Annotated in this window: 54 protein-coding genes and 1 tRNA gene (2 of these 55 cut by a window edge); 28 read left to right on the forward strand and 27 right to left on the reverse strand. The window is 69.9% G+C overall.

Annotation, left to right across the window (positions count from 1 at the left end):
• Both P7L68_RS11430 and P7L68_RS11435 read left to right on the forward strand, forming a co-directional pair.
• Positions 1-166, forward strand: partial view of a TetR/AcrR family transcriptional regulator gene (locus P7L68_RS11430; RefSeq protein ID WP_372005372.1) — the end only. Its footprint begins 458 nt before the window's first position; the window shows 166 of its 624 coding nt (coding positions 459-624); its start codon lies beyond the left edge, outside the window; the stop codon is at positions 164-166.
• A 62-nt stretch (positions 167-228) separates the two neighbouring features.
• Positions 229-1,083 (forward strand): DUF6544 family protein, encoded by an 855-nt coding sequence (locus tag P7L68_RS11435; RefSeq protein WP_372005375.1) that lies wholly within the window; start codon positions 229-231, stop codon positions 1,081-1,083.
• Here the strand turns inward: P7L68_RS11435 and P7L68_RS11440 are convergent.
• Complete coding sequence (locus P7L68_RS11440; protein WP_372005378.1) at positions 1,080-1,826, reverse strand: enoyl-CoA hydratase-related protein; 747 nt, start codon at positions 1,824-1,826, stop codon at positions 1,080-1,082. The two genes, P7L68_RS11435 and P7L68_RS11440, sit on opposite strands and share 4 nt — an antisense overlap.
• A 95-nt stretch (positions 1,827-1,921) precedes the next feature.
• On the opposite strand from P7L68_RS11440, the gene P7L68_RS11445 reads away from it, so the two are divergent.
• The 3 genes from P7L68_RS11445 (at position 1,922) to P7L68_RS11455 (ending at position 3,875) form a co-directional block, all read left to right on the forward strand.
• Positions 1,922-2,836: a LysR substrate-binding domain-containing protein gene (locus tag P7L68_RS11445; protein ID WP_372005381.1), complete on the forward strand. Its 915-nt coding sequence runs from the start codon at positions 1,922-1,924 to the stop codon at positions 2,834-2,836.
• Between the two features lie 125 nt (positions 2,837-2,961).
• Positions 2,962-3,525 carry an SDR family oxidoreductase gene (locus P7L68_RS11450; RefSeq protein ID WP_372006822.1) on the forward strand — a complete coding sequence of 188 codons (564 nt, stop codon included), beginning with the start codon at positions 2,962-2,964 and terminating at the stop codon, positions 3,523-3,525.
• Between the two features lie 32 nt (positions 3,526-3,557).
• Positions 3,558-3,875, forward strand: coding sequence for an Atu4866 domain-containing protein (locus P7L68_RS11455; protein WP_372005383.1), 318 nt, complete (start codon positions 3,558-3,560; stop codon positions 3,873-3,875).
• A gap of 12 nt (positions 3,876-3,887) precedes the next feature.
• Here the strand turns inward: P7L68_RS11455 and P7L68_RS11460 are convergent, their stop codons facing one another.
• Genes P7L68_RS11460 through P7L68_RS11495 form a run of 8 tightly spaced genes read right to left on the reverse strand, consistent with a single transcriptional unit; the run spans position 3,888 to position 10,926 of the window.
• Positions 3,888-5,168 (reverse strand): MSMEG_0569 family flavin-dependent oxidoreductase, encoded by a 1,281-nt coding sequence (locus P7L68_RS11460; protein WP_372005386.1) that lies wholly within the window; start codon positions 5,166-5,168, stop codon positions 3,888-3,890.
• Between the two features lie 5 nt (positions 5,169-5,173).
• A complete protein-coding gene (locus P7L68_RS11465) occupies positions 5,174-5,470 on the reverse strand; it encodes an MSMEG_0570 family nitrogen starvation response protein (protein ID WP_372005389.1) in 297 nt (98 codons plus the stop codon).
• Complete coding sequence (locus P7L68_RS11470) at positions 5,458-6,648, reverse strand: MSMEG_0565 family glycosyltransferase (protein ID WP_372005392.1); 1,191 nt, start codon at positions 6,646-6,648, stop codon at positions 5,458-5,460. Before P7L68_RS11470 ends, P7L68_RS11465 begins: the two co-directional genes overlap by 13 nt.
• Entirely contained in the window at positions 6,645-7,664 is a 1,020-nt protein-coding gene (locus P7L68_RS11475) for a sll0787 family AIR synthase-like protein (RefSeq protein ID WP_372005395.1), read from the reverse strand. The genes P7L68_RS11470 and P7L68_RS11475 overlap by 4 nt, the downstream gene beginning before the upstream one ends.
• Complete coding sequence (locus P7L68_RS11480; protein WP_372005398.1) at positions 7,661-8,218, reverse strand: MSMEG_0567/Sll0786 family nitrogen starvation N-acetyltransferase; 558 nt, start codon at positions 8,216-8,218, stop codon at positions 7,661-7,663. Before P7L68_RS11480 ends, P7L68_RS11475 begins: the two co-directional genes overlap by 4 nt.
• Positions 8,215-9,405 (reverse strand): MSMEG_0568 family radical SAM protein, encoded by a 1,191-nt coding sequence (locus tag P7L68_RS11485; protein WP_372005401.1) that lies wholly within the window; start codon positions 9,403-9,405, stop codon positions 8,215-8,217. Before P7L68_RS11485 ends, P7L68_RS11480 begins: the two co-directional genes overlap by 4 nt.
• A complete protein-coding gene (locus P7L68_RS11490) occupies positions 9,311-10,387 on the reverse strand; it encodes a Nit6803 family nitrilase (RefSeq protein ID WP_372005403.1) in 1,077 nt (358 codons plus the stop codon). The genes P7L68_RS11485 and P7L68_RS11490 overlap by 95 nt, the downstream gene beginning before the upstream one ends.
• 56 nt (positions 10,388-10,443) lie before the next feature.
• The gene (locus P7L68_RS11495) at positions 10,444-10,926 is read right to left on the reverse strand and encodes an MSMEG_0572/Sll0783 family nitrogen starvation response protein (protein ID WP_014747798.1); all 483 of its coding nucleotides are present in this window, start codon (positions 10,924-10,926) and stop codon (positions 10,444-10,446) included.
• Between the two features lie 405 nt (positions 10,927-11,331).
• On the opposite strand from P7L68_RS11495, the gene P7L68_RS11500 reads away from it, so the two are divergent.
• Complete coding sequence (locus P7L68_RS11500; RefSeq protein WP_372005406.1) at positions 11,332-12,726, forward strand: PLP-dependent aminotransferase family protein; 1,395 nt, start codon at positions 11,332-11,334, stop codon at positions 12,724-12,726.
• A gap of 4 nt (positions 12,727-12,730) precedes the next feature.
• Here the strand turns inward: P7L68_RS11500 and P7L68_RS11505 are convergent, their stop codons facing one another.
• The 5 genes from P7L68_RS11505 to P7L68_RS11525 form a co-directional block, all read right to left on the reverse strand.
• A complete protein-coding gene (locus tag P7L68_RS11505) occupies positions 12,731-13,771 on the reverse strand; it encodes a zinc transporter ZntB (protein WP_372005409.1) in 1,041 nt (346 codons plus the stop codon).
• 27 nt (positions 13,772-13,798) lie between these two features.
• Positions 13,799-14,620, reverse strand: a complete 822-nt coding sequence (locus P7L68_RS11510; RefSeq protein ID WP_372005412.1) for an ABC transporter permease — start codon at positions 14,618-14,620, stop codon at positions 13,799-13,801.
• Positions 14,613-15,380: an ABC transporter ATP-binding protein gene (locus P7L68_RS11515; RefSeq protein ID WP_372005415.1), complete on the reverse strand. Its 768-nt coding sequence runs from the start codon at positions 15,378-15,380 to the stop codon at positions 14,613-14,615. The genes P7L68_RS11510 and P7L68_RS11515 overlap by 8 nt, the downstream gene beginning before the upstream one ends.
• A 10-nt stretch (positions 15,381-15,390) precedes the next feature.
• Positions 15,391-16,473 (reverse strand): ABC transporter substrate-binding protein, encoded by a 1,083-nt coding sequence (locus P7L68_RS11520; RefSeq protein WP_372005418.1) that lies wholly within the window; start codon positions 16,471-16,473, stop codon positions 15,391-15,393.
• Positions 16,474-16,675: 202 nt separating this feature from the next.
• Positions 16,676-18,097 carry an FAD-binding oxidoreductase gene (locus P7L68_RS11525; RefSeq protein ID WP_372005420.1) on the reverse strand — a complete coding sequence of 474 codons (1,422 nt, stop codon included), beginning with the start codon at positions 18,095-18,097 and terminating at the stop codon, positions 16,676-16,678.
• Between the two features lie 226 nt (positions 18,098-18,323).
• On the opposite strand from P7L68_RS11525, the gene P7L68_RS11530 reads away from it, so the two are divergent.
• Genes P7L68_RS11530 through P7L68_RS11540 form a run of 3 tightly spaced genes read left to right on the forward strand, consistent with a single transcriptional unit; the run spans position 18,324 to position 22,133 of the window.
• The gene (locus P7L68_RS11530; RefSeq protein WP_372005423.1) at positions 18,324-18,860 is read left to right on the forward strand and encodes a pentapeptide repeat-containing protein; all 537 of its coding nucleotides are present in this window, start codon (positions 18,324-18,326) and stop codon (positions 18,858-18,860) included.
• Positions 18,851-20,356, forward strand: coding sequence for a bifunctional UDP-sugar hydrolase/5'-nucleotidase (locus P7L68_RS11535; RefSeq protein ID WP_372005426.1), 1,506 nt, complete (start codon positions 18,851-18,853; stop codon positions 20,354-20,356). Before P7L68_RS11530 ends, P7L68_RS11535 begins: the two co-directional genes overlap by 10 nt.
• 49 nt (positions 20,357-20,405) lie before the next feature.
• Entirely contained in the window at positions 20,406-22,133 is a 1,728-nt protein-coding gene (locus P7L68_RS11540; protein ID WP_372005429.1) for an IlvD/Edd family dehydratase, read from the forward strand.
• On the opposite strand, the gene P7L68_RS11545 is transcribed toward P7L68_RS11540, so the two are convergent.
• The 3 genes from P7L68_RS11545 to P7L68_RS11555 all read right to left on the reverse strand — a co-directional run bounded on the left by P7L68_RS11545 (position 22,130) and on the right by P7L68_RS11555 (position 23,615).
• Positions 22,130-22,633, reverse strand: coding sequence for a GNAT family N-acetyltransferase (locus P7L68_RS11545; RefSeq protein ID WP_372005431.1), 504 nt, complete (start codon positions 22,631-22,633; stop codon positions 22,130-22,132). The genes P7L68_RS11540 and P7L68_RS11545 overlap by 4 nt on opposite strands.
• Positions 22,634-22,637: 4 nt before the next feature.
• Positions 22,638-22,934 (reverse strand): DUF1778 domain-containing protein, encoded by a 297-nt coding sequence (locus P7L68_RS11550; protein WP_372005433.1) that lies wholly within the window; start codon positions 22,932-22,934, stop codon positions 22,638-22,640.
• A gap of 69 nt (positions 22,935-23,003) precedes the next feature.
• Complete coding sequence (locus P7L68_RS11555) at positions 23,004-23,615, reverse strand: MSMEG_1061 family FMN-dependent PPOX-type flavoprotein (protein WP_372005436.1); 612 nt, start codon at positions 23,613-23,615, stop codon at positions 23,004-23,006.
• Positions 23,616-23,708: 93 nt separating this feature from the next.
• Here P7L68_RS11555 and P7L68_RS11560 point away from each other — a divergent pair, with 93 nt between their 5' ends.
• The 7 genes from P7L68_RS11560 (at position 23,709) to P7L68_RS11590 (ending at position 33,376) form a co-directional block, all read left to right on the forward strand.
• Positions 23,709-24,515 (forward strand): helix-turn-helix domain-containing protein, encoded by an 807-nt coding sequence (locus P7L68_RS11560; protein WP_372005438.1) that lies wholly within the window; start codon positions 23,709-23,711, stop codon positions 24,513-24,515.
• A gap of 56 nt (positions 24,516-24,571) precedes the next feature.
• Positions 24,572-26,488, forward strand: coding sequence for an asparagine synthase-related protein (locus P7L68_RS11565; RefSeq protein ID WP_372005440.1), 1,917 nt, complete (start codon positions 24,572-24,574; stop codon positions 26,486-26,488).
• Between the two features lie 102 nt (positions 26,489-26,590).
• Positions 26,591-26,743: a hypothetical protein gene (locus P7L68_RS11570; protein WP_372005442.1), complete on the forward strand. Its 153-nt coding sequence runs from the start codon at positions 26,591-26,593 to the stop codon at positions 26,741-26,743.
• Entirely contained in the window at positions 26,740-27,870 is a 1,131-nt protein-coding gene (locus P7L68_RS11575) for a hypothetical protein (RefSeq protein ID WP_372005444.1), read from the forward strand. The genes P7L68_RS11570 and P7L68_RS11575 overlap by 4 nt, the downstream gene beginning before the upstream one ends.
• Positions 27,871-27,966: 96 nt before the next feature.
• Positions 27,967-30,360 (forward strand): ATP-dependent helicase, encoded by a 2,394-nt coding sequence (locus P7L68_RS11580; protein WP_372005447.1) that lies wholly within the window; start codon positions 27,967-27,969, stop codon positions 30,358-30,360.
• Complete coding sequence (locus P7L68_RS11585) at positions 30,344-31,282, forward strand: 50S ribosomal protein L11 methyltransferase (protein ID WP_372005450.1); 939 nt, start codon at positions 30,344-30,346, stop codon at positions 31,280-31,282. The genes P7L68_RS11580 and P7L68_RS11585 overlap by 17 nt, the downstream gene beginning before the upstream one ends.
• 30 nt (positions 31,283-31,312) lie before the next feature.
• Complete coding sequence (locus tag P7L68_RS11590; protein WP_372005451.1) at positions 31,313-33,376, forward strand: aminopeptidase P family protein; 2,064 nt, start codon at positions 31,313-31,315, stop codon at positions 33,374-33,376.
• Between the two features lie 36 nt (positions 33,377-33,412).
• Here P7L68_RS11590 and P7L68_RS11595 read toward each other — a convergent pair whose 3' ends face one another.
• The gene (locus P7L68_RS11595) at positions 33,413-33,616 is read right to left on the reverse strand and encodes a DUF4169 family protein (protein WP_062767601.1); all 204 of its coding nucleotides are present in this window, start codon (positions 33,614-33,616) and stop codon (positions 33,413-33,415) included.
• Between the two features lie 257 nt (positions 33,617-33,873).
• On the opposite strand from P7L68_RS11595, the gene P7L68_RS11600 reads away from it, so the two are divergent.
• Positions 33,874-35,625, forward strand: a complete 1,752-nt coding sequence (locus P7L68_RS11600; RefSeq protein WP_372005453.1) for a hypothetical protein — start codon at positions 33,874-33,876, stop codon at positions 35,623-35,625.
• Between the two features lie 160 nt (positions 35,626-35,785).
• Here the strand turns inward: P7L68_RS11600 and P7L68_RS11605 are convergent, their stop codons facing one another.
• Positions 35,786-35,977, reverse strand: a complete 192-nt coding sequence (locus tag P7L68_RS11605; protein ID WP_062767605.1) for a hypothetical protein — start codon at positions 35,975-35,977, stop codon at positions 35,786-35,788.
• 538 nt (positions 35,978-36,515) lie between these two features.
• On the opposite strand from P7L68_RS11605, the gene P7L68_RS11610 reads away from it, so the two are divergent.
• The 3 genes from P7L68_RS11610 (at position 36,516) to P7L68_RS11620 (ending at position 39,320) form a co-directional block, all read left to right on the forward strand.
• Positions 36,516-38,255, forward strand: a complete 1,740-nt coding sequence (locus tag P7L68_RS11610; protein ID WP_372005455.1) for a tetratricopeptide repeat protein — start codon at positions 36,516-36,518, stop codon at positions 38,253-38,255.
• On the forward strand, positions 38,252-39,208 hold the full coding sequence (locus tag P7L68_RS11615; RefSeq protein WP_372005457.1) for a 4-(cytidine 5'-diphospho)-2-C-methyl-D-erythritol kinase: 957 nt from the start codon (positions 38,252-38,254) through the stop codon (positions 39,206-39,208). The genes P7L68_RS11610 and P7L68_RS11615 overlap by 4 nt, the downstream gene beginning before the upstream one ends.
• Positions 39,209-39,246: 38 nt before the next feature.
• A tRNA-Gln gene (locus P7L68_RS11620) sits at positions 39,247-39,320 on the forward strand.
• Between the two features lie 46 nt (positions 39,321-39,366).
• On the opposite strand, the gene P7L68_RS11625 is transcribed toward P7L68_RS11620, so the two are convergent.
• Together P7L68_RS11625 and vapB are read right to left on the reverse strand one after the other, a co-directional pair.
• Positions 39,367-39,789: a type II toxin-antitoxin system VapC family toxin gene (locus P7L68_RS11625; protein WP_372005459.1), complete on the reverse strand. Its 423-nt coding sequence runs from the start codon at positions 39,787-39,789 to the stop codon at positions 39,367-39,369.
• Positions 39,789-40,061 (reverse strand): type II toxin-antitoxin system VapB family antitoxin, encoded by a 273-nt coding sequence (gene vapB / locus P7L68_RS11630; RefSeq protein WP_372005461.1) that lies wholly within the window; start codon positions 40,059-40,061, stop codon positions 39,789-39,791. Before vapB ends, P7L68_RS11625 begins: the two co-directional genes overlap by 1 nt.
• A 191-nt stretch (positions 40,062-40,252) precedes the next feature.
• On the opposite strand from vapB, the gene P7L68_RS11635 reads away from it, so the two are divergent.
• Complete coding sequence (locus tag P7L68_RS11635; RefSeq protein ID WP_372005463.1) at positions 40,253-41,884, forward strand: alpha/beta fold hydrolase; 1,632 nt, start codon at positions 40,253-40,255, stop codon at positions 41,882-41,884.
• 146 nt (positions 41,885-42,030) lie between these two features.
• Positions 42,031-43,404 carry a VWA domain-containing protein gene (locus P7L68_RS11640; protein WP_372005465.1) on the forward strand — a complete coding sequence of 458 codons (1,374 nt, stop codon included), beginning with the start codon at positions 42,031-42,033 and terminating at the stop codon, positions 43,402-43,404.
• Positions 43,405-43,492: 88 nt separating this feature from the next.
• Here the strand turns inward: P7L68_RS11640 and P7L68_RS11645 are convergent, their stop codons facing one another.
• From P7L68_RS11645 to P7L68_RS11670, 6 genes are all read right to left on the reverse strand, one after another.
• Entirely contained in the window at positions 43,493-43,960 is a 468-nt protein-coding gene (locus P7L68_RS11645) for a papain-like cysteine protease family protein (protein ID WP_062764584.1), read from the reverse strand.
• Positions 43,960-46,269 (reverse strand): tetratricopeptide repeat protein, encoded by a 2,310-nt coding sequence (locus P7L68_RS11650; RefSeq protein ID WP_372005468.1) that lies wholly within the window; start codon positions 46,267-46,269, stop codon positions 43,960-43,962. The genes P7L68_RS11645 and P7L68_RS11650 overlap by 1 nt, the downstream gene beginning before the upstream one ends.
• Position 46,270: 1 nt before the next feature.
• On the reverse strand, positions 46,271-47,080 hold the full coding sequence (locus tag P7L68_RS11655; RefSeq protein WP_372005470.1) for a SagB family peptide dehydrogenase: 810 nt from the start codon (positions 47,078-47,080) through the stop codon (positions 46,271-46,273).
• A 34-nt stretch (positions 47,081-47,114) separates the two neighbouring features.
• Positions 47,115-48,461 carry a YcaO-like family protein gene (locus tag P7L68_RS11660; RefSeq protein WP_372005472.1) on the reverse strand — a complete coding sequence of 449 codons (1,347 nt, stop codon included), beginning with the start codon at positions 48,459-48,461 and terminating at the stop codon, positions 47,115-47,117.
• A gap of 70 nt (positions 48,462-48,531) precedes the next feature.
• Entirely contained in the window at positions 48,532-49,620 is a 1,089-nt protein-coding gene (locus P7L68_RS11665; RefSeq protein WP_372005475.1) for a TOMM precursor leader peptide-binding protein, read from the reverse strand.
• 95 nt (positions 49,621-49,715) lie between these two features.
• Positions 49,716-50,033 carry a hypothetical protein gene (locus P7L68_RS11670; protein WP_062764570.1) on the reverse strand — a complete coding sequence of 106 codons (318 nt, stop codon included), beginning with the start codon at positions 50,031-50,033 and terminating at the stop codon, positions 49,716-49,718.
• Positions 50,034-50,372: 339 nt separating this feature from the next.
• Here P7L68_RS11670 and P7L68_RS11675 point away from each other — a divergent pair, with 339 nt between their 5' ends.
• From P7L68_RS11675 to P7L68_RS11700, 6 genes are all read left to right on the forward strand, one after another.
• Positions 50,373-51,065, forward strand: coding sequence for a TetR/AcrR family transcriptional regulator (locus P7L68_RS11675; RefSeq protein WP_372005477.1), 693 nt, complete (start codon positions 50,373-50,375; stop codon positions 51,063-51,065).
• 58 nt (positions 51,066-51,123) lie between these two features.
• On the forward strand, positions 51,124-52,806 hold the full coding sequence (locus P7L68_RS11680; RefSeq protein ID WP_372005479.1) for an isovaleryl-CoA dehydrogenase: 1,683 nt from the start codon (positions 51,124-51,126) through the stop codon (positions 52,804-52,806).
• Between the two features lie 92 nt (positions 52,807-52,898).
• Complete coding sequence (locus P7L68_RS11685) at positions 52,899-53,594, forward strand: NUDIX domain-containing protein (RefSeq protein ID WP_372005481.1); 696 nt, start codon at positions 52,899-52,901, stop codon at positions 53,592-53,594.
• Entirely contained in the window at positions 53,591-54,241 is a 651-nt protein-coding gene (locus tag P7L68_RS11690) for a DUF1285 domain-containing protein (protein WP_372005483.1), read from the forward strand. Before P7L68_RS11685 ends, P7L68_RS11690 begins: the two co-directional genes overlap by 4 nt.
• The gene (locus P7L68_RS11695) at positions 54,238-54,954 is read left to right on the forward strand and encodes a CoA pyrophosphatase (protein WP_372005485.1); all 717 of its coding nucleotides are present in this window, start codon (positions 54,238-54,240) and stop codon (positions 54,952-54,954) included. The genes P7L68_RS11690 and P7L68_RS11695 overlap by 4 nt, the downstream gene beginning before the upstream one ends.
• Before the next feature lie 9 nt (positions 54,955-54,963).
• Positions 54,964-55,092 carry the start of a DUF6111 family protein gene (locus tag P7L68_RS11700; RefSeq protein ID WP_372005488.1) on the forward strand. Its footprint extends 159 nt past the window's final position, so only the first 129 of its 288 coding nucleotides appear in the window; its start codon is at positions 54,964-54,966; the stop codon falls past the right edge of the window.

The following is a 55,092-nucleotide window of genomic DNA, read 5'->3' on the forward strand; positions in this document are numbered from 1 at the left end:
TCCCGGGCTGGTCGCCTTCACCCTCTGGTCGGCGGTGCATGGCGCCGCCTCCCTCATCGCCGCCGGCCGCGCACCGGCCCGGGGCGAGACCGCGGCGGTGCTCTGCCGGGGCGTCGTCGACACCATTATGGGGTTGATCCTGGGGAACGGCCACCCCGACGGCTGATCAATCTTTCCCACCCATCCATGCATCACCCGCCGGCCGATGACGGCGGGGAAGGGGGCTTTATGCGCAGACTCTGGCGAACCGCGGCCCTGGTGGCCGGCGGCGTGGTGGCGGCCGTGCTGATCGCGGTGCTGATCGGCAGCTGGCGGACCGGGGCGGAGATTGCCGCCCATGTCGACCGGGTGCGGGCGGCGGCCCGGGCCGCCATGCCGCCGGATCCCGATGCCGCGGCACTGGCGGCCCTGCCGGCGCCGGTCCGGGCCTATCTCCGCTTCACCTTCCCCGACGGCCCGCCCGTCGGCGTGCAGCTGGTGGAGATGGAGATGGCGGGCGATTTCCGCCGGCCGCGCACCGAGGGCTTTGCCCCCACCACCGCCAGCCAGACCGTGGCGGTGGGGGTGCCGGCGCTCGCCTTCGCCGCCCGCACGCCGATCCTGCCCGGCATTCACGCCCGCGCCTGGGATGCTTTCGCCGACGGCCGGATGGAGATGAAGGCCCGGATCCTGGGCCTCGTCACCGTGGTCGACGAGACCGGCTCGCCCGAACTCGACCGGATCTCGCTCAGGCGCTGGCTGCTGGAAAGCCCGCTCTACCCCATGGCCCTGCTGCCCGGCGGGCCGGTCGTCTGGCAGCCGATCGACGACAGCCACGCCCGGGCGGTGGTCACCTCCGGCGGCCAGACCGCCTCGCTCGTCGCCGCTTTCCGGCCCGATGGCAGCCTCGCCAGCTTCGCGGCCGAAGAGGATGGCGACCTCACCACCCCCTATCACGGCTCGGGCGAGCATGTGACCCGCGAAGACTATCAGCGGGTCGGGGCTATGATGCTGCCTATGGCCTTCACCATCTCGCGCGCCGCGGGCGGCCGCATCCTGCCCTTCTGGCGCGGGCGGGTGACGCAGATCGCCTTCCGGGACTAGATCCCACGCTTCAGAAACCGCCGTATCGCCGCCCGGGCCGCCTCGGTGCGGGCCAGCTCCGCCACATGGCGCATTTCGGCGGCATAGCCCTCGACCAGCGGCAGATCCTCCACCTCGGACAGGCAGGCGAGGGCATGGGCGACCGCCACGGGGTCCTTAGCCGCGATCTCGGCGGCGAGGGTCCGGGCCGCCGGCAGCAGGGCCTCGGGCGCCAGCACCGGCTCGATCGCGCCGCGCCGCGCCAGCTCTGCCGCCGGCATCGGCCGGCCGGTCAGCAGCAGCCGGGCGACGGTGGCATGGCCCAGCAGCCGCATGGCGTGACGGGCGCCGCCCAGCATGCCGACATCGATTTCGGGCAGGCCGATGGTGGCGGTTTCCGAGGCCAGGATCACATCGGCGCAGATCGCGATGCCGAGCCCCGCGCCCAGCGCCGGACCGTTGATCGCGGCGATCCAGGGCGTGCGCCGGCCGGTCAGCGCCTGGTAGAGCGCCACCCCCCGCGAGGACGGGCCGGGGCGCTCCGCCTCGATCGCATCCAGCTCCTGCCCCAGATCGAGCCCGGCCGAGAAGCAGCGCCCGGCGCCGGTCAGCACCACCGCCCGGATGTCCGGGTGGGCATCGACCTCGGCCACCAGCCCGATCAGCCGGTCGAGTTCCGCCGCACCCAGCGCATTGACCGGCGGCCGGTCGAGGGTGATGGTGGCGATCGGGCCGTCGCGGGTCAGGCGGATGGTGTCGGTCATCGGGCGTTCCTCCGGGTGCGTCTGTCGCGCAGTTCATGACCGGTCATTGGAGAGCATCCGCGTCGTGCCGGCAATCCTGTCCGGAGGCAGATCCCATGACCCCGACCGTTCAGGGGGCGGAGTACGCCCAGCTCGTCGCCTTCGTCGCGGTCGCCGACCAGGCGGGTTTCAGCCGCGCGGCCGAGAAGCTGGGTGTCACGCCCTCGGCCCTCAGCCAGACGATCCGTGCCCTGGAAGAGCGGCTGGGCGTGCAGCTTCTGAACCGCACCACCCGCAGCGTCGCCACCACGCCTGCGGGGGCGGCGCTGCTGGAACGCCTGCGCCCGGCCATGGCCGAAATCGGCGATGCGGTCTCGGGCGCCGCCCGGGCGGGCGGGCGCGTCGCGGGCACGGTGCGGGTTCATGCCGCACGGGTCGCGGCCGAACGGCGTATCCTGCCGATGCTGCCGGCCTTCCATGCCGCCCATCCGGATGTGGTGATCGACCTGACCGTCGATGATGCGGTGGTCGATCTGGTCGCCGGCGGTTTCGACCTTGCCATCCGCCCGGGCGAAGTGGTGGAGAAGGACATGATCGCGGTCAGGCTTGGCGGCGAACACCGCCAGATGCCGGTGGCGACGCCCGATTTCATCGCCCGCCACGGCCGGCCCGAAACCCCGGAAGCGCTGACCGGTTTCGACTGCATCCGCTGGCGCTGGAGCGGGCGCAGCCTGCCTTATGACTGGGAGTTCCACCGGGCCGACGGCTGGTTCGCGGTCTCGGTCGAAGGGCCGCTGATCCTGGACGACCGGCGGCTGATGCTCGATGCCTGCCTCTCAGGCATCGGTATCGCCTTCCTGACCGACGAGGAGGCGGGGCCGTATCTTGCCGACGGCCGGCTGGTCGCGATGCTCAAGCCCTGGTGTGCGCCCTATCCGGGCTTCTTCCTGTGCTATCCGCGCCAGCGCCGCATGCCGCCGGCCATGCGCGCCGTCATCGACGCCCTGCGCGCCGCCAGTGCGATTGTGTAGCCGGACTTAAAAGTCCTGGTCATTCCAGCCTGATTATGTCCGACGGCCTGCCATGTCATCTCTCTCCCAGGAGCAACGGCCTTCAGGGTCGCCCTCAGGAGATGACAGTCATGACCATCACCCCCATCGACGGCATCGCCGGCAAGGTTGTCCTGGTCACCGGCGCCAGCAGCGGCATCGGTGAGGCCACCGCCCGGCTGCTGGCCGCGGCCGGCGCGATCGTGATTGCCGGCGCGCGCCGGCTGGACCGGTTGCAGCGCCTGGCCGACGAATGGGACCGGATGATCGATGTGAACATCCGCGGCGTGCTCCACGGCATCGCCGCCGTGCTGCCGGTGATGACGGCGCAGGGCTTCGGCCAGGTGATCAACGTCTCCTCGATCGGCGGCCATGCGGTCAGCCCGACCGCCGCGGTCTATTGCGCCACCAAATATGCGGTGCGGGCGATCTCCGACGGCCTCCGGCAGGAAACCGACCGGCTGCGGGTGACGGTGATCTCGCCCGGCGTGGTGACCTCGGAACTGGCCGAGACCATCACCGACGACACTGCCCGCAACGCCATGGCCGCCTTCCGGGCGGTGGCGATCCCGCCCGAAGCGATCGCCCGGGCGATTCGCTTCGCCATCACCCGGCCCGATGACGTCGACACCAGCGAGATCGTCATCCGCCCGACCGCCAGCCCGCATTGATGGGCCAGCCCGTATTGATGAAGAGAAGACCGATGCGCCGCCTCATCGCCGCCGGCCTGCTGCTGCTGACCTCGACCGCCCTTGCAGGGGAGACGACATCCATGACCGCCACGGATCCGCACCCTTACATTGGCATGTGGGTGACCGAAGACGGCCGCATCCGTCACGAACTGCGCGCCGACGGCCGCTATGTCGAGGCGCGCGGCAGCCGCGAGGCGGCCTATCAGGGCCGCTACACGATCACCGGCGACCATATCGACTATGTCGACGACACCGGCTTCACGGCCGACGGCGATTTCATCGACGGCGTGCTCTACCACGCCGGCATGATCCTCTACCGTCGGCCATGACGGATCAACGCCCTATCCGGCGCGGCGAACCTCCGCCGTGCCGGCCGTGATGCGGTCGGCCAGATAGCGGGCGTCGCGATCGATGCCTGAGAACCGTCCCGATCCCCAGCTGTGCAGCCAGGGCAGGCCCAGGAAATACACCCCCGGCTCGGCCGTGACGCCGCGATGGTGGACCGGATGGCCGGCGCCGTTGAACACCGGTGCGTCGAGCCAGTGGAAATCCGGCCGGAAGCCGATGCACCAGATGATCGCACCGATACCGGCCGTATCGAGGTCGAGGCTTTCGGGCTCGTGCTCCGGCACCCAGACCGGTTCGTAGACCGAGGGCGGTGGGGCATCGATGCCCCGGTCGGCGATGTAGCGGTCGATCGAGGCATTGATGCCGTTATAGACCCGGTCGGCCGCATCCAGCGCCTCGCGGAGCGTGGGGGCGAAGCGCAGCCGGGTGCCGTCCAGATCCCGGAGCAGGCCATAAAGGGCCATGCCTTCCAGGGCGAAGCGCCTGAGATCGATGTCGCGGCCGCCATCGCGGCCGGTGACATAGTGATTGGTGTTGTCGCGCACGCCCTCTTTCAGCGGGTGGCGTTCGACCGGCATGTCGTAATAGCCCATCTCGGCCAGCCAGGTGACGACGTCGCGGCCGCGATAGAACCGGGCGCAGCGCGGCGCATCCCCCACCGCCAGATGAACCTTGCGGCCGGCGAGATGCAGATCCTCGGCGATCTGGGCGCCGGACTGGCCGGAGCCGACCACCAGCACCGCGCCATCGGGCAGGCTGTCGGGGTTGCGGTAATCGGCCGAATGGATCTGGCGGATGCCGGCCGGCAGGCGTTCGGCAAAGCGCGGCACGATCGGCATATGATAGCCGCCCGAGGCGGCGACCACCTGATCGGCGGTGAAACTGCCGGCCGATGTCGCGACGGTGAAGCCGCCCTCGGCCCGGCGCGACACTTTCAGCACCGCCGTGTTCTCCAGCAGCGGCGGGTCCAGCTTGTCGCGGAAGCGGGCGAGCCAGTCCAGGATTTCGCCCTTTTTCATGAAGCCGTCGGGGTCGTCGCCGTCGTAAGGGTGGCCGGGCAGGTCGCACTGCCAGTTGGGGGTGACCAGGCAGAAACTGTCCCAGCGCTGGTCGCGCCAGGCATGCATGGCGGTCTTCTTCTCGAACACCAGATGGTCGATACCCCGGGCCTTGAGATGCCAGGACAGGGTCAGCCCGGCCTGGCCGCCGCCGATGATGGCGACCTCCAGATGGCGGGGCGTCGAGAGGTGGGGGGCGGGAGAGAGATGGTTCATCCGGGTCACTCCGCAGGGTCGTCGAACCGTTCGACGCGCACCCGCGCGCCGGTGGTGGTGGCAAAGCGCGCGCAGCCGGCCTCGATCCGGTCGAGCTGGCCCATGGCGCGCGAACAGGGAAAGCCATAGCGGGCCTGCACGCGGTCGCTCGCCTCGGTCAGGGCGGTGCGGGCGCGGGTGCGGAAATCGGCAAGGGCATAGTCGGCACCGGGGGCGAAATGGTCGCGGATCACCAGCGATGGCGAATAGCAGCGCTCCACGGCGCCGTCGGGCCAGCGGATGGTGAAGGTCATCTCGGGCATGGCATCCCCCTTGGGGTGGCGGTTTCGTGCAGCAGGCGCCATTGGGCGAGATGGGCCATGGCGGTGCGGCGCCAGTCGTGACGGGCGGCGACCCGATAGCCGCCGGCGATCAGCCGGCTGCGCAGCGGCTCGACCAGCGAGACCAGCATGGCATCGGCGATCGAGGCGACGGAGTGGGGGTCGCACCAGACCGCCTCGTCGGCGGCCAGATGTTCGGTAAAGGGCGGGATGGTCGCGGTCACCACCGGCAGACCGGCGGCCATGGCCTCGATCACCGCCAGGCCGAAGCCCTCGTTGAGCGAGGGGAAGACCAGCGTGTCGGCGATCCGATAGAGCGCCGGCATCTCGGCATGATCCAGCCTGCCGGTCACCACCACCGCGCTGGCCGGCAGGCGACAGGCGCTGCGTGCGGCTTCGAAACGGGCGCGATAGCTGTCGTGATCCAGCACCGAGGCGCCGCCGGCGATCACCAGCCGGGCGCGCGGCTTCAGCCGCCGGACCTGGGCGAAGGCCTGAAGGATGGCGATGCTGTTCTTGCGCGCCTCGATGCCGCCGACCGACAGGAAGACCGGGCCCGCCCCCAGGCCGAAACGCTGCCGCAGCCCCGCCTCCCGTCCATCCGGATCGGGGGAGAAGCGGGTCATGTCGACGCCGTTGCCGACCACGGTCGCCTGCCGGCCGAAGCGCCGGGCCAGTTCGTCCGCCCAGACCCTTGAGACCACGAACAGTTCATCGGCGCCGCGGATCGACCGTGCCTCCAGTGCGTCCACCCGGTCGTCGCCGAAGCGGTCGACATGATGGACGGTGCGCATCGCCCGGCCGATCAGGCCGCGATCCCTGAGTGTGACCAGCGCATTGCCCGAGATGCCGTCCTGGGCGTGAAAGATGTCGAAATCGCGGGCGGCGACGTCCTCGAAACAGGCCAGATAGCCGGCGATCCGGCTTTCGACCAGGGCCGCCAGGCCGGGGCCCGCCGGTGCCGGCACCGGAACCGGCCGGGTGGCGGCCAGCGTCTCGCGAAAGAAGCCGCGGCCGTCGGGATCGGGCGCATGCACCACCGCCTCATGCCCCAGCCGGACCAGGGCATCGGCGAGTTCGAGCGCGTGGACCACGCCGCCGCGCGGGTTGGTCGAATGGGTGAGCAGCGCGATGCGCAGCGGCCGGTCGGCGGAGATCACGGCACGGCCTCCCCCATATGGGCGGCGGCAGGCCGGGTGGTGGCAGAGGGTGCGAGCGGGGCGCAGCCGAGCAGGGGAAAGGTGCCGGGGTCGCAGACCACCGCGGTCGAGATGCCGTCGGTGATCGAGACCACGGAACCGGCATGGATCCGGCCGATCGTGGCGGCGGCGATGTCGCGGTCGGTGAAGCGGCGGATCACCGCGGCCTCGTGTTCGGGGCTGACTGCCAGCAGATAGCCGAAGCTGGGGAAGGCCTTCAGCCAGCGGGCGGGGGTGGCGCCGGGCGGGCAGGGGATGGCGGTGACGTCTATGGTGATCCCGACGCCCGAGCATTCGGCCAGCATTGCCGCCGTCCCCACCACACCCGCCTGGCTGATATCCTTGGCGGCACGGGCGAGCCCGGCTTCGGCGATCGCGGGCAGCAGGGCCAGATCGCCGCGCAGCCGGTCGGCCGGTGCCCCCAGCGCCGCCTGCCAGTTGTCGAAGGGCGGGCGCCAGGTGCCCCGCAGATCCACCGCCATCACCAGCCGGTCCCCCGGCCGGGCATCGGCGCTGGTCAGCAGGCGGTGCGCCCGCCCCAGCACGGCCACGGCCAGCTGCGGCTGCGGGGTGGCAAGATTGCTGTGGCCGCCGACCACCGGCACGCCATAGCAGCGGGCCGCCGCCTGGAGCCCGTCGAGGATCGCAGCCGCAGTGCCGTCGCCGGGCGACCAGAGGGCATCGACCACCGCGATCGGCCGGCCGCCCATGGCGGCGATGTCCGACAGGTTGACCATCACCCCGCACCAGCCGGCGAACCAGGGATCGGCGGCGACGAAACCGTTCATGAAGCCTTCGATCGCGAACAGCAGATGGCCGTCGCCATCGGGGATGGCGGCGCAGTCGTCGCCCACGGGCACCGCGGCGCTACCGGCCCCGGCCAGGCCAAGACGGCGGGTCACCGCCGCGATATCGGCCTTGGCCGCCAGCCCCGGCGCCCGCGCCAGCTCTGCCGCCAGGGTGTCGAGCGCCGTCATGCCGCCCTCCGCAGCGTCATGAACCCGGTCTCGGGCGCCCGGGCCGGCGGGTAGAAGGCGAGATCGGCTTCCATGTGATGATGCGGTCGGCCATGAAGCTCGATCTCGGCCAGGCTTCGCCAGTGCAGCTTCTGGAAGAGCGGTGCATTCGCCGCCTGGACATGGGCCAGAAAGCGGGTGCAGCCGCGGGCGCGGGCGGTGGAGACCGCCAGCCGGATCAGGCCCGACCCCAGGGCGCCGATCCGCCGATGGGCGCGATCGACCGCCAGTCGCGAGCCCCACCACAGGCCAGGCTCGGCCTCGTGGATCCGCACCGTCCCGACCACATCGCCCGGGGCGACACCCAGCAGGGATACCGCGACCAGCGTCAGCGCCACCCGGTCGATCGCATCGCCGTCATCGCCGGCGAACAGGCGCTGTTCGGTGCAGAACACCTGCCGGCGCAGCCGGGCCGCCGCGGCGCGTTCCCAGGGCTCCACCGCCAGCTTGATCTGGAAGCTCGCGGGCAGAAAGGGGGAGGATGGCGGGAAAAGGTGAAGCGGTTCCGGCATCATGGCAGCACCTCCGCCGGCAGGGGGGCGGCGCGTTCGATGGCATCCGGCGCGCCGGCTCTGCGGCGTTCATAGGCCGAGAGTGCCGAGCAGGCACCGCAGCGGGCGCAGCCCGCCTTGACCGCGTCGGCCGCCAGCCCCGCCCCGGCCAGCATGGCGGCGAGCGGGTTCAGCACCGCATGCATGAAGGCGGCATCGGGCCCCGGATGGCCGGCGAGCGGCGTGCCCGAAATCGGCACGAAGGGCACCACGAAGGGGTAGACGCCGATCGCGACCAGCTGCCGGCACAGCGCCAGAATGTCGTCCACCCCGTCGCCCAGCCCGGCCAGGATGTAGGTGGAAACCTGGCCGCGGCCGAAGACCGGCACTGCGGCTGCGAATGCCTCAAGATAGCGGCTGACCGGCACCTGGGCCTTGCCGGGCATGATCCGCGCCCGCACCGGTTCCGTCACCGCCTCCAGATGCATGCCCAGGCCGTCGGCGCCGGCCTCTTTCAGGCGGCGGAACCAGGCATCGTCGTCGGGCGGCTCGCACTGCACCTGCACCGGCAGATCCACCGCCGCCTTCACCGCCGCCACGCTTTCCACCAGGATGGCGGCGCCGCGATCCTTGCCGGGCGGGGTGCCGGTGGTCATCACCATATGGCGGACGCCGTCCAGCTCCACCGCGGCCCGGGCGACCTCGGCCAGCTGCGCCGGGCTCTTGCGCTCCACGGTGCGACCGGCGGCCAGGGACTGGCCGATGGCGCAGAACTGGCAGGTCTTGGCCCGGCTGACATAGCGCACGCAGGATTGCAGCACGGTGGTGGCCAGCACGTCGCGGCCGTGAAGCGTGGCGATCTTCCAATAGGGCACGCCGTCGGCGGTCTCGCGGTCGTAGAAGCGCGGCCGGCGCGGAAAGGACACCTCGCCCAGCGCCCGGCCGTCGCGGAATACCCGGGCCCGGCCGGCCGTATCGGGCCGTTCCAGCACATAGGGGCTGGCCTTGGCCGCGCTGGTATGGATCGGCACCATCACCGTCGTCTCGCCGATGGTGAGCGCGGTATGATCCGACGGGCCGGCGCCGCCCTTGCGGTCGACCTCGGGGCCGGCTGCGTCAGCCAGCCTGGCGCCGAAGGACTGCAGCTCGTTGATCAGCGTCTCCGCGGCCGGCGGACGGGTCGGCATCGGCGCCTGCGGGATCTCTGACATCGCGGCGTCTCCCGGGGATGAGGGTGTCGGACGGGTCGGCGGCCCGGTGCATCGGTACCGCCGGGCGGTCGTCGAGGCGCAGCGACAGCAGGTCCGGCCGGGCGTAATGGCCCACCGAATCCATCATCCGCTTGCGCTTCAGGATCAGGCCCATGTCGAGATCGGCGATCAGGATGCCTTCGCCCGCGGTGAGCGGCGGCACCAGATGCCGGCCTTCGGGCGAGACGATCGCGGTCATGCAGCCGCCCGACAGCGCGCCGTGCAGGGCGGGATCGGGGGCGATGCGCGCCTTCTGTTCCGGCGTCAGCCAGCCGGTGGCATTGACCACGAAGCAGCCGCTTTCCAGCGCGTGGTGGCGGATGGTGACCTCGATCTGCTCGGCGAAGATCGGCCCGACCAGCGCGCCGGGGAACTGGGCGGCGTGGATCTCTTCATGGCCGGCCATCAGCGCATAGCGGGCGAGCGGGTTGTAGTGCTCCCAGCAGGCCAGGGCCCCCACGCGGCCGGCGGCGGTTTCGACCACCTTGAGCCCGGCGCCGTCGCCCTGGCCCCAGATCATCCGTTCGTGGAAGGTCGGGGTGATCTTGCGACGGCGGAGCAGCAGCGTGCCGTCGGCATCGAAGACCAGCTGGGTGTTGTAGAGCGAGCCGTGATCCCGCTCGTTCACGCCCACCACCATCACCATGGCATGGCGTCGTGCCGCTTCGGCGAGGGCGGCGGTCACCGGGCCGGGCACGGTCACCGCCTGGTCGTAGAGCCGGAGATGCTCGGCGCCAGTCGCAACTGGTGGATGCACGAATGAAAAATACGGGTACCAGGGAATGAAGGTTTCGGGGAAGACCACCAGCTGTGCGCCCCTGGCCGCCGCCTCGGCAGCGGCGGCGAGGACGCGCTCCAGCGTGGCCGCTGCGGTATCCAGATCGGGGGAGATCTGGACCGCGGCGGCGCGGATGGTGGCGGGTGTGGCACGGGATCCGGTCATCGCGTCCTCGCGTTTCTGGCTCGTGAGCGGGAGGCTCTTGAGCGGGGGACGGGTGATCAGAGCGTCCAGGTGTCGAGGATGAAGGCGTTGTCCTTGCGGTGCAGCAGCACCAGGTCGAGCACGTCCAGCGGGTTGATCGGCGTGATCCCCGGGATCAGCGACGGCTCGCCATGGCCGTAAAGCGCCTGAAGCGCGAAGCGGCAGGCATAGACCTTGCCGCCTTCCTCCATGAATTTGACGATCTGGTTGTTCATCGCCAGATGGCCGGGGAAGGCCTCGTCGCCGAGCTTGGGGAAGCCGCGCTGCACGCCAAGTGTCACGCCGGGCCCATAGAGCAGCACGGTGGTCTCGAAGCCCTTGCGCAGCAGCCGGGTCGCCTGCAGCAGGTTCACAAGGCCGATCGAACCTTCGAAGGCGACGGTGTGGAAGGTGACCAGCGCCTTCTCTCCCGGCTGGGCCTTCACGTCCTCGAACACCTTCTCTTCGTAATTGACCAGGAAATCGCCGGTCTGATGGGCAGGCTTGGTGACCACGGGCATCGTTGTCTCTCCGATGGTGCCGGTCCGCGGCGCCTCTGCCGCGGCTCTCAGGGTCTCGGGAAGTGCAACGCTCGTGCCATGCGACCGCCTGTTCATGATGTAATCAGATGCAGTCAATTTACAGTCATATATACAGTCAATTGGCGCAATGATGGCGCTGAAATCGCCTATGGAATGGTCGTTCTGCCTATGAATTGAGCTTAAATTTCGTGCATGGACTCATGTGCATAAGTTATTGGCATAAAATTCGATGAATGAGGATGGGCAGAGGCGGCGTGCGGATCCAGTCAATCCGGTCATTGCCGTGGCATGCGGCACAAAGCCGCCGCTGCGCGTGATTGCGCCCCGCTTCACGGCGTGCAACAAGGTACGGTCAATTGCCTTCAGACGAGACCCGGTGACCGCATGACGGAGTGGATGCCCGACCTGTCCGCCAGCGACAGACCCCGCTATCTGGCGATCGCCGATGTGATCGAGGCCGATCTTCGGTCCGGCCGGCTGTCGGTGGGCGACCGGCTGCCGCCGCAGCGCCGGCTGGCGGAACGGCTGGGCATCGATTTCACCACCGTCGCCCGGGGCTATTCCGAAGCTCATCGCCGCGGGCTGGTCGAATCGCGGGTGGGGCAGGGCACCTATGTCCGCGCCCTGCCGCGTCCGGATCGCGAAACGGTGGCGCGCGGTCAGCCGAGGCGCGCCGATGTCGTCGACCTGACCATGAACCTGCCGCCCGAACCCGACGATCCGGCGCTGATCGCCCGCATGCAGGCGGGGCTGGAGGCGGTGGGGCGGGATCTGGTGGCGCTGCTGCGCTATCAGGATTTTGGCGGTGCCCCTGCCGACAAGGATGCCGCCTCCATCTGGCTGGGCCGGCGCGGCCTGGTGCCGACCCAGGAGCGGCTGATGGTCACCCCCGGCGCCCACGCGGCCCTTATGGGGATCCTGGGCGTGCTCGCCTCGGCCGGCGATGTGGTTCTGGCCGAAGAGATCACCTATCCGGGCGTGCGATCGATCGCTGCCCAGCTGGGCCTGAAACTGGCCGGCCTGCCGATGGACGCAGACGGCATCGATCCCGATGCCCTGGCCGATGCCTGCCGGCGTCTGGCGCCCAAGGCGCTCTACCTGAACCCCACTCTGCAGAACCCGACCACGCTCACCATTCCGCAGCGCCGGCGCGAGGAAATCGTCACCATCGCCCGGCGCTTCGGCGTGCCGATCGTCGAGGATGATGCCTATGGTTTCATTCCCGTCCAGGGCCCGGCGCCCTTCGCGGCGCTGGCGCCGGATCTGACCTGGCATGTGGCGGGGCTGGCCAAATGCATCGGCGCCGGGCTGCGGGCGGCCTATGTGGTGGCGCCCAGCGCCCGGGCCGGCTGGCCCTTCACGGCCGCGGTGCGCACGGCCACCGTCATGGCCTCGCCGGTGACCGTGGCCCTCGCCACCCGCTGGATCGAGGACGGCACCGCCGACGCCCTGCTGCGCTTCATCCGTGCCGAGACCGCCGCCCGCCAGCAGCTCGCCGCCGAGGTTCTGGCGCCCGACAGCTTCCGTACCGACCCTGCCAGCTTCAATCTCTGGGTGCCGCTGCCCGCGGGCTGGACCCGCTCGGCCTTCATCGGCCAGATGCGCTCCACCGGTATCGGCGTGGTGGCCAGCGACGCCTTCGCGGTCGGCGTCACCCCGCCCGAAGCGGTCCGCCTCTGCCTGGGCGGACCCACCAGCCGCGCCGATCTGCGCCGCGCGCTGGAATACATGGCCCATGCGCTGAGCGAACAGCCGGCCGTGGCGTCGACCTATCTCTGACCGCTCAGATCCACCGCAATCTCCGGTATAGGACGAACTGCACCGCCACCAGTAATCCGAGCAGCACACACAGCACCAGGAAGGCTGCCGGATCCTCGGCGCCGGGGATGCCGGCGACATTGACCCCCAGAAGCCCGGTGATGAAGCCCAAAGGCAGCATCACCGAAGACAGGATGGTCAGCAGATAGACCGTGCGGTCGGTGCGCTCGGCGATGCGTGCCTCCCATTCGCCCTGGGCGAGCAGGGTGCGTTCGCGGATGGCGTCCAGATCCTCGACCATCCGGGTCAGCTGGTCGGCGGTCTCGCGCAGTTCCAGCCGGTCGACATGGCCGAAGGGCGAGGGGTCGAGCGCGGCCAGGCGCATCAGCGCCTCGCGCTGGGGTGCCATATAGCGGCGGAAGGCGATGGTCTCGCGCCTGAGTTCGGCGAGCGCGGCGCGGGCCTTGCGGATGCCGTCGCGCGGCCGGGCATCGGCCGCACCGGCCAGCGCCTCGTCTTCCAGATCGTCGATCAGGTCTTCCAGCCGGTCGACCTCGGGCCGGAGCCGGCCGACCAGCCGGTCGGCCAGATCGGCGATCACCCCGCCCGAATCCCGCGGGCCCCCGCTGCCGGCGGTCAGCGCCTCGGCCATTTCGCGGGTCGAGCGCAGGGGGTAGCGGCGGGTGGTGATGGTCAGCCCCGCCACCGTCCAGGCGCGGACCGAAATCAGATCCGATGCCTCCATGCCCGGGTTGACGTTCAGCCCGCGCAGATTGACCACCAGCCCGTCGGCGAACCGATCGGCCCGGGGCCGGGTCTCTTCGGCGAGCAGGGCTTCGGCCGCATGCGGCGGCACGCCGGCGAGGTCGAGCCAGCCCGGTACGCCCGGATCCATCCGGTCGACATGCAGCCAGAGATCGGGGGCGTCGACCGTCTGACCGGCGCTGCGGTCGCGCAGGGCGAGGGCGGCCTCGGCAGGGGAGAGCGGCCGGCCGCCGCCCCTGCCATCCAGGGCAAAGGCGTGGACCAGGCCGCGGGTCGGAACGTCGCTATCGGTCGTGCTCATGGCGCCGATCCCAGCATGAAAGCCGGCTCAGCGCCAGCGCAGCAGGCGTTTCTCGACCAGGCCGAGCAGGAAGGCCACCACCAGGCCCAGGGCCGACAGCACCACCACGCCCGCGATCAGCAGGTCCAGCCGCATCAGATTGCCGGCATTCAGCACCAGCGCGCCCAGCCCGTATTCGGCGCCGATCATCTCCGCCGCCACCAGCAGGATGATGCCGATCGAGGCCGAGACCCGGAAACCGGTCAGGATGGCGGGCAGGGCGCCCGGCAGCACGATGCGGGTGGCGATCCGCCAGGACGACAGGCCGAAGCTCTGGCCCATGGAGATCAGGCTGCGCGGCACGCCCGCCACACCGCCGGCGGTGTTGATCACGGTCGGGAAGAACACGCCGAAGGCGATGGTCGCGACCTTCGACGGCTCGCCGATGCCGAACCAGATGATGAACAGCGGCAGCAAGGCGATCTTGGGGATGGGGAAAAGCGCCGTCACCAGCGGCAGGCCGGTGGCGCGCGCCAGCGAGAACAGCCCGACCATCAGCCCGACCGCGACGCCCAAGGCCGCCCCCAGCGCCCAGCCGAGGCCCAGCCGCATCAGCGAGGCCGAGAGGTGACGCCAGAGGTCGCCGGTTTCGATCAGCCGGGCGAGGGCGCCCAGCACATCGCCCGGCGGCGGCAGGGTCAGCGCCCCGATCCAGCCCCGCGCCGATCCCAGCGCCCAGAGGCCGAAGAGCAGGGCGAAGAACAGGCCGGTGACCAGCGGCATCCGGCGTGGCGCGAAGCCGCCGCCGCGATAGGGCACCGGGCGGGGCGTGTCGTCGGCAGGCGCGGTCTGAAGGGTCCGGTCAGCCATGCTGCACCTCGCGATCGGCGGTGGCGGCCTCGTCGCGGATCGACCGCCAGAGCCGGTCGGCGAGGGCGGCCATGCCGGCGCCGTCGGCTGCGCGCTCGTCGAGCGGCGTGTCGATCTGCACCACCTCGCGGATCCGCCCGGGCCGGCGGGAGAGCACCACCACCTGATGGGCCAGGCGCACCGCCTCGATCAGGTTGTGGGTGACGTAAAGCGCGCTGAACGGCGCCCGGCCGTGCAGCGCCACCAGATCCTCGATCAGCAGCTCGCGGGTCTGGGCATCCAGCGCCGAAAGAGGTTCATCCATCAGCAGCACCGCCGGGGAAACCGCCAGCGCCCGGGCGATGCCGACCCGCTGGCGCATGCCGCCCGACAACTGGCGCGGCACGGCGCCGGCAAAATCGGACAGCCCCGTGCGGGCCAGCGCATCGGCCACCCGCGCGCGGATATCCGCGGCACCAAGGCCGCGGCCCTCCAGCGGCAGGGCGACGTTTTTCGCCACCGTCCGCCAGGGCAGCAGGGCGAAGTCCTGAAAGACATAGGTCAGCGGGTTCAGGCAGCCGTCTGGTGCGGCGCCCGCCGACAGTACCTCTCCCGAGGTCGGCCGGATCAGCCCGCCGGCGATGCCGAGCAGGGTGGATTTGCCGCAGCCCGACGGGCCGACCACGGCGACGATGCGGCCCGCGCCGACCTCCAGGTCGACGGGGCCAAGGGCGTGCAGGCCGTCATAGGCATGAGAGACGGCCTTCAGGATCAGGCGCATCGTCCGGTCGTCACTTCGCCTGAACCGAGAAGCCGCCGGGCACGAAGCTGGTGTCGACGAAGCTTGCGGCCTCGACATCGGCATCGACCAGGTCGTGCTGCTTGTACCAGCGCAGCTGATCGGCGATGTCGGCGGCATCGAACCGGCCCTGGGGTTCGATATACATCGCACCCGCCTTCACGCCGGCATCGTTCGGCTTTTCGGGATAGACATACTTGTTGATGATGTCGACCACCGGCTGGGTCTCCGGCCCGTAGATCCGCGCACCCTTCGCATCGACCTGGTTGAGGGTGGCATTGTAGTCGGCGGCCGCCTTCACATAGGCGCGCACGAAACGCTCCACCACATCGCGGCGCTCGGTGACGTTGCGGGTGGAGGTGAACAGCCCGCCCAGCTGATAGGGCGCGATATCGGCCACCTGGCCGATCATCTTCGCCGCACCGGAATCGACCAGACCCTTGGCGATATGCGGCACGATGATCATGGCATCCACCTGGCCCGATTTCAGCGCCGCGATCATGTTCGGCACCGCCTGCAGGGGCTTCAGATCGACCTTGGAAAGGTCGAAGCCGCGGGCCTCCGCAATCCGGCCGATCATGTAGTGGAAAGACGATCCGGTCTGGGTCATCGCCAGGCTGTGGCCCGGGAAGTCGTCCACCGAGCGGAAGCCCTCGTCCCAGGCCTTGTTCGAGACCAGGATCGCCGAGCCTTCCTGGCCGGCAATCTCGGCCGACTGGCCGGCGATGACCTTGAGCGCACCCTTGCCCGCCAGGTTGTAGAAGCCGGCGGTGAAGGCGGTGACGCCGAAATCGGCATCGCCCGAGGCAATCGCCACCGCCACCGGCTGGGCGGCGCGGAAGATCTGGATGTCGACGTCCAGCCCTTCGGCGTCGTAATAGCCGCGGTCCTTGGCGATGAACAGCGGCGAGGACGACACGAAGGCGAGGGCGGCGACCGTCACCCTGGTCTTCTCCGCCGCGGCGGCGTCGCCGGGCAGGCCCGAGGCGAGGGCGGCGAGCGCCGCACCGCAAAGGCCGATGGTCTTGAGCAGGCTGCGGCGGGAAGGCCGCGCCCCGGAACGGGTGCTGGACATCTTCAGTCGTCTCCCGACGGTTTCTTCACACGTCATCGTCTTGTCGATCCACCGGTCTGGTGCCGGCATGGCGGGCAGTCTAGGCCCGGTATACCATTCCCGTCACCCCGGAAACGCCGATGCCCGCGGCCGGGGCACGCGGGCATCGTTGCAGAGTGGTCGCCGGGAAACCTTCGGGTGAACCTTTGCCTGGCTCAGATCCTCAGGGGCGCAGCACCTTGCCGGGGTTCATGATCCCCTGCGGATCCAGCGCCTGCTTCAGCTGGCGCATCACCGAAATCGCCTCGCCATGTTCGGCGATGAGGAAGTCGCGCTTGCCCAGGCCCACGCCATGTTCGCCGGTGCAGGTGCCGCCAAAGGCGAGCGCGCGCTCCACCAGCCGGTCGTTGAGGCGCTGGGCCTCTTGCAGATCCGCGGGGTTCTCGGGGTCGACCAGGAAGACCAGATGGAAGTTGCCGTCGCCGACATGGCCCACCATCGGCGCCATCAGGGTGGAGCTTTCCAGATCCTTGCGGGTCTCCAGGATCGCATCGGCCAGCTGCGAGATCGGCACGCAGACATCGGTCGGCCAGCCCTTGGAGCCGGGCTTCAGCCTGAGCGAGGCGTAATAGGCATTGTGCCGCGCCTGCCAGAGGGCATTGCGGTCTTCGGCCAGCGTCGCGAAGCGGAAATCGCCGCCGCCATGCTCGCCCGCGATCGCCTGGACCATCTCGGCCTGTTCGACCACACCGGCCTCGGTGCCATGGAATTCGAAGAACAGGGTGGGCTGCACCGGGTTGTCGAGCTTCGAATAGGCGTTGACCGCCTTGATCGACAATTCGTCGAGCAGTTCGACACGGGCGACCGGAATGCCCATCTGGATGGTCTGGATCACCGTGCGCACGGCCCCTTCCAGCGTCTCGAACGGGCAGACCGCCGCCGAGATCGCCTCGGGCACGCCATAGAGCCGGAGCGTGACCTCGGTGATCACGCAGAGCGTGCCTTCCGAGCCCACGAACAGCCGGGTGAGATCATAGCCGGCCGAGGATTTGCGGGCGCGGCGCGCGGTCTTGACGATCCGTCCGTCGGGCATGACCACGGTCAGCGACAGGACGTTCTCGCGCATCGTGCCATAGCGCACCGCATTGGTGCCCGAGGCGCGGGTCGCGGCCATGCCGCCCAGCGAGGCGTCGGCGCCGGGGTCGATCGGGAAGAACAGCCCCGTGGTCTTCAGATGCTCGTTCAGCTGCTTGCGGGTGACGCCGGCCTGGACGGTGACGTCCAGATCATCGGTCGACACCCGCAGGATCCGGTTCATCCGGCTGACATCGATGCACACCCCGCCGCGGGTGGCGGCCACGCCGCCTTCCAGCGAGGTGCCGGTGCCGAAGGGGATGACCGGCACGGCATGGGCGGCGCACAGCTTCACCACCTCGGCCACCTCTTCGGTGGTTTCGGGGAAGACCACCACATCGGGCGCCTCGACATCGTGATAGCTCTCGTCGCGGCCATGCTGTTCGCGCACCGCCTGGGCGGTGGAGACCCGGTCGCCGAGGATATGCGCAAGGGCCGCGACGAAAGCGTCGTCGACGGCCGCGGCGACGGGCCGGGCGGGGGCTGACGGAGCGGGGGCGGCGACGGCCATGGCACGGATCTCCGGAAAGATGTCGGTCACCGGTATCAGGGTGTCTGCATCCGGTGTTTGACGCACAGATTGTCCCCGCAGGCGGCGAACGCCAACCCTTTTTGCGCAGGCCGGGGCAGGGCCGCTGCGTCGCAGCCGGCGCTTGGGCCTGTCCGGGGGTGGCGCGGCACTATATGTTGGTGCGGATGCCGTGTTATGGATCGGCCAGACGAGGCAAATGCTCCCGATGACCCGCCAGACCGACTCTCGCCCCCTTCTCTGCCGCAGCCTGTTCGTGTCACTGCTGGCACTTGCCGCAGTGGTTGTTGTCGATACCGGTCCGGCCCGCGCCGGTTGCAGCGATCCCGGCCGCCCCGGGGTCAACTGGGTCGGCTGCTTCTTCGACGGCCGGCCGATGCAGGGCATGTCGCTGACCGGCGGCCGGCTGCGCGATGCTTCCTTCACCCGCGCCGACGTCACCGGCACCGATTTTTCGGGCGCGGATCTGCGCGGCGCCAAATTCGTCTCGGGCAAGGCCGAGGGGGCGATCTTCGCCAAGGCCGATCTGCAGGGCGCCGATTTCACCCGCTCGAAAGCCGCCCGGGCCGATTTCTCCGATGCAGATCTGCGCCGGGCCCGCTTCTACCGCGCCGATCTGAGCGGTGCCGATTTCACCGGCGCCAATCTGACCGGTGCCGATCTCTATGACGCCAATCTGGAGGGGGCCGTCTGGGTGGACGGCACCACGCGCTGCGGGGAAGGGAGTGTCGGGCAATGCCGCTGACGCTGCGTCGCCATCATCCGGCCGCCATTGCGGCCGCCATTCTGTTTGCCACGGCCGCGCTGCCGGCATTTGCCGATACCGTCACGCTTCGTTTCGTCCAGACCAACGACATCGACCGGATGGAAGAGAAGGACGGCCGCGGCGGTTTCGCACGGGTCAAGGCGGTGCTGAACCAGGTGCGGCAGGAAGGCCCGGCCTTCTTCGTCCATGCCGGCGATACCATCTCGCCCTCGCTGCTCTCAGGGCTCGATCAGGGGCGGCATGTCATCGACATCCTGAACCACATGCCTCCCGATGTGATGGTGCCGGGCAATCACGAATTCGATTTCGGCGCCGAAGTCTTCCGCGCCCGCATGGCCGAGACCCGTTTCGATGTCGTCGCCTCCAACATCCACGAGCCCGACGGCAGCCAGCCGGCCCATACGCTGCCCTACAAGATCGTCGAGCAGGACGGTATCCGCGTCGGCTTCTACGGGCTGACCACCGAATCGACCCGGGTGGTCGCGAAGCGCAGCGCCATCACCTTCGGCGCCAGCCTGGATGCCGGCCGTGCCGCCGCCCGGCAGCTGCGCGAGGCCGGGGCCGATTTCGTGGTCGCCGTGGCCCATACGCCCCTCGACATCGACATGCGTCTGGTGCGCGATGGCGGTACCGATCTGATCCTGTCGGGCCATGACGAACATCTGCTGGTCTTCCATGACGGCCGTGTCGCCCTGACCGAGAGCGGATCGGAAGGCGATCACGTGGTCGTCACCCGCATCGACATCGAAAAGACCGCCGACCGCCTGAGCTGGCGCCCGCGCTTCGAGATCGTCGACACGGGCGGGGTGACGCCGGATCCCGACATCGCCGCCCTGGTGGCACAGCATGGCCGGAGCCTTGGCCCCGCGCTGGATGAACCGGTGGCGACGCTGGCAGCACCGCTCGACAGCCGCCGGGCAACCGTGCGCGGGGGAGAGGCCGCCATCGGCAATCTGATCACCGATGCGATGCGCGATGCCGTGGGGGCGGAGGTTGCGATGATCAATGGCGGCGGCATCCGCGCCGACCGCATCTACGAGCCCGGCACCCGCATCACCCGCCGCGACATTCTCTCGGAACTGCCCTTCGGCAACCGGACGCTCAAGCTGGAAGTGACCGGTACCGAACTGCACAAGGCGCTGGAAAACGGCCTGTCGGGCCTGGACGATCTGGCCGGCCGCTTCCCGCAGGTGTCGGGCATGACCCTGACCGTCGATCCCGCCCAGCCGCCCGGCGCCCGGCTTCAGGAGGTGATGATCGGCGGTGAGCCGCTCGACCCCGACCGGCTCTACCAGCTGGCCACCACCGATTACGTCGCCGGCGCCGGCGACGGCTATGGCGCCTTCGCCACCGCCGAAACCGTGATCGGCCTGTCGGATTCGCAGCTCACCGCCAATCAGGTGATCGACCACCTGGCCCGCAGCGGCGAGGTTGCGCCGGTGGTGGAGGGGCGGATCCGGTTTGTGACGCCATAACCCCTGCCTGCGCCGTCATTCCCCAGCCATACGCCCGGGAGATCCGCCCATGGCCGCCGACGACACCACCCCCCACGGCCTTGCCCGCGGTCTCACCAATTACGGCGACCGCGATTTCGCCCGCTATCTGCGCCTCTCGATGGCGCGGGCGATGGGCCATTCGACCGCACTGCTGAACAAGCCTGTGGTCGGCATCGCCGCGACCTACAGCGAGTTCAACAACTGCCATCGGGGCGTGCCCGAACTGGTCACGGCGGTGAAACGCGGCGTGCTGGCGGCGGGCGGGCTGCCGCTCGAATTTCCGACCATCTCGCTGGGAGAGGTGTTCCTGAACCCGACCAGCCTGTTCTTCCGCAACCTGATGGCGATGGACACCGAGGAGATGATCCGCGCCCAGCCCATGGATGCCGTGGTTCTGGTCGGCGGCTGCGACAAGACCGTACCGGCGCAGCTGATGGGCGCGGTCTCGGCCGGTCTGCCCGCGGTGCAGGTGGTGACCGGGCCGATGATGACCGGCCGCTGGCGCGGTGAGCGGCTGGGCGCCTGCACCGACTGCCGGCGGTTCTGGGCGAAGTATCGCGCGGGCGAGATCGATGCAGACACCATCGCCGAGGTCGAGAACAATCTCGCGACCACCGCCGGCACCTGTGCAGTGATGGGGACCGCCAGCACCATGGCCGCCATCGCCGAGGCGCTGGGCATCATCCTGCCCGGTACTGCCGCAATTCCTGCCGTCCATGCCGACCGGATCCGCGCGGCCGAGGCCTCGGGCACCGCCGCCATGGAGCTGATCCGCCGCGGCATCACCATCCGCGACATCATCACGCCCCGATCGGTCGAGAACGCGTTGCGCGTGCTGCTCGCCATCGGCGGCTCCACCAATGCCATCATTCATCTGACTGCGATCGCCGGCCGGGCCGGCATCGACATCGATCTCCGCCGGCTCAACGAACTTTCGGACACGACGCCGGTGCTGGTCGACCTGAAGCCGACCGGGCCGTTCTACATGGAAGATCTGCATGCGGCCGGCGGCATCGGCGCGGTTCTGCGCGAACTCCGGCCCCTGCTCCATCTCGACTGCATGACCGTGGCGGGCGAGACTCTGGGGGAACGGCTTGGCTCACCGGCGCCCTATGTCGACCGGGCCGTGGTCCGCGCACTCGATGCACCGCTACAGCCCGAAGGCGGGCTGGTGGCGCTGTTCGGCTCGCTCGCCCCGCGGGGTGCGATTCTGAAGCGGGCGGCAGCCGACCCGGCCCTGTTCGAGCGCGAGGGCCGGGCGGTGGTCTTCACCTCGCTCGAAGATCTCGCGGCCCGGATCGACGATCCGGATCTCGACGTCGCGGCCGATGATTTTCTGGTGCTGCAGAATGCCGGCCCCTTGAGCGCGTCGGGCATGCCCGAAGCCGGTTATCTGCCGATCCCGAAAAAGCTCGCCCAGGCGGGTGTGCGCGACATGGTCCGCATCTCGGATGCGCGGATGAGCGGCACCGCCTATGGTACCATCGTTCTCCACGTCGCCCCCGATGCCGCTTCGGGCGGCCCGCTCGCCCTTGTCCGCACCGGCGACCGCATCCGCCTTTCCGTGAAGGATCGCCGCATCGATCTTCTGATCGACGACGAGGTGCTGGCTCAGCGCCGCGGCGAAACCCCGCCCACCGCCATCACCCCGCCGCGCGGCTATGCCCGCCTCTATGCACAGGAGGTGCTTCAGGCCGACCAGGGCTGCGATTTCGATTTCCTGCGGGCAGTGCCGGGGCGGCGCGAGGTCCCTTAGTCGAACAATCGTGCAATATCCGCCATTGGCCTGAACAGCCTCATCGGCTGATCCGGAAAGGCCAGGAAGCTCTCCCGCTCGTAGAATCGACGTGCGATATCATCTTTGGCATCCACGACGACCGCGAAGGAGGCAATTTCGCTCCGAACCGCGCGATAAAGCGCATCTGCCAGCAGGAAGCGGCCATAGCCTTTTCCCTGATGGCGTTGATCAATCGCAAGACGCCCGAGCAGAGTAGCGGGGATCAGCGGATAGCGGGGAAGCTTGCGGTCGACGGCTACCGGCAGTTCGGGCAGGTGCAAGGCAGTGGCCGACAAGGTGTAATAGCCAGCGATTTGGTTGTCTGGAAACAGAAGGACGAAAGGGGCGGCAACCCACTTGCGGGCATCCTGCCCCGCTTGTGTGCGCAAATAACGGTCAAGGGGCTCCGAGCCACTGGCAAAGCCGCTGCGGTCATGCGTGGTTGCCAGCGGTTCGACCCGTAGAGCTTCGTCTTGCATTGTGTCAGATGCCAGTCCGCTGACGATATCGACGGATGGTATCCATCAGGCGATCATTCACCGGGTGTGGTTCGGTGAGCGCCCGGACAAATGCTTCTCCGTCGCGCAACGAAAGATCGATGCGGCGGTGGTCTTCAATTGCCCGGCGGGCTGCGTCCTGCACCGCCGCCAGAACGAAGTCGGTCACACTGCGGCCTTCCAGAGCGGCGGCATGTTCGATCAGCCGCTTCTGTTCGGCGCTGACGCGCGCCTCCAGGCGCTCGCTGCGGGTACGGTTGGCCGAGGATTTCAGGGCGCTCATGGTTGCTGTACTCCTTATCCTCCCATAAATGTACGGCTGGTGGCCGGACGCTTCAAGGCGTTCGAGGCATTAGTAAAGATCATTCCTCACCGCCCGCTCATACTCCGCATCCACCCGCCCGGCATCGGCGTCCGAGCCGCCGGTCAGGGCAGCCTTCATCCGGCCGACCGAGGGCAGGGTGCCGCGGTCGATGCGGGCCTCGGGCTGCCAGAGGCGGGCGCGGTTGATGGCCTTGCCGCAGTGGAACAGCACCTCGTCGATCGTGACCACGATCGCGGTTTTGGGGGTCTTCGCACCTTCCGTCAGCTGCGCCAGAAGCGTGGCCTCGCGAGAGATCCGGCCGCGGCCGTTGATGCGCAGGAAGACCTCCAGCCCCGGAAACAGGAACAGCATGGCCAGGCGGTCGTCTTCGACCAGATTGCGCAGGGTCTCGATCCGGTTGTTGCCCGGCCAGTCCGCGAAGGCGACATGCTGCGGGTCGATCACCTTCACGAAACCCGCAGGGCCACCGCGGGGCGAGGCGTCGAGGCCGTGTTCGCGCCCGCTCGCCAGGCAGAAGAAGGTCGCCCGGGCGATATAGTCTTCGTGGAAGCGGATCAGATGGGGCATCACGCCCTTCTGGATCGCCTCGGACGGCGGATCATAGAGCTGGTCCAGATCGGTCGGGGTGATGTCGGACATGGGCCTTGCCTCCCGCATTCGGATCACTCCGTTCTACGCCGCGGGGCATGGCGGCGCTAATCTGTCGGCGCCAATCGATAGCAGGATGGCGCCATGACCCGCAGCCTTACGCCCGACACGATCGGGAACGCCGTCGACGGCCCCGGCGTCGTCGCCTTCACCGTCGAGCTGAAGCAGGAATTCGACACCAGGGCCCATCGCCATGCCCGCGGTCAGATGATCGGCTGCAGCCGGGGGGTGGTGACCGTGCGCACCGATCAGGGCGCCTGGCTGGTGCCGGCAGGTCATGGCATCTGGCTGCCGCCCTGGCAGCCGCATGGCGGGCGGAGTTTCGGGCCCGGTGCCGGGTGGAGCGCCTATATCCGGCCCGATCTCTGTGCAGACCTTCCGGCACGGCCCCGCACGGTGCGCGTGCCGGCCCTGCTGCGCGAAGCGGTCCTGCGCGCCGCGACCTGGGAAGACGACCGGATGGATGCGGCGCGCCGGCGGATCACCGGGCTGATCCTGGACGAGATCGGCGATCTGCCCGCGGAAGATCTGGGCCTGCCCATGCCGTCGGATCCCCGCCTTCAGCGGATCGCCCAGGCGCTGCTGGAAGATCCGGCCGATCGCCGCAGCCTGGAGGGCTGGGCCAGCTGGGCCGGCACCACCCCGCGCACGCTCAGCCGACGATTCCCGCAGGAAACCGGCCTCAGCTTCACCGACTGGCGCCACCGCGCCCGGCTGATCCGCGCGCTCGAAATGCTGGCGGAGGGCGCATCGGTCACCACGATCGCCTTTGATCTGGGCTATGCCAGCGTCAGCGGCTTCATCGCCCTGTTCCGCCGGACGTTCGGCGTCACGCCGGCCGCGCATCCGATCGTTCCCGGCTTGCAGAGGCCCGTCCGACCGGATAGTTAACCCGCAAGACAGACAGCCATATTCTGACAACATCCATTCAGGGCGGGAACGGTGCCGTGAATCTTCTGTTCGCGCATATCGGGCGCGACGATGGCGTCATCGATGACCGGCGGTCGGCGGCGGCGGTGTCCGCCTCCGGGCTGATCATCCGTCGGCACCATGACGACGGCCTCGCCCTGCTGCTCCAGGCCGGGGCGGCCGGGCCGTCGTCGCGTCCCCCGCGGCCCCTGCCGTGCCGGCCGGGACCGGACGGCAGTGTGAGCCTGTTCGACGGTGCCCTGTACAATGCCGCCGAACTTGCCGCCACGCTCGACCATCCGGCCGGAACGGAGGCAGCTGTCCTTGCCGCAACCGCACTTGCCCGGCAGGGAGAGGCGGCCCCCGCTGGCTGGGTGGGTGATTTTGCGGTCATTCGTTGGGATCCCGCGCGCCGGGAGCTGATCGCGGCGATCGATCAGATGGGCGGCCGGCCGCTGTTCTATTGCTGCCGCCCGGACGGTATCCTGCTTGCCTCCCGGATCGACACGCTTCTGGCCCATCCCGCCGTTCCCCGGGGGCTGGATCCGGAGATTCTGGGGCTGACGCTGGTGGCGGCCGCCCATCGCCGCCCCAATCGCACCGTGCACACCGCGATCGACATGCTGCCGCCGGGGCATGGGCTCACCTGGTCCGACGGTCGTCTGCGGCTCTGGCGGTACTGGCAGCCCGATCCCACCCGCCGGATCCGGTTCCGGCGGAATGACGAGTATGTCGAGGCGGCCCGCCATCTGCTGGAACAGGCGGTCGCCTGTCGTCTGCCGGCCGGTGACGAACCGTTGCTCTGCCATCTGACGGCCGGGCTCGATTCCACCGCGGTGGCGACGACGGCGGCCCGGCTGCGGGATCCCGCGCCCCTGCACACGGTGACCCTGCGCCCGCAGCCCATGGCGGTTTTGCCCAAGGCGCCCGGGCTGATCCAGGACGAGTGGGATGGCGCCCGGCTGGTGCCGCCGCTTTATCCGAACATGGTACCGCATCATCTGGTGGCGCCGGTGCCGACGGAGCCGGATGAAGATCCGGGCGGGCGTTTCCATCGCCGCGACTGGCCGATGAGCTGGCTGTTCTCGGACGGGCTCTACCATCCGACCCCCGATCTGGCGCGCGATCTGGGCGCGCGGGTGGTGCTGACGGGCGAGGGCGGCAATCTGTCGCTCAGCTGGGACGGCCGTCTTGCCATGGCCGATCAGCTTCGTCGCCTGCACCTCCGGGGCCTGGCCACGAACCTGGCCGGGCGGGCACGCCAGGGCAAATCACCGCTCCGGGAATTTCTGGGATGGGCGCTGCTGCCGGCGCTGCCGCCCGAACTGCGGCTTGCCGTGAAGCGCCTTCGGGGGCGGCCGGAGCTCTGGCGTGAACGCAGTGCCCTTGCCCCGGCCCTCGGCGAACGGCTCGCAGAGGGGCGTCTTACCCGCCATGCGCCGCGGCGCAGCGCCTCGCGCGATGCCGATATGCGGATCGGGCTGATCGAGAAGAACACCTTCCTGAATCTCGCGCATTCCGGCCATATGTGGGCCGATCCGGCCGATCGGCGCCATCCGCTCACCGATGTCCGGCTGGTCGATTTCTGCCTGGGGCTGCCCGCGGAGCAGTATCTGAACCGGGGCCGCGACCGCTGGCTCGCCCGACGGGTGCTGGCCGGCCGTCTGCCGCAGGCGGTGCTCGACGAGCGCCGGACGGGCCGGGAAAATGCCGACTGGTTCCAGCGGATGACCATCCGGCGCGACTGGATGATGGCGGAGATCGAACGCTGCGAGGCGTCGCCGCTTGCCCGCGAGGTGCTCGACCTGCCCAGGATCCGGCGACTGATCGAGGCCTGGCCCGCAGATGCAACGCAGGCCTCCCGGCCCGAGACCATGCTGCCCCTGCTGCATGCCGTCGGACGCGGGCTGCGTGTCGGGCAGTTCATCTATCGGGCCGAGGGCGGCAATGGCTGAGGCGCATCATGTCCGGACGACGGCGTTTTCGTCTGTTCACGGCGCCTGCCGCCTCGTATATGTTCGATCGATGAATGATCAACATTAAGGACCTATCAGGCGATGACCGATCGGAACGATGAGCTTTCTGTCAGTGGCAATATGACCTCGGCGGCCTGGTCGACGCCAAGGCTGACGGTCGTGCCGATCCATGATCAGACCGAGGGGAGCGGCAGCCAGGTTTCGGAAGGCCCCCGCACCCGCGATATGAGTTGACCGCCGGATGGGAGCTGCCCGAGCGGGCGCTCATCACCCGCGACGGCCGGCGTCTGCGCCTCAGATCCGCCAGCAGCAGGCCGGCTGACGGCCGCTGGTCGTTCCGTGCCGCGCTTCACCAGGCGCGGGATGCGGATGCGCCCTTCCGGGATGTGTCGCTGGAGGATCCGTCCCTGGCGGCCGGACCGTCTCTGGCCGCCAGCCTGCCGCTGACGGCCGGGATCTTCCATGCCTCGCGCTGCGGGTCGACCCTGGTCGCCAACATGCTGGGCGGGATCGGCGGCGTGCAGATCGCCGACGAGCCGGAAGCATTGCTCGATCTGATGGGGCCGTTCTGGACGCCGGTTCCGGCCGGCGTCAGGCAGGATGATCTGCGCCTCGTGCTGGCCCTGCTCGGGCGTCCGATGATGCCCGAGGCCCGGCATTTCCCTGAGGCCCGGCATTTCCCCGAAGCCCGGCATTTCATGGTGAAGTTCTCGTGCATCGGGCTGGATCGCCTCGGCGAGCTGGAGATGGTCGCCCCTCGGATGCGCAAGGTCTTCGTGATGCGGGATCCGCTGGAGATTCTGGTCTCGAACCTGCGTCGGCGGCCCGGCTGGTCGCTCTCGTTTCACAACCCGATGCGTCGGGCCTTCAGCCTGGGCATGCGGCCGACTGCCGCCGCCGATATGGCCATGGAGACGTTCATCGCCGCCGTGCTCGGGCGGGCGCTGTCTCTGGCGGCGGACAGGATCGCCGCTGCGCCGGCCGAATGGCTGCTGGTCGACCATGCCGAGCTGCCGGGCGCGGTGATCGACCGCATCCTGCCCTGGCTCGGGATCCGGCCGCAGCCGGAAGAGATCCTGGAGATGGAGCGCGAGGCGCGGCTCTATTCGAAGGGCCGCGGCGACCGCAAGGTCTTCGTTCCCGATGGTGAGCGCAAGCGTCGTGAGGCCTCCGCCGCCGAGATGGCCCTCTGTGAGCGCTGGATGCGCGAACCTCACGACCGGCTTCGGACACTCTGGCGGATGCAGCCCCGGTCAGGCACCTCTCCACACCCCCAGGTCGACAACCCCCAGGTCGACAACCCCGAGGCCGACAACCTCAAGGCGCACGCCTTGCAGACGCACCGCCGAGGGTATAGGTAAGGCAGGCGTGCCGATGGCTGTCGTCGCGGCCGCGTTTCGGTTATGTTCCAGTGAACCCGGAACCCCGCGTCCAGACCAAGAGAGCCGGCCCCTCCGATGTCCGATCCGTTCAGCCTGCCGGAAGCCTCGGTGCCGCAGCATCCTGCGCGCGGTGCCGGTGCGTCCCATGCCCATGCCTATCTCGACGGGCTGAATGCCGAGCAGCGGGCCGCGGTGGAGGCGCTGGACGGGCCGGTTCTGGTGCTGGCCGGCGCCGGCACCGGCAAGACCCGGGTGCTGACCACAAGGCTGGCGCATCTGGTCGATACCGGCCGCGCCCGGCCCTGGCAGATTCTGGCCGTCACCTTCACCAACAAGGCCGCGCGCGAAATGCGCGAGCGGGTGGGGCGGCTGATCGGCGCGGAAGAAAGCGGGCTCTGGTTCGGCACCTTCCATTCGCTGTGTGCCCGCATCCTGCGCCGGCATGCCGAGCTGGTCGGGCTCACCTCCACCTTCACCATCCTCGACACCGACGATCAGGTGCGGCTGGCGAAGCAGGTGATCCAGGCGGCCGGCGTCGACGAGAAGCGCTGGCCGCCCAAGGTGCTGGTCGGCGCCATCCAGCGCTGGAAGGACAAGGGCTGGCAGCCGGGCCAGGTGCCGGGGGCCGAGGCGCACGAGCTGGCCCGCGGCCGCGGCGCCGATCTCTACGCCGCCTATCAGAAACGGCTGAAAGAGCTGAACGCGGCCGATTTCGGCGATCTGCTGATGGAATGCATCCGGCTGTTCCGCGAACATCCCGACGTGCTGGCCGACTGGCAGCGCCGCTTCCGCTACATCCTGGTCGACGAGTATCAGGACACCAACGTCGCCCAGTATCTGTGGCTGCGCCTGCTGGCCCAGGCCCATCACAACATCTGCTGTGTGGGCGACGACGACCAGTCGATCTATTCCTGGCGCGGTGCCGAGGTCGGCAACATCCTGCGCTTCGAAAAGGATTTCCCCGAGGCGACGGTGATCCGGCTGGAGCGCAATTACCGTTCCACCGGCCATATCCTGGCCGCCGCCGGCGCCGTGATCGCCAACAATGAAGAGCGGCTGGGCAAGACGCTCTGGACCGATGACGGCGAGGGCGAGAAGGTCCGGGTGCAGGGCTGCTGGGATGGCGATGAAGAGGCCCGCTTCGTCTCGGACGTGATCGAACATCTGCGTGCCCAGGGCATGTCGCTCGCCGACATGGCGGTGCTGGTCCGCGCCGGCCATCAGACCCGCGCTTTCGAAGACCGCTTCGTGACCATCGGCCTGCCCTATCGGGTGGTGGGGGGCTTGCGCTTCTTCGAGCGCGCGGAGGTGCGCGATGCGCTGGCCTATATGCGCCTGATCATCACGCCCGCCGACGATCTGGCCTTCGAGCGGGTGGTGAACGTGCCCAAGCGCGGGCTTGGCGACACCTCGGTCCAGGCGGTGGCGGTGGCGGCACGGGCGGCCGGTCTGCCGATGCTGCTGGCGGCGGCCGATCCGGTGGTGGTGGGCGGGCTGCGACCCCGGGCGCGTGCGGCGCTGGCCGATTTCACCCGCATGATCGCCGGCTGGCGCGAGGCCCTGTCCCACGAGCCTCATGGCGAGGTGGTCCGGCAGATGCTGGATGAAAGCGGCCTGACCGGCATGTGGCAGACCGAGAAGACGCCCGAGGCCCAGGGCCGGCTCGACAATCTGAAAGAACTGGTGCGCACGGTCGAGGAATTCGACAGCCTGCCGGCCTTCCTGGAACATGTCTCGCTGGTGATGGATACCGATACCCGCGCCGGCGAGGACATGGTCAGCATCATGACCCTGCACGGTGCCAAGGGCCTGGAATTCGACACCGTTTTCCTGCCGGGCTGGGAGGAGGGCGTCTTTCCCCATGAACGCGCGCTGGAGGAAAGCGGCCGTGACGGGCTGGAGGAAGAGCGGCGCCTGGCCTATGTCGGCATCACCCGCGCCCGTCGCCGGGCGGTGATCAGCTTCGCGGCCAACCGCCGGGTCTACAACCAGTGGCTGTCGGCCGTGCCGTCGCGCTTCGTGGAAGAACTGCCGGCCGAGCATGTCGAACTCTCCGGCCAGACCGGCGTCTATGGCGGCAACCGCGCTGCCGGCTGGCAGCCGGCCGGGCGGCGTGCCGACCCTTACGCCCAGACCAGCCCCTATGCCCAGACCGAGGTCTACGACCGCGCGACCCGGCTGGCCGACGACGTCACCACCCGCACCATCGACGGCACGGCGGTTCGGGTGGAACGGGGCGGCATGTCGGTGACACCCCGGCGCCCGGGACCGTCCAGCGGTCGTACCCCGGGACAGGCGGCGGCTGCCGCCAAGGCCGCCGGCACCTCGTCCTTCAAGATCGGCATGCGGGTGTCGCATGCCAAATATGGCACCGGCTTCATCGAACGCATCGAAGGCGACAAGCTGCAGGTGGTGTTCGACGGGGTCGGCCGGAAGAAAGTGATCGATCGCTTTGTCGAGCCCGTCTGATCCCGCCCGCCTGGTCTGGCGGCTGACCCTGGAGGTTCCGGGTCTGGAGCATGTTTCCGCGGTCGAGACCGCGCTGGAGCCGTTTGTTGAAAGCCTCACCAGTTTCGAGGTGATCGAGGACGGGTTGTGGTGGCGTGTCACCGGCTATGCCCGGGGCCCCCGGCCGGATATGGCCGAAATCGCGACCCGCATATCCCTGACCGCGGCCTCGGAAGGCATCGCACTCGATACACCCGTGCTTGACCAGATCGAGGATCGCGACTGGGCGAGCGAGGTGCTGAAGAGCTTCGTGCCGATCCATGCCGGCCGGTTCGTCGTCCATGGCAGCCATCTGGATGCGGCCGAGGTGGTTCGCCCGGGTGCGATCGGCATCGTGGTCGATGCCGGTCAGGCCTTCGGTTCGGGCGAGCACGGCACCACCCGCGGCTGCCTGACCATGATCGACCGGCTGGCCCGACGCGGCAAGCCGGTGGGCCGGGTGCTGGACATGGGCTGCGGCTCTGGCGTGCTCGCCATCGCCGCGGCGCGCCGCTTCAACCCGCGCCGGCTGCGCCGCCGGGTGCTGGCGGTCGACAATGATCCGCGCTCGGTTGCGGTGACGGCCGAGAACATCCACATCAACCACGTCCGCGACCGGGTGATCCCGCTGATCTCGGAAGGTTTCCGCCGGCCCGAGGTCATGGCCCACGGCCCCTATGACCTGATCCTCGCCAACATCCTGGCCCGGCCGCTCGCGCGGATGGCGCCGGTGGTGGTGCAGCATCTGGCGCCGGGCGGCCGGCTGGTGCTGTCGGGGTTGACCCCTCGCCAGGACAGCTGGGTGCTGAACGCCTATCGCCGTCGCGGCCTGGTGCTGGACAAGCGCCTGGTGCTCGATGGCTGGACCACGCTGATGATGCGGCGGGCACCCCGCCGCGCCTGACCTGCTTCCCTCCTGATGAGGCCAGAGCCCATGACCGCTTCCACCCCGGACGGAACCGCTGCCCCGATCTCTACGTCGCAGGACGGCGACGCGCTTGCCCGGCGGCTTGCCGCCGCGGGCGCACGGGTGGGGGCGGCCGGGCTCGACGCCCTGCTGGCCGGCATTGATGCCGCGGCATCGCCCGCCGGCGACCTGCGCTGGGTGGATCTGGTGCTGGGCCGCGGGCCGCATGATCCGGAGCTGGTCGCGGCGCTGGTCGCCCGGCGGGCCGAGGTCGCGGCCCGGCTGGAGGACGGGCTCTGGGACGAGGCGCCGGACACGGCCGGCCGGGTGGCAAGGCTGCGGCTGCGGCTGGAAGCGGCCGGTGTCGACGGTTTCATCGTGCCCCGCGCCGACGAGCATCAGGGCGAATACGTGCCGCGGGCGGCCGAACGGCTGGCCTGGATCACCGGTTTCCACGGCTCGGCCGGGACCGCGGTCATCCTGAAGGACCGGGCCGCCATCTTCGTCGACGGCCGCTATACCATCCAGGCCGGGCAGGAGGTCGACGGTCGGGTGTTCGAGCGCTGCCATGTGGTGGAGCGCACGCCGATCGCCTGGATCGCCGAAACCGCCGGGCGCGGTGCGCGGATCGGCTATGATCCGCGCCTGCACACCCCGGCCGAGATTTCGCGCTGGCAGCGCGTGCTGGCGCGTGCGGGCGTCGAGCTTGCGGCGCTGGAGGGCAACCCGCTGGATGCCGTCTGGAACGGCCGCGCGGCCATGCCGCTCGCCCCCGTGGTGCCCCATGACGAGGCCTTTGCGGGGGAGAGCGTGGCATCGAAGCGCACGCGCATCGGCGAGGCGATCGCCGCCGCCGGCGCCGATGCCTATCTGATCACCATGCCCGAGGAACTGGCCTGGCTGCTCAACATCCGCGGCGCCGACGTGCCCTGCACGCCGCTGCCGCTGGGCTTCGGCCTGATCGCCAGCGACGGCGAGGCGCAGATCTTCATCGACCGCCGCAAGCTGACGCCCGAGGTGATCGACCATCTGGCGGGCGAGGCGCGCGTGGCCGGGGTCGAGGCCCTGGGGGCGGCCCTCGACGACTGTGCCGGCCGGCGGGTGCTGATCGATCCCACCACCGCCAATGTCTGGGCCGATCACCGGCTGAAACAGGCGGGGGCGACGGTGGTGGAGGGCAACTCGCCGATCTCGCTGCCCAAGGCGCGCAAGAATGCGGTGGAACTGGCGGGCACGCGGGCGGCGCATCTGCGCGATGCCGGCGCGCTGGTCACCTTCCTTGCCTGGATCGCGGCCGAGGCGCCCAAGGGCCATCTGACCGAGCTTGATGCCGCGGCCGAACTCGGCCGGCTGCGCGCCGGGCTCGATCACTACCGGGGCATGAGCTTCGAGACCATTTCGGCCTCGGGTCCCCATGCCGCCATGGCCCATTACCGGGTGAATGAGCGCAGCAACCGGCGGCTGGAGCCCGGGCAGATCTATCTGGTCGACAGCGGCGGCCAGTATCTGGACGGGACCACCGACGTCACCCGCACCGTGGCGGTGGGGGATCTGCCGGGAGAGGTGGCAGAGGCTTTCACCCGCGTGCTGAAGGGCCATATCGCGGTGGCGGTGGCGCGCTTCCCGGCCGGCACCACCGGTGCCCAGCTCGACGTGCTGGCCCGGCGCGATCTCTGGGCGGCGGGGCTGGATTTCGACCATGGCACCGGCCACGGCGTCGGCAGTTATCTGTCGGTGCATGAAGGCCCGCAGCGGATCTCCAAACTGTCGACCCAGCCGCTGGAGCCGGGGATGATCCTGTCCGACGAACCCGGCTATTACGAGCCCGGCCGCTATGGCATCCGGATCGAGAATCTGCTGGTGGTGCGGGACGAGGGCACGGGTTTCGCCGGCCGGCGCTTCCTGGGCTTCGAGACCCTGACGCTTGCCCCCATCGACCGCAGCCTGATCCGGGTGGACATGCTGACCGCCGACGAAATCGCCTGGGTGGATGCCTATCACGCGCGAGTGCTGGCCGAGGTGTCGCCCCTGGTCGACGACGGTGTCAGGGGCTGGCTCGCCGCGGTGACCAGGCCGCTCGCCGCCGGCTGATCCGGCGGCGGGGCGGCTTCGGTCTGCTGCCCCCGATCAGCGCTTGGGCGTCTGGTCGGGGTCGTCGAAAGACAGCCGTTTGCGGTCCAGCTCGCGCCGGGCCCGGTTCTGTTCCGCGTCGCGCAGCTCGCGCTGCAGGCGGCTCTGCCCGAAACGGGCGCGGTTCTCGGCCGCCCGGGCTTCCTTGGCCGCACGCTCACGCTGTTTGCGCACGGCATTGAGGTTGATGACGTCACCCATGGCCGACGTCTCCTCCGGCAGATCTGCCGCGGACATCGCCGGTCACGGGCGGAGTTGCCCATGGGCGCGGCCCCGGCTAGGGTCAAGGACGCCGCAAGGGCGGCGCTGCCGGCGAGGGCCGGCGGGAAGAGAATCTAGGGCGGGGACCGCCGTCCTGCGAGGGGCATTCTGAAGGGGAGGCCGCGCAGGATTGCGGCCACAGTCCCGACCGGGGCGCCCTGAGGACTGACCGGAACGCCAGAAGGAACGGAGAGGCGATGTCGTTCGCCCGTATCGTGATCACGACCGGTGTGATCGCCGTGGCCGGATTGGCCGCGGCGGGGGTTGCCGGCGCCGTCTGGCTGCCCGGCCGGGATCTGCGCGAGGTCTCGCCGGCCACCGCCCGGGGTTTTGTCGGCCGGCTGGCCGATGCCACCGGTGCCCGGGTATCGGTGGCGGGGCCGATCACGCTCCGGATCTTTCCGATGCCGGAACTGGGCCTCGACGACGTCCTGATCGGCGATGACCCGCAGACCGCCTTTGCCGCCGACCAGCTCTCGATCGGCCTCGGTTTCGGCGACCTGCTGGGCAACGGGCTCACCCCCCGCCGGGTGGTGCTCGACGGACCACGCCTGGCCCTCGATGAAGGTCCGCAGGCGGCGGCAGGGCCTGCCACGCCGGCGGCGGCCGCCGCCTCCTTCCTGATCGCCGGGGCGCCCGACCTCACCATTCGCAACGGCATTCTGGATCTCGGCCTCGGCGGCGGGCGGCGGGTGCTGCTCGACGGGGTGGAGGCGGAAAGCCGGGCCCTGTCGGGCGGCGGCCGGGAACTGGCCGGGCGGGTTTCGGCGGGGGGCGTGCCGATCCTGGTGGAGATGCGGCTGGGATCGGCCGACCGCGAGGGCGTGCGTGCCGTTGCCGGCCGGGCCACGCTCACCGCCGGCGGCGCTGCGGTCACCTATGACGGCCGGATCCTGCCCGGCGGTTTCGACGGCGATATCGACCTCAGGGCCGGTGATGCCGGCGTGCTGGCCGGGCTCGTCTCCGATGTTTCGGGTGCAACCACCCCGCCGCCCGTGCCCTTCGGTCTGCCACTGCGGCTGACCGGCGCGCTGCGCGTCGATCAGGACGGCGCCCGCCTCACCCGCGGCGAGATGAGCCTGGGCGACAGCCGGGCGGAGGGGGAGCTTTCCTGGCTGCCCGACGGCATGGCCGGCGGTGTTACAGCCCGCATCGACTTCGGCCGTCTGGATGCCGGCCCCTGGATCGAGGCCGCTTCGGTACCGGGGGCCGCGGCGGCCCTGCTCGGCGCGCTGCCGGCCAGCCTGGACCTCTCGGCGGCCTCTGTCGCAACCGGGATGGCGGCCATGCCGGCGCTCTCCGATCTCGCCGTCACGCTGAAACGTGATCCGCGCACCGGCGGCGATGTGCTGATGCCGGCCTTCTCGGTCGAAAGCCCGGCCGGCGCCACCCGGCTGGATGCCGAGGGGCGTGTGGGCCAGCGGGCCGGCGGGCTGGGCTTCGACGGCATCATGACGCTGGAGGCCCGCTCGGTCTCGGGCCTGATCGCGGCCTTCAACGGCGGCGAGCAGCCGGCCGTGGCCCCGGGCCGGCTCGGCCGGATGGCGCTCAGGGCCACGGCGGCATTTGCCCCCGGCGGGCTCGGCCTGACCGATCTCTCGGGCACCTTCGACGGGGCCGAGGTGTCGGGCGGGCTCTCGGCCGCATGGGGCGGGCCCGACGATGCCTGGCGGCTGGGCGGCCGGGTCGCCTTCGACCGGCTCAATCTCGACGCCTATATGACCGGCCGCGATGCGGTGGCCGATGCCGACCGGATCGCGCTCAGCGGTCTGCCCGCCCATGGCGGCGGCCGGCTGCGCCTGGAAGCGGGCGAGGCGGTCTGGCGCGGCGATGCCGTGCGCGATGTCCGGGTGGACGTCACCTTCGACGACCGCATGGCCGAAGGCGTGGTCCGCCATGCCGATCGCGCCGCCGCCACCACACCCTTCCTGCCCCGCGGCGCCTCCTGAGCCCCGACATACGCAACGGCCGCAGCCGGTTTCCCGACTGCGGCCGTTGCGTGCTTCGTCTGTCTTCATGCCCCGGTGCCGCTCAGCGGCACCCAGCCGCCATTGAGACGGCGGCCAAGGCCACGCGAGCGGCCGCTTGGGCCGAGGGGCTGAAAAAGACTCAGATGTCGCGCCAGGCGACCGGGCGGCCGCCGGCGTCGTTCACCAGCTTGCCACCTTCGTCCTGGGCGGCGATGTAGCGGCCGTGGCCGACATTCGAGCCGACATACAGGACCGGCTTCACCTTCTTGCCGTCGAAGATCTTTTCGACCGCAGCGGCGCCGCGGTTCTTCGGGTTGTTCTTGCTGCCCATGGCACCATTTCCTCAAGGTACGGGCGCCCGCCTTGCGGCGTTCGCCACGCGGGCCGTGCCCGCTCTGACCGTATGCCCGGGACACGACCACGCCCGCGGCGACCCCTTCCTGGCGGGGAAGAGGACGGCAGGCGAGAACGGACCGGAACCGGTCGGGATACGGGCTCCCGCCGCCTGCTGACGGCGCGGCCCTGCTGTAACCCGCGATTTGTGCGTCAAACCGGGCCGAAGGTCAAGAGCCGAGCCCGGCATTGTCTGCATGGGTCGCGTGGTTGGTCTTCAACCATGCGATGGCTTCCGCTGGCGCTGGCCGTCAGCGCTGGACAGGGACATGGCCAGAGTGTCCAATGGTGGCATTGCCGCAACGCGGTGCGAGACGAAAATGTCGCAGTCGCCGCCGGAATCGCCGGCCCCCTTGCCGCGGGCCACGGATGGTGCGACGAATGGCGGCCCGGGGAACCGGGGCGCATCCAGAAAAGCCGGAGGGTCGGATCGCGGTCCGGGCCGGCAGGGGCCGATCGACGGGATGGACCTTCGCATGACACGGGCGGGCAGCAGACGGGCGGGAGCGGTGGTTTTCGCGGCCATGGCGACGCTGTTGCTGGCAGCCTGCGCAAGCCCCGGCACCGGGCCTGCACCGGATGTCCAGGTCGGCCGGACCTTCACCGGCAATTATCTGGCCGGGCGTCATGCCCAGACCCGTGATGATTTCACCGCCGCGGCGGCCTTCTATCGCGCAGCGCTCGATCAGGCGCCGCAGGATCCGGAATTGCTGCGCCGCGCCATGCTGTTGACCGCGGGCGAGGGCAACATCACCCAGGCGCTGGACTATGCGAAGCGCGTGCGCGCGCTGGAGCCGGCCGCCCCTTTCGCTGATCTGCTGCTGATCCTGGACCGCATCCAGGCGGGTGAGCTGATCGAAGCCGAACGCATGGCCGATCGCATGGATCGTGGCGGTGTCAACGCGCTGCTGGCCCCCGTGGTCGATGCCTGGGTACGGTTCGGCCGCGGCCGTTCGGGAGAGGCGGTCACGGCGCTCGACCGGCTGGCCGGCACGCCCGCCTTCGCCACCTATCGCTATTATTATGCGGCGCTGATCCACGATCTGGCCGGGCAGGATGCCGGGGCGCGGGCGAATTACGAGGTCGCGCTGTCGAGCGGCGGCCCGACACCCGTGCGGCTGATCCAGGCCTATGCCTCGCATCTGATCCGCACCGGCAATCGCGAGCAGGCCGCCGATCTCTATCGCCAGATGCTGCGCGATGCGCCCGAAAGCACGACGCTGCGCCGGGCGCTGGCGTGGATCGAGGCGGGCGAAGAGCTGCCGCGGCTGGTGCCCGACTACAAGGCCGGCATCGCCGAGGCGCTCTATGGCGTCGCCGGCCTGCTGCTGCGCGATCAGGTGCTGGGCGCTGCGCTGTTCTACGGCCGGCTCGCTTTGTTCATGCGCCCCGATTTCGCCGATGCCCGCTATCTGGTGGGGGAGGTCTACGAGCGGGCGGGCGATCATCGCGCGGCTCTGGATACCTTCCGCAAGATCGACGACAGCGGTGCCGTTGCCGAGGCGGCGGCGATCCGCATCGCCGACAATCTCGCAGCCTCTGGCGATATCGACGGGGCCGAGGCACTGCTGGAAGAGCGGGTGGCCGCCGGCCAGAAGGATGCGGCGATCAGTCTGGCCGAGCTCTATCGCCGGCAGGAACGCTGGGACGATGCCGCTCGCGCCTATAGCAGCGCGCTCGCCGCCCTGGCCGATCCCGGCCCTGAACACTGGGACCTGTTCTATGCCCGCGGCGTTGCCTATGAACGCGCCGGCCGCTGGCCCGAGGCAGAGTCCGACTTCCTGAAGGCGCTGCAGCTGTCGCCCGATCAGCCCCTGGTGCTGAATTATCTGGGCTATTCCTGGGTCGAGAAGGGCATGCATCTGGATCGCGCCCGGGCGATGCTGGAAAAGGCGGTGGCCCTGCGGCCGCGCGACGGCTTCATCGTCGACAGCCTTGGCTGGGCGCTGTTCCAGATGGGCGATTACGAGGGGGCGGTCGCCCGGCTGGAGCAGGCGGTGCTGTTGCAGCCCAACGATCCCACGATCAACGATCATCTGGGCGATGCCTATTGGCGGGTGGGGCGCGAGCGCGAGGCCCGCTTCCAGTGGAGCCATGCCCTGGTCTTCGACCCCGAGCCCGCGCAGGCCGAGATCATCCGCGACAAGCTGGCCCGTGGCCTGCCGCCGGCGCCCGCGGGCAGCGTGATCCCCGTCGCGGCTCCCGCCCCCAAGTGACCGCCCCTCCCCAACGGATGCTCTCCACCCTGGCGCCCGCCAAGATCAACCTGCACCTGCACGTCACCGGCCGCCGGGATGACGGCTATCACCTGCTCGACAGCCTGGTGGTCTTTGCCGGGGCAGGGGACCGGGTGGAGGTGGATCCGCGTCCGGTGCCGGCGGACACAACCACCGGTTTCGACCTTGAAGGCCCCTTCGCCACGGCACTCGGCGATACGGCCTCGGCCGACAATCTCGCCATGCGCGCCGCCGCCGGGCTCGCCGCCCGGCTCGGCCGGCCGCTGCCGGCCCGGATCCGGCTCGACAAGCATCTGCCGGTCGCAAGCGGTATCGGCGGCGGCTCCACCGATGCCGCGGCCGTGCTGCGCCTGCTGGGCCAGGCCTGGGGTGCGGGCGCGGATGACCTTCAGGCCGTGGCCGAAGGCCTGGGTGCCGACGTGCCGATGTGTGTCACCGCCACCCCCTGCCGCGTGACCGGGGTGGGCGAGGTGGTCGCACCGCTCGACGCGCCGGCCGCCGAGGCTTTCGCGCGCCTGCACATCCTGCTGGTGAACCCGCTGGTGCCGCTGTCGACCCCGGCCGTGTTCCGCGCCCGCGCCGCCTCGGGCGCCGGTTTCACGTCCGCAGCCCGGCTGCCGGCCCCCGACATCGCCGATATCGGCGCATGGCTGGCGGCGCTCGGGGCGGCCGGCAACGACCTGTCGGGCGCCGCCCGCAGCCTGGTGCCTGAAATTGCCGAGGCGGAGGCGGCACTTGGCCGGATGGCGGGGGCATGTTTCACGCGCATGTCCGGATCGGGCGCCACCTGTTTTGCCCTCTTCACCGAAGCCGCTGCCGCTGAAGCCGCATGCAGCCTGATCTCCGCTGCCCGGCCCGGCTGGTGGACCGCCACCGGTCCGCTGCTTGCCGGCCCGCCCGAAATCCGTGAAACCCCCGCCCGATCCGGTTGAAAGCCGTCCGGGTCCGTACTATGTTGCAGCCCGCGCGATGGGGCGTGGCCAAGCGGTAAGGCAACGGGTTTTGGTCCCGTGATCCCAGGTTCGAATCCTGGCGCCCCAGCCATATCCGGTATCGGATCCTGACCGCCTGCTGGCGCCGGTCACCCCGCTTAATCCTCCGCCCCCCAATCCTCGACGCGCAGCCCCGCTACGCGTGCGAAGTCCCGCATGTTGTTGGTGACCAGGATGCAATCGGCGGCCAGGGCATGGCCGGCGATCATCATGTCGTTGCCGCCGATCGGCGTGCCCCTGGCGACGAGATCCTGTCTGATCCGCGTGGCGTGTTCCGCCGCGGCCGCATCCCAGGGCAGGATGGCGGAGAGGCGGGCGAGGAATGCCTCCACCAGCCGTGCATGCCGGGGGGACGCCTTACGCCCGGTTGTGCTGAGCAGCATCTCGTAATAGGTGATGACCGAAACGACGATCTGATGCTGGTCGTCGACGGCCGCCTGCAATCGTTCAAGCACGACGACCGGCCGTTCGCGCATGATGTAGGAACAGATATTGGTGTCGAGCATATAGACCGCAGGCATCAGCGCGTGCCGGTCTTGTCGTCCGGCAGATCACCGTCGAGAGAAAAGCGTCCCTCTTGAATCAGGTCCGGACGCTCACGCAGGAAATCCCGGTTCGCCTCTGCCTCCGGTTCCTCGGCAAATGACAGCCAGTCGGGCCGTACGGGGCGCAGCAGGATGGTGTCGCCCTGTTTTTCGATCGTCAGTTCCGTCACGCCCTGAAACTCGAAATCCTTGGGCAGGCGGATCGCCTGATTGCGATTGTTGCGGAAGATGGACACGGTGCGCGGCATGACGGGCCTCCGGGCTCTTGGCACAAGTATAACATATGCCTGGTATATGCCGATTTCCAGCGGGACCGCCGACCCGGTGCCCCCCCGATCCCGGCCCCCCCGATCCCGGCCCCCCGATCCCGGCCATGTCATCCACCCCCGCCCTGATATAGACTGAGCCGATTTCCACCATCTGCGGGGCAGGGCGGCGCATGACCGCGGATGCGGCCGGACCGGCACGGAACACACCCGTTCAGGCTCCCCCCATTCAGAGCACCGAGGCCGCCTATCGGCGGCTGGTGGATCTGATTTCCGACGTGCTGGAAGGCCGCGGCGGGCTCGACCGGCTGTCGACGATGATGGGCGACGTGCCGGCGATCTTCGAGGCGATGGGCGCGGCCGGCTTCGCTGATGAAGGCGTGATGCTGGTGCTGGATCCCGCCGGGCGGGTGCTCAGCCGCAATGCCGCCGCCGCGCGGCGTCTGGCGCTGGAGGTGGGCGACGAGCTGGGCGCGGTGGTGCTGACGCCCGGCAGCCATGCCGCCTTTCTTGAAACCGTGCGCCGCACGGGCGAGGCCGGGGCGCTGTTCGTGGCCGATATGCGGGGGCGGACCCTGCTGCTGGCCGGCATGGCGCCGGAGCGCGGCGGCGACATTCTGCTGGTCGAATGCCGGCGTGGCCAGGACACCGCGCTGGAGGCGCGGCTGACCGCGGTTTTCGGGCTGATCCCGTCCGAGCTGCGGGTGCTGTTCGGGCTGATGGACGGCCGCGATATCGAGGCGATCGCCGCCGGGACCGGTCGCAAGCCGGCGACCATCCGCCAGCTGGTCAAGGCGGTGCTCGCCAAGATGGGCGTGCACAGCCAGACCCAGGCGGTGGCGCTCGCCTATTCGCTGATGCTGACGGCCGAGCGGTTGAGCGACAGCGGCCCGCGCCTCCACGCCCCCTCGGCCGCGTCCCTGCTGGAGCCGACCGCCGATGGCCCCGTGCCGGTGCACCGTTTCGGTCGGCCGGGCGGGTTTCCGGTGCTGTTGCTGCATGGCGCGCTGTTCGGCATCGCCGCCCAGCCCGACATCCGCCATGCCGCCCGGACCCTGGGACTGGACGTGATCGCCCCCGTCCGCCCCGGCTATGGTGCGGCACCGCTGGCGGCGGGCGAAGACCCCCTGCCGCTGGCGGTCGCCCGGATCGACGCCATTCTGGATCGCCAGGGCATCGACCGTGTGGTGGTGGTGGCCCATGACATCGGTACCCGTTTCGCGATCGAGTGTGCCCTGCGCCGACCCGACCGGGTGGCGGGGATCGTTGCCGCCCCGGCCACACCGCCGATGCGCGGTTGGGATCAGACCTCGGACATGCCGCTGCGCCACCGCGTGAATGCCTGGGCCTCGCAGAAGATGCCGGCGCTGATGGACAAGATCGTCGGGCTGGGCATTACCCAGGTTGCCCGCAAGGGGGTGGAGCTTATCCCGGGTCTGGTGTTCAGCGACTGCGGGTTTGACCGGGATCTTTGGGCCGACCAGCGGTTTGCCCCGTCGCTTCAGGAATGTTTTGCCCTGGTCTCCGGCCAGAGAGGGCTTGGGTTCCGCCACGACATGCGGCTGACCAACGAGGACTGGAGCGATCTGGCACCGCGCGTCACCTGCGAGGTGTTGCTGCTGCATGGCGAGCGGAGCCAGACCGTCTCGCGCCAGGCGGTGGTGGAGCTGGCGGACATGCTGCCGGCCGGCCGTTTCCAGCCCGTCACCGATGCCGGCCACACCCTGCCGCTCAGCCATGGCGACATGGTGTTCCGCCAGGCTTTGCTGCTCGCCGGCCGGGCGGGCCTCTCCGAACGGTTGTGATTCTCACCCAAACCGCTACCCCCTACCATCTGCCATCCCCCTACCATGTGGTAGTATGCCCTTTCTCTGATCATCGTTAATTTTCCGTCAACGGCCGCAGCAAGCCGGCCGGACCGGCACAACGGGCAGATCGGGAGCAGATGCGCATGAAGCCTGCCGCACGAACACGCGGCATGCATGCGGCCGCACTTGGCCTCATGCATGCGATGGCGATCGGGATGTGTACGATCGCAACAGTCGGCCCGGCGGGGGCGGCGGATGCAGCACCCCAGGGCCCGGCGACGATCGTGGTCATGGATGGCTCGGGCTCGATGTGGGGGCAGATCGACGGGCGGCCGAAGCTGGAGATCGCCCGCGAGACGGTGGCCGCGGTGCTGGAGGGCGTCGATCCTGCGCGTGCCCTGGGCCTGATCGCCTATGGCCATCGTCGCAAGGGCGATTGCGCCGATATCGAACTGCTGGTGCCGCCGGCCCCCGGCACGGCCGGGGCCATCCGCCAGGCCGTGGACGGGATGCGTTTCCTCGGCAAGACGCCGCTGTCCGCCGCCGTCCACCAGGCCGCAGAGGCGCTGCGCTATACCGAGGATGCCGCCACCGTGGTGCTGGTGACCGACGGGCTGGAGACCTGCGCCGCCGACCCCTGCGCGCTGGGGGCCGAGCTGGAGGCCGCGGGTGTCGACTTCACCACCCATGTCATCGGCTTCGGCCTGACGAAGGAAGAGGGGGCGGGCGTCGCCTGCCTCGCCGACGCCACCGGCGGCCGCTACCTCGAAGCGTCCGACGCCGCGACGCTCGCGACCGCTCTGGCCGAGACGGTTGCCGCCGCGCCGCCACCCGAGGCCCCGACGCGGACCCACTTCCCCGGCGCCGTGATGATGCCGGATATCGCGCTGGAGCCGACCGGCCAGACCGTCGGCCCGGATGCAGAGGCGCCGGCCGAGCTGCCGTTCCCGCCCGACGGCACCATTGCCCGATGCGCGGCCAGCTGCGAGGGTGACAGGCTCTGTGCCGCCTGGCGTTACGAGCCCAAGGGCAGCTACTTCGTCGATCACGCCCGCTGCTTCCGCTTCGCCTACGGCACCGAAATGGACATGCGCAGTTTCGACCCGTCGGAAGGCTGGGCCTCGGGCATGAAGCCCGATGCCGAATTGCTGATCCGGCCATATACGGCGGCGGAGGCGATATCCGGGACCGTCCCGGTGGTGATCCGGATCGCTGCGCCCCATGCCGGACTGCCGGTCGGCTGGTCGGCGGTGCCGCTGGGCGGCCAGGCGGCCGAGGCGGTGGCGATGCCCGAGGCCATCACCGGCGACTGGCAGACCATGCTCGAACCCGGCGCCTGGCAGGTGGAGGGGGAGGCCCCGACCGGTGCCCGCTTCACGGGGCGCATCGAGGTTTCGGCTGCGGATGGCGGCGCCGCGCAGGTCTTCGATCTGCCGCAATCCCGGGGGCCGACGCTCGAAACCGACGGAATGGGAGAGGACGCAGCCGCCCCGGCGGGCGGGGCGGCTCCGCGATGATGGGCCTGTTGCAATGGTTCGTGTTCTTCTGGGTGCTGCTGATCTGCATCGCCTCGCAGGCCTGAACCGCACCCGGCCGGGGCCGCGATCAACCCGGCGGACCGGTCAGGAAGCTGCGCCGCCACGACCACCAGCCGCCGGGGTCGGCCACCAGCTCGGCCAGCGGCATCAGGCTCCGGCCGCTGCGGGGGTCGTCTACCTGCACCCGGTCATCCGCGGCGATGCCGGAAATCGCCACCAGATGGGCGCCGCCGAACCCCAGCGCGATCTCGGCCGCGATCACCCGGCCGGCGGTGATCTCGGCCCGGATTTCCTCTGTCGTCAGCGGCCGGTCGATCCGCGTCTTCAGCAGGCCCAGCGCCTGAAGCACCGCCTCGGCCGGGGCCGGTTTCGGATCGAACCGGCCGAAGATCCGGATCACCAGATCCCGCTGCCCCGGCGCATCCTCCAGGCCGTAATGGGCGGCAAGGGCACTGCCCAGCGCCGCCCAGCACAGGCAGGGCGCGATCTGCGGCTCCAGCCGGAAGGCCAGATGACAGCTCCGGGGCGGGGTCATCAGATCCCGTCCGGCATCGAAACCGCCAGCGCGCCGCAGGCCTCCAGCCGGCGCACCGCCGCCAGCAGCACCGGCCGGTCCAGCCCGGTCCGCGCCTGCAGATCGGCGAAGACCAGGCCATCGGTCGCGGTCAGGGCCATGGCGGCCGGGTCGTCCGCCGCCACCACCAGCTGCGGCCGCACCCGCCGGAACCGCACCGCCAGCCGGCCGTCGGCCGCGCGGTCGATGGCATCGATCCCCGGCCCCGGCCCGATCCGGCAGCGGTCGAGCAGATCCGCCGCCTGTGCCGCCGTCAGCACCAGATCCCGGTCGCGGAAGCGCAGCCGGGCGCAGCCCTGGCGCAGGGCCAGGCCGATCAGCTCGGGCAGCCGCACCGGCATATCGGTGCCGAAGCCGCCATCGACCAGGATGCAGGCATCGGCCGGCGCCATCGGCGCCGGGCTCAGCCGGGACAGGATCCGCGCGGTAAGCGCCCCCAACCGGCCGCCGTCGCGCCCCGCCTCTGCCCGCCCGGGCTGGTCCTCTTCCACAGGGCGCGGGCGGATCAGCACCCCCCAGCCGGGGCCGCCCCAGGCGGTGCACCCGGAGGCGATCCCCTCCGCCCGCCGCCATCTCGGGCCGTCCTCCGCCGGGTTGCGGGCCAGGTCGTCGAAGGGCGGTCCGATCATCTCCAGCAGCGCGGTCAACCGGCCCAGCAGATGATCGTCGACCCGGGCAACCAGTTCGCCGCCCGGAACCGCCCCCATCGCGCGGGCCACCCGGGGGGCCAGGGCTTCGGGCACGGTCATAGACAGCCAGTGCAGGGCCGCGCGCAGGGTGGTGATCAGGGCTTCGGCAATCCGCCCCTCGGCCTGTTCCAGCCCGGCCTGGCAGACCGCCAGATAAAGCTGGTCGCTTTCCGAACGCAGGCCCAGCGTGATCGCGAAGGCGCGCTCGTAACAGGCCCGCGCCTCGGGGATCTGGCCGGCCTGGCGGTGCAGCCGGGCCAGGTTGATGGCGTTGATATAGCCGAGATGCCAGTCCGGCGGGTCGAAGCCGCGCAGCCGGGCCTCGATCTGGTGCTCGAAGGCGAAGGCATCGTCGATCCGGCCGGTGCGCAGCTTCGCCAGCGCCGAAATGTTCAGCAGATACAGCCACATCGGGTCGCGGTCGGCCGGCGTGGCCAGGGCGCGGGCCTCGCCGAACAACCGGTCGGCCTCGGCCGGCCGGCCGGTCATCACCAGCCCCCAGGCCTTGGCGGTGGCAAGCTCGCGGCGAAGCGGCGCCGACAGGCCCGGCTCGGGATCGGGCCGGTCGGCGGCGCCGGCGAAATCCATCACCGCGATCCGCATGGCCTGGGCCTGCGCTTCCAGTGCGCCCCGGGTTTCGGCATCCGCGGTGGCGGGCAGTGCCGCCTCGATCAGCCGCAGCGACTGTCGCCAGCCGCCCTCGGCAAAAGCCGCCGCGGCGCCGGCCGACAGGATCTCGGGCCGCCGGTCCGCAACCGGCTTCAGGGCCTCGGTGCGGGCGCGTTGCCAGAGTGGCGGGTTCGCCGGCACCTCGGTGCATCCGGCTGCCGCCGCTGCCCGCGCGCCGGGCAGGATCAGCGCCGCCCCGGCCAGGCCGGCGATGGCGGGCAGCACCGGCCAGTTGCTGCCCGGTGCCGCATCGGGCAGATCCTCCGGCCGGATAAGACCCGGCCAGATGAGACCGGGGCAATCGGGATCCGCCGGCTGCGCCACCGTCGGGGCGACCGGGCCCACGGCCGCGATCACCGCGATCGGCAGTTCGGCCGGCGCAAGTTCGTCGGCAGAAACCGGGCCTTCGGCGGGGACCGCCACCGCCACGGTCAGTTCGCTCAACCGGTTCAGCAGCCGCAGCAGCCACAGATCTTCGGCCATCCAGCCGTGATCCGCCGCCGGCCCGGCGATCAGGATCGCCCCCACCCCCTGCCGGCGCGCAGCGTCGGCGATCGCCACCGCGGCATGATGGGCGGCGAGCACGGTGGCGTCACCCATGGTCTCGCGGTCGATCAGTGCGGCCACCACCCTCTCGGCCGGCGGGCCTCCGGCAGCCTCTCCGGGGACGGGGCCCTGATCGCCCGGAAGATCCAGCCCCAGCTGCCGCCCCAGCTCGCGGGCCAGCCAGTGCCCCCGCCAGCTGCCCAGGCTCAGATCCGCCACCAGCAGCGGCCCGGCGCCGGCCAGCCGGCCAGCCAGACGGCAGAGATCGGCATCGGTTTCGCAGACCACCACGAAGGCCGGGTGCGGCGCGGGGGCGGGCGGCATCGGGCCGGACTGTGCCGAGGCGGGGGGGCGATGGCTGTCCACGTCAGACGGCCTCCCGCCCGATCGCATGCATATAGACCGTGGCGTGGTTGACGCCGTCGATGCCCAGCAGGCGATCGATCCTGCGGTCCTGGAAGCCGCCGATATTCCACACCCCCAGCTCCAGCGCGGTCGCGACCAGATTCAGGTTCTGGGCCACATGGCCCGCCTCGATCAGGGTGAAGCGATAGCCGCGGTCGCGATATTTGAAGGTGCTGCGCCGGAACAGGGCGGTCTGGAAGATGGTGACCGTGGCACCGCGGATGATCTCGGGCTGATACAGGCAGGGGGCGAAGGCCTCGGTCATGTCGCCATCCATGATCCGGCGCAGGCGGTTCGTTTCCGGATCGTAATGGTGCAGCCCGGGCTGCAGGCCGTCGACCAGGCCGCGGTCGTGGACATACAGCTCCAGCGGGAACAGCCCGCCGCCCGACGGTACATTGCGGAACGGCCGCGGGAAATGGGTGCCCTCGTTCCAGCGGTTGATGCCATAGGCGTGGTGCAGCAGCGAGGCCAGCGTCTCCAGCGCCATCGGGGTCGGCACCAGGCCGCGCGGGGTGTGGCGGCGGGCGATCGCCTCGCCCAGGCCGCGGGTGAAGGGCGGAAACCGCTCCGGCCCGGGCAGGGGCACGGCATCGGCACTGTCATAGACCAGCGCGTTTTTCAGCCGGGTCATCCAGTCCACGACCACCTGGTTGGGCAGGGCGTCGTCATAGCCCGAGGATTTGCTGTTCTCGTGAAAGGTCTCCCACAGCAGGTCGGTCTCCGCCTCGCCCCAGACGAGGTCGTCCCAGCTCGGGCCATCAGCTTTCATGGGGGGTGCTCCGCGATCGGGGGCCGGGTGGCCGTCAGGGGAAGGGATGGGGCATGGGGTTGTCGCCGGTCGACCGGTCGATGCCCGGATGGCCCAGCGCCTGGGGCACGGTCCACAACCGCCGCCCGCCCAGCGCCCGCAGGCGATAGCCCATGTAAAGCGGGTGGTAGCCGGGCACGAGCGCGCGCACCACGTGGAAGCCCAGCGCCGCGACATCGGGGGTGGCCAGATCGGCGATCAGCACGTCATGGCCGGTGCCGGCGATGGCCGTGACCACGGCATCCAGGTCGCCTGCCGGATCGCCGGTGGTGCGGTCCGGCAGGTCGGCCAGATCGATTTCCCGCGGTGAGGCATGGAGGAAATCCGCATGCCGCGCCCGGTCCGGGCTGATCCAGAAATTCACATGGCTGACCTGGCTGTAGACGTTGCGATGCCCGGGCTCGATCTCGATCCGCCCCAGCTCTCCCATCAGCTGGCGGACATAGCGTTCGGTATGGGCCAGTTCTTCCAGCGATTTGGTGGCGGCGACCAGGGGCGACAGGTCGGTCGCGGCGGCGACGGCCAGCGGCGCATTGCCCGCACGCCGGCCGCGGAGCACGGTCATGATCGTGGGGATGCGGTTGTCGTGGCTGATATTCATCATATGGACGTCGTAGCCTACCGCCACGAAGCGCCGGATGGCGTCGCGATGGGCCGGGGCCAGGCTTTCCGGGCGGATCCTCTCGCGCGAGACCATGGCCTGCCAGGTGATGGAGAAACAGTCCCGCTCCACCACCTCGCAGATCCCGCCGAGCGCCGCCTGGGCGAAGCTGCCATGGCAGGCAAGGCCGGTCGAGATGGACTGGGCCAGCGGCCATTCGTCGCCGTTGCGCGGAAACAGATAGGGCAGGTGCACGAAACAGGCCGGCACATGGCGGATCCGGCCCGAGACCAGGCTTTTCGCCGGCATCCAGCGCACGTCCGACCGGCCGTTGAAGGGCTGGTAGGTGAAGTCCGGATCGTCGAACTGGGCCGTATCGAACAGGGCGAAATCCTGGGGCGCGACGCAGTCGAACGGTGCCGCGTCATAGGGCACCATCGGGTAGTCGCGGCGGTCATAGACCGCGGCGGCATAGCGTTCGATGGCCTCGCCGATCGCCTTGGCCAGCGCGATCCCGCGCGAGGTGGAGCCGCCGCCGCCGATCGAGAAATTCTGATGGCCGGAAAAGGCGGTGGTGTCGCCGGCCGTGGTGACGTAGCGGAAATATTCGGGAGAACCGGCCTCGCGGTCATGCTCGCGGATCTCGCCCAGAATGCCGACCTTGGGGTCGTAGAGCAGGGGCACGATATCGGGCAGGGCGCCCAGCGGCCGGCGGGTGCGGATGCCGCGGCGCAGGGGCATGGCCTCCACCCTCGTTTCCACGTGGCCCTGGTGCCTGACGCGGTCCAGGCCGTCTACGCGGTCCAGGTTCTCAACGCGGGCCATCGGGACCTCCCATCGCTTCCACCTCGGCCCAGCGCTCAGGGTTCAGCACCACCTTTTCAAGCGCCAGCTTGCCGGCGTGTTTCATCGGGCTGCAGACCGGGCAGCGCGGGGCCTTCAGCACCCGGCTCGCCACCATGCTCGATCCCATCAGGTTGAGTTCGATCAGCTTGCCCACCCGGCGGGGCAGCAGGTCGGCGGCGAAGCGCAGCAGTTCGAAGGCGGCGAGCGGTGCCGCCATGGCGATCAGCGCCGGATGGGTGCCGGACACGTCCTGTCCCCGGGCCAGGATCTCTTCCATCAGGCGGCGGTCCGACGGGCGGCCCTTCAGATGGGAATTCTGCCGGGCATCCAGGCATTCCAGGCAGGCGGTCTCGTCGGGGATCGACAGGGGGCCGAGGCGCGCGGTCAGATCCTCGACGATCACCGGCAGGAAGGGGCGGTTTTCGGCGGCGGCCAGGGCATTCCAGGGCTTCAGCAGGCCAAGCCCGCCGAATTCGGCGCAGGCGACCACGATGTTGGCGGCGCCCACCGCCTCGTCGGCCTCTGCGGCATCCACGATGGTCAGCCCCGCGGGCAGGCCGCGCTCGTACAGCGCATGGTTGCGCAGCGGCACGTCGTCGATCAGCACCGCCTGCCAGGTGCCATAGCGGCCGAGATGGTCGAGCAGCGCCAGGCTGAGGGCGTTCACACCCACCAGTGCGATCCGGCCGCCGGTCGCGCTGCGGATCTGGTCGCGGGTCATGCCCAGCTGCCAGAAGAACACATCCTCGCTGTCCTCGTGGCGCGGGGCGGCATCGGTGGGGGCGCCCGGGCCGCGCAGCTCCGCCAGGCGGCGGATCGCTAGTTCGCGCAGCAGCGCATCGACCCGCGGCCGGTCGATCGGCGGGAAAAGGGCGAGGAGGTCGTGCCGGCTGCAGAATGCATCCGACGCGACCTCCTGCAGCCGGGCCACGATCTCCGCGATACCGTCGCCGTCGAGCATCAGGCGAAGGGCACCCCTGCGGATAAGCGTGCCGGCTGCGGTCTCGGCCAGTTGGAACGGTAGAAGCCGGATCAGCAGGTTGCCGTCATTCATCGATGTTACCTCGGGGCTCGGGCGTGCGGGGGGTGGAGGCCTGGCGGGCCGTCGGCGTCCGGGACGACCAGTATCCGGGACGGGTCGTGGGCCGGTCAGGCGGCGTCGGCGACCGTGTCGACCACCGCGCCGGCCGTGCAGCAGCAGGCGGGGGTGCAGGTGCAGCAGCAGCCGGCACCCACGGTTGCCGTGTCATGGCTGCCGTGGAAGGGGTGGGCGCGGAAGGCCTCTTCGATCGACTGCACGTCGCGCACCGCCAGCGCCTCGGTGCGGGTGGTGTGGTTGCCCCAGGCGAGCGCGACCAGATCGCCTTCCAGCAGCTGCGAGGCAGCGCTGGTCAGCTTGCCGTTATCGCCCCCGAGCGAGGTGATGGGCGTGCCGAAATCGGCATAATCCTTGGCGAAGTTCGTCATAAGTGCTCTCCTTTTGTCGCATGCGAGGCCGCATGGGATATTAAACCGTAGATAAATATGATCATCAACACACTACAGGCAAAAGATTCAAATCGACTCAAAAAGCGGCAATTCTGCGTTCCAATCCTTGGCTTTGGTTGTAGCAGCCTATAGCCGCGCTCGCTGCGGCTCGCACCAGTATGGGCAGGTTGTGCGGATCGTGTCACGAAGCGGTAAACGACGGACGAGATCGCCCGACCCGCGGTGATGCCGCTTGCATCCTCTGCCGGGCTGTGGCTCGATGTGAATCCGGATTCACATCGTGGGCCGCCGCATCGGCACGGCCAGCAGGAGGCAGACATGGCAAGGTCGACGGCAGCGGCCGGCGTGGTCCCGATGATCGGGACGCGGGAAAAGCTGTGCAGCGCCGGCTTCGCCATTCTGCGCCGCGCCGGCTTTTCCGGCCTGTCGGTCAGCGCGGTTGCCGAGGATGCCGAGGTGGCGGTCGGCACGGTCTATCGCCATTTCACCTCCAAGGCCGAGCTCTGCGCCGAGCTGTTCCGCCGGGCCTCCACCCACGAACTGAAGGCGGTGGCGGATGCCATCCGCGGCCAGGGACCGGCGGACCGCCGGATCGCCAATGCGGTCGCAACCTTTGCTGCCCGTGCGCTTGCCGGCCGGGCACTGGCCTATGCACTTCTGGCCGAGCCGGTCGATCCGCTGGTCGATACCGAACGGCTGGCGGCGCGCCGGCGTTATACCGCGCTCTATGCCGAGGCGGTGGCGACCGGGCTTGCCGAAGGCGACCTTGCCCCCCAGCCGCCGGAACTCGCGGCCGCGGCCATGGTCGGCGTGGTCAGCGAGGCCCTGGTCGGGCCGCTGGCGCGGGCGCGGATCGTCGATCCCGGCCATGGCGTGCTGACCGAGGCCGATGTGACGATCATCGCCGAGATCGTCGGCTTCTGCCGCCGCGGCCTGACCGGTCGCCCCGACGTCACCGTCGACACGCTCCGCATCGCACGTCGTGCGGCCGAAGCCGTGGGCCGCAGCTGATCCCGTCCAGCCGGACCAACGGTCGGCCATCACCCCTCATCTTCCCCGGAGATCCCCCATGACCGATCAGAGCCTCAAGGCCGCCGGTTCACCCCGGCCGCTTCCCGGTGCCACCCATGCGGTCTTCAACCAGGCCCCGCCGCTGGAGGCCAATCTGTTCACCGGCGACCGTGCCCTGGTCGAGGCGGTGGACGGTTTCGGCAGCGGCTGGGCCTTCGAGCACCTCTCGGATTACGGCGCAAAGACCGGCGGGCCGCTGATGGCGCTGGGCTTCGACGCCAACCGGCACACGCCCGAGCTGGTCACCCATGACCGCTATGGCAACCGGATCGACGAGGTCCGCTTCCATCCCTCCTATCACGCGATCATGGCCGAGGGGGTCGGGGCGGGGGTGCATGCCTTTGCCTGGAACGAGCGGCGGCCCGGCGCCATGGTGGCGCGCTCCGCCCTGGTCTATCTGCATTGCCAGGCCGAAGCCGGCACCATGTGCCCGCTGACCATGACGTTCGCGGTCGCCCCGGCACTGGAAGCCGAGCCCGCGGTTGCCCGCAGCTGGATGCCGGGCGTTCTGTCGCGCGATTACGACCCGCGGCCGCTGCCGGCGTCGGAGAAGCGGGGCCTGACCCTCGGCATGGCGATGACCGAGAAGCAGGGCGGGTCCGATGTCCGCGCCAATACCAGCCATGCCGTCCGTGTCGGCCACGAGGACGGCCAGGATGTCTACGAGATCACCGGCCACAAATGGTTCTGTTCGGCGCCGATGTCCGATGCCTTCCTGACGCTGGCCCAGACCGAGGCCGGTCTGACCTGCTTCCTGCTGCCGCGCCGACGGCCGGACGGCAGCCGCAATGCGGTCCATCTCCAGCGGCTCAAAGACAAGCTCGGCAACCGGTCCAACGCCTCGTCCGAGATTGAGACCCGCGGCGCCTGGGCGGTGCGGGTCGGCCCCGAAGGCCGCGGTGTCCGCACGATCATCGAGATGGTCCATCACACCCGGCTGGACTGTGCGCTGGGCTCTGCCGGGCTGATGCGTCAGGCGCTGACCCAGGCCATTCACCACGCCCGTCACCGCCAGGCCTTCGGCAAGCGGCTGGTCGATCAGCCGGCGATGGTCAATGTGCTGGCCGATCTGGCGCTGGAACAGGAAGCCGCCATGCGCATGGTGATGCGCCTTTCCCAGGCCTTCGAAGCGCGGGCGAGCGAGCCGCAGGAAGCCGCCTTCGCGCGCATCGCCACGGCGATCGTGAAATACTGGGTGTGCAAGCGCGCCCCGGGCTTCACCTACGAGGCGATGGAATGCCTGGGTGGCAACGGCTATGTCGAGGAAAGCGGCCTGCCCAGGCTCTACCGCGAGGTGCCGGTCAACGCGATCTGGGAAGGCTCGGGCAATGTCATCGCGCTGGACGTGCTGCGCGCCCTGGGGCGTGAGCCGACGGCGCGCGAGGCGCTGGTGGCGCATCTGACCCGGTCGCGCGGCCAGGACAGCCGTTACGACGCCCATCTGGACGCGACGCTCCGCGCGCTCGGCTCCAATGACGAGATGGAGTTCCGGGCCCGCCGGCTGGTCGGTGACCTGGCGGTGGCGCTTGCCGGTGCCGAGCTGATGGAGCGCGCGCCCCAGAGCCTTGCCGAGGCCTGGTTCGCCAGCCGCCTTGCCGGCGATCACGGCGGGCTCTACGGCACGCTGGCGCCGGGCGTCGATGCCGCCGGCATCGTCGAGCGTGCGGCTGTGGCGGCCTGACACACGAAGCCCACTCGACCGGCGGCACGGCCGGGGTCAGAATGGCGTCATCGACACGTCATACACCCCCGCCGTCCCGACCGGAGAGCGCCATGCCTGCCGACCGACCCGCCGTCCGCGGTGTTCCCGAGCCTGATCCCGCCGCCGCCTCTTACGGCCGCGAGGATGTCGAGATCCTGGGGCGCGAGGTGGTCCATCAGGGCTATTTCCGCATGGTGCGGCTGACGCTCCGCCACCGGCTTCTGGCCGGCGGCTGGAGCGCGCCCTTCACCCGCGAGATCTTCGAACGCGGAACGGCGGCCGCGGTGCTCCCCTATGATCCCGTGCGCGACGAGGTGGTGCTGATCGAACAGTTCCGCCCCGGCGGGCTCTATGGCCCCGAAGACGCCAGCCCCTGGATGGTCGAGATCGTCGCCGGCATCATCGAGCCCGGAGAGACCCCCGAAGCGGTGGCCCGGCGCGAGGCGGTGGAAGAGGCCGGGCTTGAGCTTGGCCGGATCGAAGCCATATCGACTTATCAGCCCTCGCCCGGCGCCTGCGACGAATGGTTGCATCTTTATGTCGGCGAGGTGCGGGCCGAGCACCGCGGTGCAACCGGCGGCCTTGCCGAAGAGCATGAGGACATCCGCATCTTCGCCCTGCCGCGCGAGGCGGCGGTGGCTCTGCTGGATGGCGGCCGGCTGAACAATGCGACCACCATCGTGGCCCTGGGCTGGCTGGCCCGCCACGGCGCGGCGCTGAGGGCCCGGTGGCTGAGCGATCGCAAGACCGAGGAGGAGGAGGCATGACCAGCGCGGACAGAACCGGGAAGGATGGGGCCGACAGGGGCGGGGCCGATCTCGCCGGCCGGCTGGGGCTGGGCAATCCCGCCCAGGGGGCCCGGCCGGCGGAACAGCGCCGGGGGCCGTTCTTCTGCGGCGATATCGATATGCGCATCGCCCGCGACGGCACCTGGTTCTACCAGGGTACGCCGATCGGGCGGATGCCGCTGGTCAAGCTGTTCTCGACCGTGCTCCACCGCGACCAGGACGGCGACTACTGGCTGGAGACCCCGGTGGAGAAATGCCGGATCCAGGTCGAGGACGCCGCCTATATCGTGACCGCCATGCGCATCGAGGGCGAGGGCGACGACGCCCGGATCATCTTCCGCACCAATGTCGATGCCGAGGTGCCGCTGGACGCCGACCACCCGCTGGTGCTGCGCCCGCGCCCCGAAAGCGGCGACCCCGCCCCCTATCTGGCGGTCGGGCGCGGGCTGGAGGCGCTGCTTAGCCGTTCCGTCTATTACGAGCTGGTCAACATAGCCGATCTGGCTATTTCGCCTGAAACCGGAGAGGAATTGCTGGCGGTGAAAAGTGCCGGTCTGATCCATTATCTGGGCTCCCCCGATATCGAACTGACGGCTCAGCCGCGTCGTGCCGGAGGCCGGTCATGACCACCGGTGCCGATATCGCCGCCCTGTTCAACGAGCCCAATGCGGCCGGCATCGACCCGGCGATGCCGGCGGTGAACGGCGATTACGTGCTCAACCCCGGCTCCCGCCATGGCGGCGCCAAGCGGCCGGCAGCCGTGCTCGTCCCGCTGGTGGAACGCGCGGGCGGGCTGACCGTGCTGCTGACCCAGCGCACCCAGCATCTGCACGCCCATGCCGGTCAGGTCGCCTTCCCCGGCGGCCGGGTGGACGAGGGTGACATCGATGCGGTCGACACCGCGCTCCGCGAGACGCAGGAGGAGATCGGCGTCACCCGCGACCATATCCGGATCATCGGCAGGCTGGACACTTACGAGACCATCACCGGCTTCCATGTCGTGCCCATCGTGGGTCTGGTGACGCCGCCCTTCGAGGTGATCCCCGATCCTTTCGAGGTCGCCGACGTCTTCGAGGTGCCGCTCGCCTTCTTCATGGATCCGCGCAACCGCAAGCGCCATTCGCTGGAGCGCGGCGGGGTGGTGCGTCACTGGTACGCCTTTCCCTTCGGACGGTATTACATCTGGGGGGCCACCGCCGGCATGTTGGTCAATCTGACCCGGGTGCTGGATGCGGGCCTGTCCCTGAAGGACCCGGACGGCGAAGGTGTGCGCATGGCCGGCCCGAGGCTGGCCGATTTCGCGGCCCCGGGCGCCCGTACGCCCGCGGCGGCGGGCTAGGGCAGGGCCATGCGCATCCTGCTGACCTATGTGTTGCCCTTCCTGGCGCCGTTCCTTGCCTATGCCCTCTGGGCGATCTGGGCCGGTCGGGTGGAGCGGCAGCGGGGCAGCCGGCCGGATGCGCCCCCCATATGGGTC

Origin of the sequence: Tistrella mobilis, from assembly GCF_041468085.1 — a bacterium.
In the GTDB taxonomy this organism is placed as follows: domain Bacteria; phylum Pseudomonadota; class Alphaproteobacteria; order Tistrellales; family Tistrellaceae; genus Tistrella; species Tistrella mobilis_A.

What these genes read in the sequence shown, in the direction of transcription:
- P7L68_RS11435 (WP_372005375.1), top strand. Translation starts at nt 229, where the DNA reads ATGCGCAGACTCTGGCGAACCGCGGCCCTGGTGGCCGGCGGCGTGGTG.
- P7L68_RS11440 (WP_372005378.1), bottom strand. Translation starts at nt 1,826, where the DNA reads ATGACCGACACCATCCGCCTGACCCGCGACGGCCCGATCGCCACCATC.
- P7L68_RS11445 (WP_372005381.1), top strand. Translation starts at nt 1,922, where the DNA reads ATGACCCCGACCGTTCAGGGGGCGGAGTACGCCCAGCTCGTCGCCTTC.
- P7L68_RS11455 (WP_372005383.1), top strand. Translation starts at nt 3,558, where the DNA reads ATGCGCCGCCTCATCGCCGCCGGCCTGCTGCTGCTGACCTCGACCGCC.
- P7L68_RS11460 (WP_372005386.1), bottom strand. Translation starts at nt 5,168, where the DNA reads ATGAACCATCTCTCTCCCGCCCCCCACCTCTCGACGCCCCGCCATCTG.
- P7L68_RS11465 (WP_372005389.1), bottom strand. Translation starts at nt 5,470, where the DNA reads ATGCCCGAGATGACCTTCACCATCCGCTGGCCCGACGGCGCCGTGGAG.
- P7L68_RS11475 (WP_372005395.1), bottom strand. Translation starts at nt 7,664, where the DNA reads ATGACGGCGCTCGACACCCTGGCGGCAGAGCTGGCGCGGGCGCCGGGG.
- P7L68_RS11480 (WP_372005398.1), bottom strand. Translation starts at nt 8,218, where the DNA reads ATGATGCCGGAACCGCTTCACCTTTTCCCGCCATCCTCCCCCTTTCTG.
- P7L68_RS11485 (WP_372005401.1), bottom strand. Translation starts at nt 9,405, where the DNA reads ATGTCAGAGATCCCGCAGGCGCCGATGCCGACCCGTCCGCCGGCCGCG.
- P7L68_RS11490 (WP_372005403.1), bottom strand. Translation starts at nt 10,387, where the DNA reads ATGACCGGATCCCGTGCCACACCCGCCACCATCCGCGCCGCCGCGGTC.
- P7L68_RS11495 (WP_014747798.1), bottom strand. Translation starts at nt 10,926, where the DNA reads ATGCCCGTGGTCACCAAGCCTGCCCATCAGACCGGCGATTTCCTGGTC.
- P7L68_RS11500 (WP_372005406.1), top strand. Translation starts at nt 11,332, where the DNA reads ATGACGGAGTGGATGCCCGACCTGTCCGCCAGCGACAGACCCCGCTAT.
- P7L68_RS11505 (WP_372005409.1), bottom strand. Translation starts at nt 13,771, where the DNA reads ATGAGCACGACCGATAGCGACGTTCCGACCCGCGGCCTGGTCCACGCC.
- P7L68_RS11510 (WP_372005412.1), bottom strand. Translation starts at nt 14,620, where the DNA reads ATGGCTGACCGGACCCTTCAGACCGCGCCTGCCGACGACACGCCCCGC.
- P7L68_RS11515 (WP_372005415.1), bottom strand. Translation starts at nt 15,380, where the DNA reads ATGCGCCTGATCCTGAAGGCCGTCTCTCATGCCTATGACGGCCTGCAC.
- P7L68_RS11520 (WP_372005418.1), bottom strand. Translation starts at nt 16,473, where the DNA reads ATGTCCAGCACCCGTTCCGGGGCGCGGCCTTCCCGCCGCAGCCTGCTC.
- P7L68_RS11525 (WP_372005420.1), bottom strand. Translation starts at nt 18,097, where the DNA reads ATGGCCGTCGCCGCCCCCGCTCCGTCAGCCCCCGCCCGGCCCGTCGCC.
- P7L68_RS11530 (WP_372005423.1), top strand. Translation starts at nt 18,324, where the DNA reads ATGACCCGCCAGACCGACTCTCGCCCCCTTCTCTGCCGCAGCCTGTTC.
- P7L68_RS11535 (WP_372005426.1), top strand. Translation starts at nt 18,851, where the DNA reads ATGCCGCTGACGCTGCGTCGCCATCATCCGGCCGCCATTGCGGCCGCC.
- P7L68_RS11540 (WP_372005429.1), top strand. Translation starts at nt 20,406, where the DNA reads ATGGCCGCCGACGACACCACCCCCCACGGCCTTGCCCGCGGTCTCACC.
- P7L68_RS11545 (WP_372005431.1), bottom strand. Translation starts at nt 22,633, where the DNA reads ATGCAAGACGAAGCTCTACGGGTCGAACCGCTGGCAACCACGCATGAC.
- P7L68_RS11550 (WP_372005433.1), bottom strand. Translation starts at nt 22,934, where the DNA reads ATGAGCGCCCTGAAATCCTCGGCCAACCGTACCCGCAGCGAGCGCCTG.
- P7L68_RS11555 (WP_372005436.1), bottom strand. Translation starts at nt 23,615, where the DNA reads ATGTCCGACATCACCCCGACCGATCTGGACCAGCTCTATGATCCGCCG.
- P7L68_RS11560 (WP_372005438.1), top strand. Translation starts at nt 23,709, where the DNA reads ATGACCCGCAGCCTTACGCCCGACACGATCGGGAACGCCGTCGACGGC.
- P7L68_RS11570 (WP_372005442.1), top strand. Translation starts at nt 26,591, where the DNA reads ATGACCGATCGGAACGATGAGCTTTCTGTCAGTGGCAATATGACCTCG.
- P7L68_RS11580 (WP_372005447.1), top strand. Translation starts at nt 27,967, where the DNA reads ATGTCCGATCCGTTCAGCCTGCCGGAAGCCTCGGTGCCGCAGCATCCT.
- P7L68_RS11590 (WP_372005451.1), top strand. Translation starts at nt 31,313, where the DNA reads ATGACCGCTTCCACCCCGGACGGAACCGCTGCCCCGATCTCTACGTCG.
- P7L68_RS11595 (WP_062767601.1), bottom strand. Translation starts at nt 33,616, where the DNA reads ATGGGTGACGTCATCAACCTCAATGCCGTGCGCAAACAGCGTGAGCGT.
- P7L68_RS11600 (WP_372005453.1), top strand. Translation starts at nt 33,874, where the DNA reads ATGTCGTTCGCCCGTATCGTGATCACGACCGGTGTGATCGCCGTGGCC.
- P7L68_RS11605 (WP_062767605.1), bottom strand. Translation starts at nt 35,977, where the DNA reads ATGGGCAGCAAGAACAACCCGAAGAACCGCGGCGCCGCTGCGGTCGAA.
- P7L68_RS11610 (WP_372005455.1), top strand. Translation starts at nt 36,516, where the DNA reads ATGACACGGGCGGGCAGCAGACGGGCGGGAGCGGTGGTTTTCGCGGCC.
- P7L68_RS11625 (WP_372005459.1), bottom strand. Translation starts at nt 39,789, where the DNA reads ATGCCTGCGGTCTATATGCTCGACACCAATATCTGTTCCTACATCATG.
- vapB (WP_372005461.1), bottom strand. Translation starts at nt 40,061, where the DNA reads ATGCCGCGCACCGTGTCCATCTTCCGCAACAATCGCAATCAGGCGATC.
- P7L68_RS11635 (WP_372005463.1), top strand. Translation starts at nt 40,253, where the DNA reads ATGACCGCGGATGCGGCCGGACCGGCACGGAACACACCCGTTCAGGCT.
- P7L68_RS11640 (WP_372005465.1), top strand. Translation starts at nt 42,031, where the DNA reads ATGAAGCCTGCCGCACGAACACGCGGCATGCATGCGGCCGCACTTGGC.
- P7L68_RS11645 (WP_062764584.1), bottom strand. Translation starts at nt 43,960, where the DNA reads ATGACCCCGCCCCGGAGCTGTCATCTGGCCTTCCGGCTGGAGCCGCAG.
- P7L68_RS11655 (WP_372005470.1), bottom strand. Translation starts at nt 47,080, where the DNA reads ATGAAAGCTGATGGCCCGAGCTGGGACGACCTCGTCTGGGGCGAGGCG.
- P7L68_RS11660 (WP_372005472.1), bottom strand. Translation starts at nt 48,461, where the DNA reads ATGCCCCTGCGCCGCGGCATCCGCACCCGCCGGCCGCTGGGCGCCCTG.
- P7L68_RS11665 (WP_372005475.1), bottom strand. Translation starts at nt 49,620, where the DNA reads ATGAATGACGGCAACCTGCTGATCCGGCTTCTACCGTTCCAACTGGCC.
- P7L68_RS11670 (WP_062764570.1), bottom strand. Translation starts at nt 50,033, where the DNA reads ATGACGAACTTCGCCAAGGATTATGCCGATTTCGGCACGCCCATCACC.
- P7L68_RS11675 (WP_372005477.1), top strand. Translation starts at nt 50,373, where the DNA reads ATGGCAAGGTCGACGGCAGCGGCCGGCGTGGTCCCGATGATCGGGACG.
- P7L68_RS11680 (WP_372005479.1), top strand. Translation starts at nt 51,124, where the DNA reads ATGACCGATCAGAGCCTCAAGGCCGCCGGTTCACCCCGGCCGCTTCCC.
- P7L68_RS11685 (WP_372005481.1), top strand. Translation starts at nt 52,899, where the DNA reads ATGCCTGCCGACCGACCCGCCGTCCGCGGTGTTCCCGAGCCTGATCCC.
- P7L68_RS11690 (WP_372005483.1), top strand. Translation starts at nt 53,591, where the DNA reads ATGACCAGCGCGGACAGAACCGGGAAGGATGGGGCCGACAGGGGCGGG.
- P7L68_RS11695 (WP_372005485.1), top strand. Translation starts at nt 54,238, where the DNA reads ATGACCACCGGTGCCGATATCGCCGCCCTGTTCAACGAGCCCAATGCG.